Below are 54,915 nucleotides of genomic sequence, written 5' to 3'. Positions count from 1 at the left end.
ACGGCTAAAGGTTTACTCATTCGGGATTCTCCTCAGTGAGCTTTTGCGCAAGAGCCCGAATCGCTGCACTAAAGCAGGCCATCGGAGCCGTGGTGATTCCGGCGCCAATCTGGCCAACGCCAGCTTCCTTATGGGCGATACCGGTGTTGATAATCGGTAATATGCTGCGATCCACAACTTTACGCGCGTCGATACCTGCCGCGGTCGGTGAAAAGTTCAGGGCGGGTAGAGTAAACGCAGGGTTTGAGCCCACGGTAATAAACTGCATGCGTCGGCTATTTTCAGTTGCATCAGCGGGGGTTCCCCCCACAAATTTAACGATGGCCGGGGAAGATGCCATCGCAAAGCCACCCACGCCTGCGGTTTCAGTAATGGCGCTATCTCCCAGATCAGCCGCGGCGTCTTCTACGCTATAGCCAGGGAAAAATAGCCCTTCTACCGGATTGGCCGGCGCCTGAAACCACTGGTCACCAAGACCCGAGATCCGAATACCGAAGTTGACGCCATTGCGTGCCATAACAGTCACCAGTGAGCTGAATGGCACATTAGCGGCGGCATCCATCATCGACTTACTTGCCGCCATAGAAAGATTCAGGAAGAAGTGATCGTTGCCAGAAATAAATGACACGACCTTCTGAAGCTGGACGTTCGGTAAGTTACATATCAGCAGCGCGGGAAATAAACGCTTAATTAGCAGCCCCGTCGCGGCGGCATTACGGTTGTGTACCTCATCCCCCATATGCAACGCTTGAGCCATTATGGGTTTTAGTTCAAGCTCACCCAGCTGGCACACCGCCGCTTTCATTACCGGGCCTAATTCCTGCGATATCCATGTTAAGCGCTCCAGGACTTCTTCATTGTTCGCCCCAAAGCGTAAAACTTTGCCCAAGCCTTCATTAAAGTTACTGAAGGCGCGCTTACCGTTAGTTTTATTTTCGATTACCCACAACGGCATCGAAGGACTAATAACGCCGGCCATAGGGCCAACGGCGTCGTAATGGTGGCACGGAGCAAGGGCAATTTCGCCATTAAGAACCAAACGTAATGCCGCATCTTTACTTGCCGCCCAGCCTTCAAACAATATTGCGCCGATAATGGCACCCTTGACCGGCCCGCACATCTCTTCCCAAGTGATAGGGGGACCGGCATGCAGAATTAATTTTTGTTCCGCCATTGCCGGAATCGCCTCAGCCGCGGTCAGGACATCCACTAATACCGGTTGAGCGTCAAGATAGCGCCCCATTGCCACCTGATTGGCGTGCTCCACGACGGGATGGTTAATAAGCCCCGCGAGAGCCAGCCCGGTAAAACGATCCCCTTCAGCGGGCGGCTGCCAGTTCAAAGGAATGACCTCTCCCCCGGCTTGCCTGATATTATCGGCAAAACTGGCAAGGCCTTCGTTAATCACATTAAGTGACTGAGAAAATAATGAGTTCATATCAGTTCCTTATTTATTTCCCAGATTATTTACTGCGCTGGCGGCCCAGCATGTAGCCTGAGCGTTGCTGTCAGCAACCAGAACGCCATAGCGTCTCAAGGCGCCAATTTGCACGCTACGCTGTTGTGGATCGCTCTGTGTTCCACAAACATGGGCTATTAATAACGGGCTGGCCGCTCTGTTGGTAGCATTGAGCAGTTTCAGTAATTCTTCGGCTGGCTCCGGTGCTGCGCCATAGCCAAGAACAAGATCAAAAAGCACAACCGCCGTTTGCGGATCGTTAATTTCAGCGATAATCCGCTGATTACGCAGCGTCGGGTCGATCATGGGGTGTGGACGGCCGCGGGTGAAATCATCATCCCCCATATCAATTAAGGTATGCCCCTCACTCTGCCAGATATTATTTAGCGCTAAGTTTCCTTTTATTGGCGTATTAGAATGGGCGGTTATACCATTACGCTGGCAAATTAACTGACTTTCATAACAAAATGTTCCGCCCGCAAAAACGCCCCGTATATATCTACGTGAATTATCGGCGCCGTTAATCTGCGTTTGCTTTTGAATAAATTCATCTTCAGTACAGCATGCTGATGACTGCGCCTGCTGAGCGGACTCTGGCGCAACAAACGACATAGCCAGTTCAGCGGCCTCTGCCAGCGTTAATGCGGCAACAACACCTGGCCGCGTAACGCTCTGCGGTGCAGCACCTAAAAAGTTTACAACAACGGGTTTTCCTGCTTTCTGCGCTTGGGTGAGAACCCTTTCCGCAACGTCATAGGCTGGCGGTTTGGAAATAAGGACAATCACCTGCGTCTCATCATCTTCCGCCAGGGCATTCAGCCCCATCAGCATGCTGATACCACCAATTTCCTCGTGTAAATCATGGCCACCGGTCCCTAACGCCTGGGAAATCCCTCCGCCCAATTGATCAATGCGGCAGGTGACTTCCTGCAACCCCGTGCCGGAAGCACCAACAATGCCAATACCCCCTCTGCGGACAACGTTAGCAAACCCCAGCGGGATCCCATTAACAATCGCCGTACCGCAATCAGGCCCCATCACCAACCGATTTTTCTGCCGAGCAAGGGTTTTGATCGCTTTTTCCTCGGCGAGACTCACATTGTCACTAAACAGCATGACATGCATACCGAGCTCAATAGCTTTGATTGCCTCGGCGGCAGCATAATCGCCGGGAACGGAGATCAGCGCCAAATTAGCCTCTGGATCCTGTTCAGCCGCCATAGCCAAGCTGGTAAACTGTACCAGCCTTCTCCCGGCTTCTGTATCAGCCTGCGGCTTACTGTTAAGTTTCTCCTTCGCCAGTGCCAGTGCCTGCTCGCAGGCCTCATCTTCCCCCATAATCGCAATAATAAGATCGTTAGGACCTGCAGCAATATTGTCGCCCAGCCTTGCGTCTCTTAATTGAATAAGATTGGTCTCACTTCCCATCACAACGGATGCCTGCTTAATACCAGGCAAATTGATGATGCTTGCGGAAACCTGCATTAGGGAAACGGAATCCTGATAAAGATTTTTAAAAATACCGTGTAGTACTTTCATGTAGGCTACCTGTTCATTCGCCATTGCCATAAGAAATCAGCAACAATTAGTCGTAAGAGGGAAAATCCCTCCGGTAAAATACATCGTGTTATGCCTTAATGAATGCGGGTTGACGCACGCATGCCATGAAGTAATCCAGCCAGACAATCGACTCCAGAAGAGGCGCCAAACCGCATGACAGCTGTCGCCGCCGCCGCAAGAGGCGAAGGCGAAAAGGGCACCGATAAGCGCGTCAGCAGCTGACAAATCGCTTCAGAAAAATGGCCCTCCGTCGCGCGCTTCAGATAATGCCGGCTAATATCATTGGTACGATCCAGCCTCGATAAAATAATTCGGGTAAGCGCCCGTCGCTGCCGCGCAATAATGTCCTGTGGCAAGAAAGAGATGGCAGCGAGATATCCTAGAAGATAATCGTCGCCATCGGGTGTCAGACCGAAACCAAAACCAATTAATCTGTCAACCAGTTGGCTAATCTGCTGCTCATTATCTTCAATGGTGATATTTACTTCGCGCAATGGTCGATTTACCTGTTGAGCCATATTATCGGGTAACAGCATAATCGCACTTTTAACCGGATATCGCTGACTGTACATTTTTAATTGCTCAGCAAGAAACGTATATTTCCTTTCAGATTCCGTAATTATCAATGGATATAAGTCTGTTTGCCGCCAGCGTTGAACATGGCGTATATCCATTTGCCAAACCAGGTTACTGAATATACCGTCACCGAACGTAATCCCCGCGCGCCCGGTACAACGCCAGTCCCAGCTCGCCGGTACGCTAACAATAATAGCATCAGGATGATTTAAACCGGTGTGCCCCGAGGCCAGCATCAGTAATTCGCCATCAGGCAACAATAAATTCATCGTATTTGTAAAACAGCTGTGAATATTTATTTTTTGACTCCCGGCATCGTTCAGGCGGTCAATAGCCAAATACCCCGCCGTAACGGGAACCAGTGTTAAAGATGTCATATTTCACCTCAACCGGAGAATTTCCGATAATGATTAAACTTTACTTTCACCACCAGTAAAAAGAAATAAGCACCCGCCTTCCACTGGTCAGATAAATACCTGCCAAAGACTGAAATAATAAAAAATATTTTATACGTCAGAACAATTCAATAAAAGCGCACAATGAATTAAATATATAAACTTCAACCCTCGCGTTTTTCAGCTGACGGATGGTTCAGGTGATCGCGGAAGAACCAGATTCAATATAATTGCCGCCATTCCACCAATCGCCACGCCCGACTCCAGGAGCACGGCCAGCGATGGTGAAAAGGCATCAAAAGCGTCTTTCGGCGCCAGGCCAAACCCCAGTCCGAGTGCGAGAGAGGTTGAAAAAATCATGGCTGCGCGCTGGTCGAACGGTCCTGAATCCTTAATCTGGGCGACGCCTGACCCGACGATAGAGCCGAACATAATCAGAGACGCTCCACCGAGCACCGGTGCCGGCATTCCCGCGACCAGGGCTGAAAATTTGGGAATCAACCCAAGTGCAATCAGAACGACGCCCGCTGCGGCAACCACATAGCGGCTTGCCACGCGAGTGATACTGATGACCCCGATATTCTGGGCAAAACAGGTCAGAGGAAAACCGTTAAGCAGCGGCGCGACAATCGAGCCGATACCATCGACTGAAATTGCGCCAGACAAATGCTTATGTGTGATCTCTCTGCGTACCGCCGCTCCCGTACCGTATGTATTACCAATGCTTTCCAGTACGGCGGTAAGTTGAGCAATCATCATGATGACAATGGCCGAATACGAAAAAGTCGGCCAGCCAAAATGCAGCAAATCAGGAAAAGAGACCCAGGAAGCATCCTGCACGTGGTGAAGGTCAAGAATGCCGAGCAGTGCCGATACAACATATCCCAGCATAATGGCAATAATGACGGAAAACGATGATAACAGACCTTTTCGCGACTGGCTGGCAACCAGCAATGCCACCAGCACAATACCTCCGATCAGAAAACATACCGGCTTGCCATAAAGTTCACTATGCCCACCAGCAAGCCAGGTGAATCCCAGCGGCAGCAGCTTGATACCAATCAGTGAAACAATGGTTCCGGTCACCAGCGGAGGAATCAGCTTCTGCACTCTTCCAATAAAAAAGCTGAGGATCCAGGCGACAAGCCCGCACACCATGGATGCGCCAAACACGGCCTGGATCCCCATCTGCGACCCCACCGTGATACTGGGTGCAATGAAGACAAACGCCGAGCCCATGCAAATGGGTAACCGGGATCCCAGATGTCCTAAACCAAGACATTGAATCAGTGTACCAATACCGCTAACAATCAAGCTGCCCTGGACCAGAACAGTAATATCCGTACTGGGCAGACCAAGCGCCATGCCCACCACCAACGGTACGGCTGCCAGACCTGAGAACAGCACCAGCACGTGCTGAATCCCCATTAACAGCAAAGATGGAAACGGGGGCCTCTCATCAATTCCGACAAAGTGGTTATTCATGTGCATCACCTTTCATCGTAAAACCAGGTCCGGCTCGCTCCCTGCCCGGGCAGGGCCGCCCCACGGTTGTTCTGGCGCAGGAGTGAGCGTGATTAACCGCTCGTTCCCCCTTGCCAGGCTGCTTACACTTTCGCGATTACGCTAATGGGACCGCCGCCATCTGGCCCCTGATGCTCGGCCCCCCCGGAGACGTACACGAGCGGGTCACGTATTATCGCGGCAATGGCCGCATTGACCACGGCCCGGGCCGAGCGGGTATGGTTGATATCAGAGTCGTCCTGCATCGTATTTCTTCTTCCCCGCACCGTTCCTGTGGAGCTTGCTTCAGCCTTGGCCAACACATTTACGATCCGATCCAGCTCTTCCTGCGGCGGCAGACCGTCAAATTCAAGACCGGCTTCACGCATAGCGGTAAACAGGGCATCGATATCAATAGCATCCTGCATCACCGCATGCCCGATGCGCAGATCGCTGGCCGTATTTTCAGCGTTTCCGATAACAATAATTTCATCCTTCAGAAGTTCCACACCTGCCGAAGTAGACGCCACACCGGAATAAAGCGTCCAGTCCTGACAAATGACCTTATCGTTCAACGCATCTTCTGACACTTCACCGAGGGCCAGCGCGACGCCGAGGGCGGATGCCCCTCTGGAGTAGGCCATTGATTTATACGTATCATGAACAGCAACGGTTTGACCGCGCACTCTGGCGTCCTCAATACGATCTGCCGTCAGTAAAGGACACTTGATTTGCACAAAATGAACATCCTGCGGATCGGTAATGCCAGCATCTTTCATCGCAATACGCACCCCTTCAGCGACTTCTTTCACCTGCGCCATTCTGCCAATTTCTTCTGGGAGAAAATCCCGGGTAAAGGCAATACCGGCTGCCAGACGTTTACCTTCCTTTGCGGGTTGATCCACCTCTTTGCGGGTAAACACCGTCAGATGGGGCGACATTACGCCTTCCGTGCCGCCTGACATGACAAATGCGATCCGCTCCTGTACGGCGCTGACGGACATATCTAATTGCTCAGCCATGAAGATAGAGAGGCTTTGCGTTGCAAAACCGCGGGTAAAGTCGTTAACGCAACCATTCCCTTCAGTTTTACCCAATACCGCAATAATATTGCGTGGATCAACACGACCATTCTCAATCAAATTTTTCAGACCAGATACATCATCCGGTGATGCAGTTGGAATACGGAACACTTCAACTTTTTGCATAGTGTATTTCCTCTTTTTCAGATTCCAGGGACAGCAAGTTTTGTAAGATGTTTTATAAGAAGAATCCCATGATGCACAGTATCGCCGCAACGCCAGCCATATAAGGTGCATTAATTTTAACAATTCGCTGAATATCCAGCTTGAATGACTGTGACAGTGAAGCCACGTTGATTTGAACCGGGCTCATTTGCGTGCCCACACCTACAGCAAGTGCCGCCAGACCAATTTGTGTAATAGAAAGCCCGGACTCCACCATAATCGGCATGACAAGGGTACTGACCCCCACGCTGTATCCTCCTGCCGGAATCGAGATGCAAAAGGCAATAAATACAGCCACGGGTACAGTAACAAAGGCGGGTGATGATTTAATAAATTCAGCAATGTAGGTGAACGTACCAATTTCCGCTAGGATGTTGATAAAACCTAGGAAAATGCCAATTGCGAACAGTTTTGTTAGCAGGAAAGAAGAGTTCTGTACCAGTTCTTCAGCCAGCTTACCGGGAGGTTGACGTGTTACTGCAAAACCCAGCATCAACGTACTGAACATATTAAATATCGGGTTAAATAGCGAATAATCGAATAACTCATTCAAGTTTTTTCCTGCCACAACGACTATCAGAAAATAAACGGGAGGCACGACCTTAATTAACTGTTCTTTCAGCGTAACATCGGACGTCGTATCCTCATCCTGCAGGACGCTTCCGCTTTTCCAGACGCCGAATGCGGCGATAGTCATTCCCAAAGCCCACAAGCAGACGGTAATGGGGAACATCGTATCGCTATAAGTTGCAATTTCAACGTTGGCAATTTTTGAAATAGCGGCCGCATCGGCCCCTGAAGGTGACGTCATAAAGCTCGCGGCGGTCACAATTGCCATGCCCGCGATCAGCTGTGGAACGGCACCTACAATCGCCAGCGCAAGAGGCCCGGTAACCATGGTATTACCCGCCCCAAGCCCTGCGGCATAAGTTGCCAACGCCTGAGTGAGTACAATCGCCGCCGCAATGAGATATTGCTTTCGGCCAAACACTCTGCGACTCAGACCGAGCAACGCTTCAAAACCACCGAGTTTAGCCAGTACCAGCGCCACAGCAGAATAGATAACCGGGGTGATAATTCCCGTCATCCCGGGAATTGATGTCATAACGATCTTACTTGCCTGCGAAAAACCGATGCCACCAACCAGCATCGCGGTTAGTCCGCCCGCCAGTCCTGCCAGAATCATATGCTTATTTCGCAAAACGAGTATCAGCATTACCAGCAATGGTAATAATACGACTATTTCCATAAAAACATCTCCGCCGTAATTTTATTATTCACCAGAATTAAAACACCGGTCCACTGTATAAATCAGGTTTCACTCACATAGGTAATAATTAATCATCTTTTCTGCTACTGACAACTTACGATTATTGTTAAAATAAAAAAAGCAAAATTATTTATACCTCAACAACGATTTATTTGTATCTCACCATCCCACTACGGCTAAATGTGAGCCACTGCGCATCGACTAGGCTTCCAGTCAAATTATTTGAGTCAACAGATTCGCTCGCATCAAATTTTTACATGTAAAAAGGTCGTCTGGCGCAGATATTATAGGAAGCTGGATATTCTTCATCCGATCTTGTCTGAGTTGATTACCCGCACGTCCCAGGAAAATGACACAATTGTTTATCACAATAAAGAGAAAATGTATTAAATATGTAAAAAAATATTTTTCTGGCACTCTGTCATTTAGTTAAGTAAGGTTTTCTTAAACAGATCACGTTTTTCCAATTTTTCCTCTCCCCCTTAAAAATATGTATTATGCTATTTGCTGCCACATAAAATTATTCAATCTCCCCGAGGCCTTGATATTGGAGAATGTAATCATCCGATTATAGTGATGTGATTGACGCCCCTTCCTAAGGTAGTCAGTGCCATTCTTTTACTGACTCCATTGATCCGGGAGTAACATCACATGAACATGATCAGAGTTGTTGGTATCGGAGTTGCTAAATCTGTTTTTCAGGTATGTATCTGGATGATTGATGGTTCCGTTGCCTAGAACAGAAAAATATCGTGTCAGAAATTGCTGAATACGCTTCGCCAGTTTGAACTGGGTAGCGCCAACGGCATGCCAAGCGCCCCCAGTTTGAGCAGGGGGCTCACCACTAGGCAGTCAAACCGAAGTGTATCATTCACCCCTCCATCAGTCGCTCAATGCATATGCAGTGCCCCAAGATCTTTTACGCCCGCCGTCAACTACCGTAACCCGCCATGGCATTTGCTCACGTCTGCGTTGGAGTGAGGGGTTCACCAACGGTGCAGCCTCTACAAACACTGGGATCAATAACGGCAATGTCGACACGGCCGGTAACGGTACGGTGATGTGGTTTATCTGGACATCTGGCCCCTTTGGCCCTTAATTGGACATACACTCCCCTTTTTATGGCGATTGCCGACACGCGCTGCGTGACGACTGGACTGACCCCACACAGGTAGACGATCCTGCCCTGTAGTTGGAGCACAGGGGGAGCATATGGGCACACCACGATTTACACCTGAATTTAAGGAAGAAGCCGTCCGTCAGATAACGGAACGCGGTTATTCCGTTGCCGAAGTATCCGACCGTCTGGGTGTTTCTGCGCACAGCCTCTACAAGTGGCTACGGGCTATCAAGCCTGATAACAGCGAACAACATGCCCGGGATTTACTGGAAGCCAAAAGCGAAATCCTGAAACTACGCGCGCAGCTAAAACGCACCGAAGAAGAACGGGATATCCTGAAAAAGGCCGCGCGGTACTTTGCAAGGGAACCCGACTGAAGTACCGCTTTATCAATGAGCATCGCACTGTATGGGGTGTGATGACGATGTGTCAGGTCCTCAGTGTCGCCCGGGCCGGGTTTTATGCGTGGCAGCACAACCCGGTCCCGGCGCGTGATAAAGATAACCAGCGTCTGCTGACGCTTATCCGTGACTCCTATTCACTGAGCGGAGGCGTATACGGTTACCGGCGGGTTCATGGCGATCTGAACGGGGTCGTCTCAGAAAACGAATCTATGGTCACTCCCGTTTTTGCAACACCGATTTTGACGACAAGTTGGCTTGCTTGAATCTATCCGGCGTCTGAATGGGATTTTATTCCCGCGCCTCGATGAGTTCCGCGCCTGATGAACCTCCAGAAAATATACGGCTTCAATGAGCCTTTCCGTTTTACAGGTTCCTCAACAGGCCGGTGGGCCGTTAGTATCATCAATATCAGTATTCGCAAAACCAGATGAATGATTGTTTAAACTGGTGTATTTCTGCCTTTATGCTTCGTAAGTTTGCTGTCGCGCCGTCAGTGCCCAGGCTATTCTGGCCAGCTTGTTTGCCAGAGCACAGGTGACGACAAAGTTGCTTTTCCGACACAACAACTCCCTGACCCAGTCGGCCAACTTGCCAGACTGGTGTTCCAGTTTTTGTATGAATACCCTGGCACACTGAACCAACAAAGTTCGGATCTTTTTGTTGCCCCGCTTGCTAATCCCTAACAATGTCGTCCGACCTCCCGTGCTGTACTGTCGGGGTACCAGCCCTGTTGCCGCCGCAAAGTCACGGCTGCTGGCGTACTGCTTCCCGTCGCCAATCTCAGTTGAAATAGTACTGGCAGTCAGCGTTCCAACGCAGGGAATACTCAGCAAGCGCTGTCCAACCTCATCTTCGTCCAACTTTCGTTTCAACTGAGATTCCAGATCTTTAATCTGCTCAACAAGATAGTGATAATGCTGTTGTAATTTCAGCAGTAACTGGCTGAGGTAAAGAGGCAAACTACTGTCCTCAAGAAGGGTACTCAGTCGACTAATAACGGCAGCACCTCGCGGAACGCTGATACCAAATTCCAGCAGAAAAGCATGCATCTGATTAGTTGTTTTCACCTTATCCTGAACCAGGGATTCACGGACACGATGCAGAGCTCGCATTGCCTGCTGAGATTCGGTTCTGGGCTGCACGAAACGCATAGATGGACGTGATGCTGCTTCACAGATAGCTTCAGCATCAACGAAGTCATTTTTGTTGCTTTTAACGAATGGGCGGACAAATTGCGGTGATATCAGCTTTGGAAAATGCCCTAACTCTGCCAGCTTGCGTGCCATAAAGTGAGAACCGCCACAGGCTTCCATCGCGATGGTTGTTGCCGGGCATGTCGCCAGAAATTCGATTAGCTTTGGTCGGGTGAATTTTTTACGGTAAACGGCCTTCCCACGATGATCCTGACAATGAATATGGAAAGAGTTCTTACCCAGATCGATACCAATAAGCGCAATGTTTTCCATGATGGTTCTCCGAATGAAAGCCTGTCCTCAGCATAGTACTGGGAAGGAGGGAGTGACCATCTCATTAAATAAAGCACGCTAAGCCGGATGCAGTGGCCGTAGCGGCCTGAACTTGCCTGCGCCGATCTTGGCGCTGTTGCGCCAGAGGTAATCGCCGGTCAGGTTGACGTGTTCCCAGCCCAGCGGCGACAGATACTGCAATAGGCCGTCATCAACAGTCTGGCCGTGGACACGCAGGGCGTTCGCGGCCCGCTCCAGATAGACCGTATTCCACAACACGATGGCGGCCGTTACCAGATTGAGGCCGGAGGCGCGGTAGCGCTGCTGCTCGAAACTGCGGTCACGGATTTCACCAAGGCGGTTGAAGAACACGGCACGGGCCAGCGCGTTGCGCGCCTCGCCCTTGTTCAGCCCGGCATGCACGCGGCGGCGCAGCTCGACGCTTTGCAGCCAGTCCAGGATGAACAGCGTGCGCTCAATGCGGCCCAACTCGCGCAGCGCGACGGCCAGGCCGTTCTGGCGCGGGTAGCTGCCGAGCTTCCTGAGCATGAGGGAGGCCGTCACCGTCCCCAGCTTGATCGACGTGGCCAGCCGCAGGATTTCGTCCCAATGGGCGCGGACGTGCTTGATGTTGAGGGTGCCGCCGATCATCGGTTTCAATGCCTCGTAGGTGGCATCACCCTTCGGGATGTAGAGCTTGGTGTCGCCCAGGTCGCGGATGCGCGGGGCGAAGCGGAAGCCCAAGAGGTGCATCAGCGCGAAGACGTGATCGGTGAAGCCTGCCGTGTCGGTGTAGTGCTCCTCGATGCGCAGGTCGGATTCGTGGTACAGCAGCCCGTCGAGGACGTAGGTCGAGTCACGCACGCCGACATTGACCACCTTGGTGTGGAACGGCGCGTACTGGTCGGAGATGTGGGTGTAGAACGTCCGCCCTGGGCTGCTGCCGTATTTCGGGTTGATGTGGCCGGTGCTCTCGGCTTTGCTGCCGGTGCGAAAATTCTGGCCGTCTGACGATGACGTGGTGCCGTCGCCCCAATGCTCGGCGAACGGGTGGCGGAGCTGCGCGTTGACCAGCTCGGCCAGCGCCGTCGAGTAAGTTTCGTCGCGGATGTGCCAGGCTTGCAGCCAGGCGAGCTTGGCGTAGGTCGTGCCGGGGCAGGACTCGGCCATCTTGGTCAGGCCCAGGTTGATCGCGTCGGCCAGGATCGTAGTCAGCAGCAGGTTCCTGTCCTTGGCCAGGTCGCCTGACTTCAGGTGTGCGAAGTGACGGGTAAAGCCTGTCCACTCGTCCACCTCCAGCAGCAGTTCGGTGATCTTGACGTGCGGCAGGATCATCGCCGTCTGGTCGATCAGGGCCTGCGCGGTGTCGGGCACCGCCGCATCCAGCGGCGTGATCTTCAGGCCCGACTCGGTGATGATGGCATCCGGCAGGTTATTGGCCGCTGCCATGCGGTTGACGGTGGCAAGCTGCGTTTCCAGTAGCGTCAGCCGTTCATGCAGGTACTGATCGCAGTCGGTGGCCACGGCCAGCGGCAATTCGCTGGCCAGCTTGAGGCTGGCGAATTTCGCGGGCGGCACCAGGTAGTCCTCGAAGTCCTTGAACTGGCGCGATCCCTGCACCCAGATGTCGCCCGAGCGCAGTGCGTTCTTCAGCTCCGATAGTGCGCACAGCTCGTAGTAACGCCGGTCGATGCCGGTGTCGGTCATCACCAGCTTCTGCCAGCGTGGCTTGATGAAGTCGGTCGGCGCGTCGGCGGGCACCTTGCGGGCGTTGTCGCTGTTCATGCCGCGCAGCACTTCGATGGCGTCGAGCACGTCCTTGGCGGCGGGCGCGGCCCGCAGCTTGAGCACGGCAAGGAATTCCGGCGCGTAGCGGCGCAGCGTGGCGTAGTTCTCGCCGATGCGGTGCAGGAAATCGAAATCCTCGGGCTGCGCGAGCTTCTGCGCTTCGGTGACGCTCTCGGCGAAGGCGTCCCAGGACATGACGGCCTCGATGGCGGCGAACGGATCGCGACCCGATTGCTTGGCCTCGATCAGCGCCTGGCCGATGCGCCCGAACAGCCGCACCTTGGCGTTGATGGCCTTGCCGGATGCCTGGAATTGCTGCTGATGCTTGTTCTTGGCGGCATTGAACAGCTTGCCCAGGATGCGGTCGTGCAGGTCGATGATTTCGTCGGTGACGGTGGCCATGCCCTCGATGGCCAGCGCCACCAGGGTCGCGTAGCGCCGCTGCGCCTCGAACTTGGCCAGGTCGGCGGGCGTCATCTGTCCACCCTCGCGGGCGATCTTGAGCAGCCGGTTCTGGTGAACCAGCCGCTCGATGCCGGAAGGCAGGTCGAGTGCCTGCCACGCCTTGAGGCGTTCGATGTGTTCGAGCATATGCCGCGAATTGGGCTTGGCCGGTGACTGGCGCAGCCAGGCCAACCAGGTCGTCTTGCCGTTGTCCCGGCGCTTGAGCAAGTCATCAAGGCGACGGCGATGCGCGTCCGCCAGTGGTTCGGCCAAGGTGTCGTAGATGCGCCGGTTGGCGCGGGTGATCGCCTCGGCACTCACCCGCTCGACGGCGTTGAGCGCGGGCAGAATGACCGACTGCCGCCGCAGGTGCTCGATCAAGGCGCTGGCCAGCACGATGCCCTTGTCGGTTTGCATCGCCAGATCGGTCATCATCTGGACAGCCTGCCGGTAATGGCTCATGGTGAAGGGCCGGAAACCGAACACGGTTTGCAGCTCGACCAGGTGCTCGCGCCGGGTCTGCTCCCGCTGGCCGTACTCGTCCCAGCTTTCGACGCCGACCTTGATCTGCTCGGCGACCAGCTTCAACAAGGGCGGGAACGGCGGTTCATCGACGCCCAGGATGACGCCTGGAAAGCGCAGGTAGCAGAGCTGCACCGCGAAGCCCAGCCGATTGGCTGGCCCGCGCCGCTGTCGGATGATCGAGAGGTCGGTATCGCTGAATGTGTAATGTCGGATCAGGTCGTCCTTGGAGTCCGGCAACGCCAGCAGGTTTTCCCGCTCGGCGGCGGACAGGATTGAACGACGCGGCATATTTACTGATCCGTTCTCAAGTATTGATACAGGGTTTCGCGACTGATTCCGAATTCGCGAGCCAGCTTGGTCTTTTGCTCGCCAGCGGCGACACGTTGGCGCAGTTCGGCAATACGCTCAGACGACAGGGATTTCTTCCTGCCACGGTAAGCTCCGCGTTGTTTGGCGAGCGCAATACCCTCACGCTGACGCTCGCGGATCAGGGCGCGCTCGAACTCGGCGAATGCGCCCATCACCGAAAGCATCAGGTTCGCCATCGGCGAGTCCTCGCCGGTAAAGATCAGGTGTTCCTTGACGAACTCAATGCGCACGCCGCGCTGGGTGAGGCTCTGCACCAGGCGGCGCAGGTCGTCGAGGTTGCGCGCCAGACGATCCATGCTGTGCACCACCACCGTGTCGCCTTCGCGCACGAAGGCGAGCAGCCGTTCCAGTTCGGGCCGCCGTGTGTCCTTGCCCGACGCCTTGTCGGTGAACACCTTGTCCACCGGAATCTGTTCCAGTTGCCGTTCCGGGTTCTGGTCGAAGCTGCTGACGCGGACGTAACCGATGCGCTGACCGTGCAAGGTATCCTCCTGAGGGAAATGTGTCAGGAAGAAATCTATAACCCTTGACGGCGCATGTCAAACAAGTCGCAAGGCAACCCTATTCTGACGCTTCCGCGCCCGACGATCTGACGCCAGGTTAGGGTATGCCTCAACCTGACGGCGGCGAATCACAAGCGTCCGGTTTGACGCTGGTTTCGGTCGCAGTGCTGGCCCGCGCCTGGAAGCGCTGATAGCACTCCAGCCCGCAGAAATGCTCCACGTACTCGGCCCCTTCCGGCGTGAAGGCGGCATCGAGCGGGATTTCCTTGCAGCACACGCAGCAACTGGTGCTCGGTTCATTGGCGTTCATGGTGGTGTTCCTCCATTGGTTGACGAAGCCGACGAAGGCCGCCGCCGGCATCGGCCTGGCGAACAGGAAACCCTGCACCGTGTCGCAACCCGCCTGCCGCAACCACGCAAGGCAGTCGGGTGTTTCCACACCCTCGGCTACCACCTCCATTGTCGTTTTCAGAAGACGGCTGCACTGAACGTCAGAAGCCGACTGCACTATAGCAGCGGAGGGGTTGGATCCATCAGGCAACGACGGGCTGCTGCCGGCCATCAGCGGACGCAGGGAGGACTTTCCGCAACCGGCCGTTCGATGCGGCACCGATGGCCTTCGCGCAGGGGTAGTGAATCCGCCAGGATTGACTTGCGCTGCCCTACCTCTCACTAGTGAGGGGCGGCAGCGCATCAAGCGGTGAGCGCACTCCGGCACCGCCAACTTTCAGCACATGCGTGTAAATCATCGTCGTAGAGACGTCGGAATGGCCGAGCAGATCCTGCACGGTTCGAATGTCGTAACCGCTGCGGAGCAAGGCCGTCGCGAACGAGTGGCGGAGGGTGTGCGGTGTGGCGGGCTTCGTGATGCCTGCTTGTTCTACGGCACGTTTGAAGGCGCGCTGAAAGGTCTGGTCATACATGTGATGGCGACGCACGACACCGCTCCGTGGATCGGTCGAATGCGTGTGCTGCGCAAAAACCCAGAACCACGGCCAGGAATGCCCGGCGCGCGGATACTTCCGCTCAAGGGCGTCGGGAAGCGCAACGCCGCTGCGGCCCTCGGCCTGGTCCTTCAGCCACCATGCCCGTGCACGCGACAGCTGCTCGCGCAGGCTGGGTGCCAAGCTCTCGGGTAACATCAAGGCCCGATCCTTGGAGCCCTTGCCCTCCCGCACGATGATCGTGCCGTGATCGAAATCCAGATCCTTGACCCGCAGTTGCAAACCCTCACTGATCCGCATGCCCGTTCCATACAGAAGCTGGGCGAACAAACGATGCTCGCCTTCCAGAAAACCGAGGATGCGAACCACTTCATCCGGGGTCAGCACCACCGGCAAGCGCCGCGACGGCCGAGGTCTTCCGATCTCCTGAAGCCAGGGCAGATCCGTGCACAGCACCTTGCCGTAGAAGAACAGCAAGGCCGCCAATGCCTGACGATGCGTGGAGACCGAAACCTTGCGCTCGTTCGCCAGCCAGGACAGAAATGCCTCGACTTCGCTGCTGCCCAAGGTTGCCGGGTGACGCACACCGTGGAAACGGATGAAGGCACGAACCCAGTGGACATAAGCCTGTTCGGTTGGTAAGCTGTAAAGTTAGATGCACTAAGCACATAATTGCTCACAGCCAAACTATCAGGTCAAGTCTGCTTTTATTATTTTTAAGCGTGCATAATAAGCCCTACACAAATTGGGAGTTAGACATCATGAGCAACGCAAAAACAAAGTTAGGCATCACAAAGTACAGCATCGTGACCAACAGCAACGATTCCGTCACACTGCGCCTCATGACTGAGCATGACCTTGCGATGCTCTATGAGTGGCTAAATCGATCTCATATCGTCGAGTGGTGGGGCGGAGAAGAAGCACGCCCGACACTTGCTGACGTACAGGAACAGTACTTGCCAAGCGTTTTAGCGCAAGAGTCCGTCACTCCATACATTGCAATGCTGAATGGAGAGCCGATTGGGTATGCCCAGTCGTACGTTGCTCTTGGAAGCGGGGACGGAAGGTGGGAAGAAGAAACCGATCCAGGAGTACGCGGAATAGACCAGTTACTGGCGAATGCATCACAACTGGGCAAAGGCTTGGGAACCAAGCTGGTTCGAGCTCTGGTTGAGTTGCTGTTCAATGATCCCGAGGTCACCAAGATCCAAACGGACCCGTCGCCGAGCAACTTGCGAGCGATCCGATGCTACGAGAAAGCGGGGTTTGAGAGGCAAGGTACCGTAACCACCCCATATGGTCCAGCCGTGTACATGGTTCAAACACGCCAGGCATTCGAGCGAACACGCAGTGATGCCTAACCCTTCCATCGAGGGGGACGTCCAAGGGCTGGCGCCCTTGGCCGCCCCTCATGTCAAACGTTGGGCGAACCCGGAGCCTCATTAATTGTTAGCCGTTAAAATTAAGCCCTTTACCAAACCAATACTTATTATGAAAAACACAATACATATCAACTTCGCTATTTTTTTAATAATTGCAAATATTATCTACAGCAGCGCCAGTGCATCAACAGATATCTCTACTGTTGCATCTCCATTATTTGAAGGAACTGAAGGTTGTTTTTTACTTTACGATGCATCCACAAACGCTGAAATTGCTCAATTCAATAAAGCAAAGTGTGCAACGCAAATGGCACCAGATTCAACTTTCAAGATCGCATTATCACTTATGGCATTTGATGCGGAAATAATAGATCAGAAAACCATATTCAAATGGGATAAAACCCCCAAAGGAATGGAGATCTGGAACAGCAATCATACACCAAAGACGTGGATGCAATTTTCTGTTGTTTGGGTTTCGCAAGAAATAACCCAAAAAATTGGATTAAATAAAATCAAGAATTATCTCAAAGATTTTGATTATGGAAATCAAGACTTCTCTGGAGATAAAGAAAGAAACAACGGATTAACAGAAGCATGGCTCGAAAGTAGCTTAAAAATTTCACCAGAAGAACAAATTCAATTCCTGCGTAAAATTATTAATCACAATCTCCCAGTTAAAAACTCAGCCATAGAAAACACCATAGAGAACATGTATCTACAAGATCTGGATAATAGTACAAAACTGTATGGGAAAACTGGTGCAGGATTCACAGCAAATAGAACCTTACAAAACGGATGGTTTGAAGGGTTTATTATAAGCAAATCAGGACATAAATATGTTTTTGTGTCCGCACTTACAGGAAACTTGGGGTCGAATTTAACATCAAGCATAAAAGCCAAGAAAAATGCGATCACCATTCTAAACACACTAAATTTATAAAAAATCTAATGGCAAAATCGCCCAACCCTTCAATCAAGTCGGGACGGCCAAAAGCAAGCTTTTGGCTCCCCTCGCTGGCGCTCGGCGCCCCTTATTTCAAACGTTAGACGGCAAAGTCACAGACCGCGGGATCTCTTATGACCAACTACTTTGATAGCCCCTTCAAAGGCAAGCTGCTTTCTGAGCAAGTGAAGAACCCCAATATCAAAGTTGGGCGGTACAGCTATTACTCTGGCTACTATCATGGGCACTCATTCGATGACTGCGCACGGTATCTGTTTCCGGACCGTGATGACGTTGATAAGTTGATCATCGGTAGTTTCTGCTCTATCGGGAGTGGGGCTTCCTTTATCATGGCTGGCAATCAGGGGCATCGGTACGACTGGGCATCATCTTTCCCGTTCTTTTATATGCAGGAAGAACCTGCATTCTCAAGCGCACTCGATGCCTTCCAAAAAGCAGGTAATACTGTCATTGGCAATGACGTTTGGATCGGCTCTGAGGCAATGGTCATGCCCGGAATCAAGATCGGGCACGGTGCGGTGATAGGCAGCCGCTCGTTGGTGACAAAAGATGTGGAGCCTTACGCTATCGTTGGCGGCAATCCCGCTAAGAAGATTAAGAAACGCTTCACCGATGAGGAAATTTCATTGCTTCTGGAGATGGAGTGGTGGAATTGGTCACTGGAGAAGATCAAAGCGGCAATGCCCATGCTGTGCTCGTCTAATATTGTTGGCCTGCACAAGTATTGGCTCGAGTTTGCCGTCTAACAATTCAATCAAGCCGATGCCGCTTCGCGGCACGGCTTATTTCAGGCGTTATGCAGCCAAATCCCAACAATTAAGGGTCTTAAAATGGTAAAAGATTGGATTCCCATCTCTCATGATAATTACAAGCAGGTGCAAGGACCGTTCTATCATGGAACCAAAGCCAATTTGGCGATTGGTGACTTGCTAACCACAGGGTTCATCTCTCATTTCGAGGACGGTCGTATTCTTAAGCACATCTACTTTTCAGCCTTGATGGAGCCAGCAGTTTGGGGAGCTGAACTTGCTATGTCACTGTCTGGCCTCGAGGGTCGCGGCTACATATACATAGTTGAGCCAACAGGACCGTTCGAAGACGATCCGAATCTTACGAACAAAAGATTTCCCGGTAATCCAACACAGTCCTATAGAACCTGCGAACCCTTGAGAATTGTTGGCGTTGTTGAAGACTGGGAGGGGCATCCTGTTGAATTAATAAGGGGAATGTTGGATTCGTTGGAGGACTTAAAGCGCCGTGGTTTACACGTCATTGAAGACTAGTCCTTTGCATAACAAAGCCATCAAACCGGACGCCAGAGATTCCGCGCCTGTTGCGCATGGCTTCGCCATTTTATGCGCAATAGGCGCGCCACCCTGTCGCCGTTTATGGCGGCGTTAGATGCACTAAGCACATAATTGCTCACAGCCAAACTATCAGGTCAAGTCTGCTTTTATTATTTTTAAGCGTGCATAATAAGCCCTACACAAATTGGGAGATATATCATGAAAGGCTGGCTTTTTCTTGTTATCGCAATAGTTGGCGAAGTAATCGCAACATCCGCATTAAAATCTAGCGAGGGCTTTACTAAGCTTGCCCCTTCCGCCGTTGTCATAATCGGTTATGGCATCGCATTTTATTTTCTTTCTCTGGTTCTGAAATCCATCCCTGTCGGTGTTGCTTATGCAGTCTGGTCGGGACTCGGCGTCGTCATAATTACAGCCATTGCCTGGTTGCTTCATGGGCAAAAGCTTGATGCGTGGGGCTTTGTAGGTATGGGGCTCATAATTGCTGCCTTTTTGCTCGCCCGATCCCCATCGTGGAAGTCGCTGCGGAGGCCGACGCCATGGTGACGGTGTTCGGCATTCTGAATCTCACCGAGGACTCCTTCTTCGATGAGAGCCGGCGGCTAGACCCCGCCGGCGCTGTCACCGCGGCGATCGAAATGCTGCGAGTCGGATCAGACGTCGTGGATGTCGGACCGGCCGCCAGCCATCCGGACGCGAGGCCTGTATCGCCGGCCGATGAGATCAGACGTATTGCGCCGCTCTTAGACGCCCTGTCCGATCAGATGCACCGTGTTTCAATCGACAGCTTCCAACCGGAAACCCAGCGCTATGCGCTCAAGCGCGGCGTGGGCTACCTGAACGATATCCAAGGATTTCCTGACCCTGCGCTCTATCCCGATATTGCTGAGGCGGACTGCAGGCTGGTGGTTATGCACTCAGCGCAGCGGGATGGCATCGCCACCCGCACCGGTCACCTTCGACCCGAAGACGCGCTCGACGAGATTGTGCGGTTCTTCGAGGCGCGGGTTTCCGCCTTGCGACGGAGCGGGGTCGCTGCCGACCGGCTCATCCTCGATCCGGGGATGGGATTTTTCTTGAGCCCCGCACCGGAAACATCGCTGCACGTGCTGTCGAACCTTCAAAAGCTGAAGTCGGCGTTGGGGCTTCCGCTATTGGTCTCGGTGTCGCGGAAATCCTTCTTGGGCGCCACCGTTGGCCTTCCTGTAAAGGATCTGGGTCCAGCGAGCCTTGCGGCGGAACTTCACGCGATCGGCAATGGCGCTGACTACGTCCGCACCCACGCGCCTGGAGATCTGCGAAGCGCAATCACCTTCTCGGAAACCCTCGCGAAATTTCGCAGTCGCGACGCCAGAGACCGAGGGTTAGATCATGCCTAGCATTCACCTTCCGGCCGCCCGCTAGCGGACCCTGGTCAGGTTCCGCGAAGGTGGGCGCAGACATGCTGGGCTCGTCAGGATCAAACTGCACTATGAGGCGGCGGTTCATACCGCGCCAGGGGAGCGAATGGACAGCGAGGAGCCTCCGAACGTTCGGGTCGCCTGCTCGGGTGATATCGACGAGGTTGTGCGGCTGATGCACGACGCTGCGGCGTGGATGTCCGCCAAGGGAACGCCCGCCTGGGACGTCGCGCGGATCGACCGGACATTCGCGGAGACCTTCGTCCTGAGATCCGAGCTCCTAGGGATCGCCTCAGAAAACGGAATCTATGGTCACTCCCGTTTTTGCAACACCGATTTTGACGACAAGTTGGCTTGCTTGAATCTATCCGGCGTCTGAATGGGATTTTATTCCCGCGCCTTGATGAGTTCCGCGCCTGATGAACCTCCAGAAAATATACGGCTTCAATGAGCCTTTCCGTTTTACAGGTTCCTCAACAGGCCGGTGGGCCGTTAGTATCATCAATATCAGTATTCGCAAAACCAGATCAGTAATTCTTTAAACCGGTGTATTTCTGCCGTTATGCTACATAAGTTTGCTGTCGTGCCGTTAGGGCCCAGGCTATTCTGGCCAGCTTGTTTGCCAGAGCACAAGTGACGACAAAGTTGCTTTTCCGGCACAGTAAATCCCTGACCCAATCGGCCAATTTGCCAGACTGGTGTTCCAGTTTTTGTATGAATACCCTGGCACATTGAACCAACAAAGTTCGGATCTTTTTATTACCTCGCTTACTAATTCCCAGCAATGTCGTCCTACCTCCCGTGCTGTACTGCCGAGGTACAAGCCCTGTTGCCGCCGCAAAGTCACGGCTGCTGGCGTACTGCTTCCCGTCGCCAATCTCAGTTGAAATAGTACTCGCTGTCAGTGTTCCGACGCAGGGAATGCTCAGCAAGCGCTGTCCAACCTCATCTTCGTCCAACTTTCGTTTCAACTGGGATTCCAAATCTTTAATCTGCTCAACAAGATAGTGATAATGCTGTTGTAATTTCAGCAATAACTGGCTGAGGTAAAGAGGCAAACTATTATCCTCAAGAATGGTACTCAGTCGGCTAATAACGGCAGCTCCTCGGGGAACGCTAATGCCAAATTCCAGCAGAAAAGCATGCATTTGATTGGTTGTTTTTACCTTATCCTGAACCAGGGATTCACGGACACGATGCAGAGCCCGCATTGCCTGCTGAGATTCCGTTCTGGGCTGCACAAAACGCATAGACGGACGCGATGCAGCTTCACAAATAGCTTCGGCGTCGACAAAGTCGTTTTTATTGCTTTTAACGAACGGGCGGACAAATTGTGGTGATATCAGCTTTGGGGAATGCCCCAACTCTTCCAACTTGCGTGCCATAAAGTGAGAACCGCCACAGGCTTCCATTGCGATGGTTGTAGCGGGGCATGTCGCCAAAAATTCGATCAACTTTGGCCGGGTAAATTTTTTACGGTAAACAGCCTTCCCGCGACGATCCTGGCAATGAATATGGAAAGAGTTTTTACCCAGATCGATACCAATGAGCGCAATGTTTTCCATGATAGTTCTCCGAATGAAAGCCTGTCCTCAGCATAGTACCGGGAAGGAGGGAGTGACCATCTCATTAAATAAAGCACGCTAAGCCGTAAGTAAGCGTGCTCCTGTGAAAGCCACAGCTAAAACTGCGTAGTACACATAGAGGTATTTTTTTCTAGATTTATATCGAATTTCGTTATCGAATTTCGCTTATTATTGATCAACTCGTTGCAGATCATGAAGGCGAAAGTATGACGAATAACCCTACCGATGACAGCAGACCATGGTCGGTCTTTCTTATTTTTCTGCGGCTTGGATTGACATCTTTTGGCGGCCCCATTGCGCACTTGGGCTACTTCCGCGCCGAATTTGTCACACGGCGGCGCTGGCTCTCCGAACGGAGCTATGCTGACTTGGTCGCGCTTTGTCAGTTCTTGCCAGGGCCTGCAAGCAGCCAGGTCGGCATAGCGGTAGGACTGTCTCGGGCTGGATACAGCGGGGCGCTGGCTGCTTGGGCTGGCTTCACGCTGCCGTCTGCCATAGCCTTGATCCTTTTTGCGCTCGGCATCTCCAGCTATGGCGATTACGTCTCGCAGGGCGCGTTGCATGGCTTAAAAGTGGTGGCTGTGGCCGTGGTCGCTCAAGCAGTATGGGGCATGGCGCGTAACCTATGCACGGATGGGCTGCGAGTCACCATCATGGCAATTGCTACCTGCGTCGTTTTACTTGTGCCGTCCGCGTGGGGACAGGTTGGCGTGATTGCTATCGCAGGCATCGCAGGCCGGTTATTGTTCAAGCCAGCGAAAGTTGTTGAGCATGACCCCCTACCTATCACGGTCAGTCACCGGGCCGGCGTGCTTTGGCTCTCGCTGTTCTTTGTCTTGCTGATTGGCCTGCCGGTGTTGGCCGAACTGATGCCAAGTCAAACCATGGCAATGGTGGATTCCTTCTATCGTGTCGGATCACTGGTGTTCGGCGGTGGTCACGTTGTGCTGCCATTACTGCAAGCCGAAGTGGTGCCCTCCGGCTGGGTCAACAATGAATCCTTTCTCGCGGGGTACGGGGCAGCTCAAGCGGTGCCCGGCCCTTTGTTCACGTTCGCCGCGTTTCTTGGTGCCTCGATGAACACCGCCCCGTCGGGCTGGATCGGCGGCATTGTGTGTCTGCTGGCTATCTTCGCGCCCTCGTTCTTGCTGGTCGTCGGATCAATGCCATTTTGGGAGCGTTTGCGCCGCAATACAGGCATCCAAGCTGCGCTGGCCGGGATCAATGCCGCTGTAGTCGGCTTGCTGCTGGCCGCGCTGTATCAGCCTGTATGGACTAGCGCCATCTTTCAGCCGCAAGACTTCGGCTTGGCATTAGTTGCCCTTGTCGCACTTATGTTCTGGAAGCTCCCGCCGTGGCTGGTTGTCCTCGGTAGCGGTGCAGCTGGGTGGCTGTTGAGCGTCGCTCTGTGAGGCACAAAAAATGACTGACAAAGACCTCTACGGCGGTTTGATCCGCCTGCACATCCTTCACCATGCAGCCGAGGAACCTGTCTTTGGGCTGGGGATCATCGAAGAGCTACGCCGACACGGCTACGAGATGAGCGCTGGCACCGTGTACCCGATGCTGCACGGCCTGGAAAAAAAAGGCTATCTGACCTCACGCCACGAACGCACCGGGCGACGTGAACGGCGTGTTTATGACATCACTGAACAAGGCAGAACTGCACTTGCTGATGCGAAAACAAAGGTCAAGGAGCTGTTCGGAGAGTTGGTAGAAGGTGGTTGAGTTTTTGCTTCTATGTCAGGTTGAGCTATACCCTAACTGGATTGTCATTTTCAGAAGACGACTGCACCAGTTGATTGGGCGTAATGGCTGTTGTGCAGCCAGCTCCTGACAGTTCAATATCAGAAGTGATCTGCACCAATCTCGACTATGCTCAATACTCGTGTGGGCTCTGTTGCAAAAATCGTGAAGCTTGAGCATGCTTGGCGGAGATTGGACGGACGGAACGATGACGGATTTCAAGTGGCGCCATTTCCAGGGTGATGTGATCCTGTGGGCGGTGCGCTGGTATTGTCGCTATCCGATCAGCTATCGCGACCTTGAGGAAATGCTGGCGGAACGCGGCATTTCGGTCGACCATACGACGATCTATCGCTGGGTCCAGTGCTACGCCCCGGAGATGGAGAAGCGGCTGCGCTGGTTCTGGCGGCGTGGCTTTGATCCGAGCTGGCGCCTGGATGAAACCTACGTCAAGGTGCGGGGCAAGTGGACCTACCTGTACCGGGCAGTCGACAAGCGGGGCGACACGATCGATTTCTACCTGTCGCCGACCCGCAGCGCCAAGGCAGCGAAGCGGTTCCTGGGCAAGGCCCTGCGAGGCCTGAAGCACTGGGAAAAGCCTGCCACGCTCAATACCGACAAAGCGCCGAGCTATGGTGCAGCGATCACCGAATTGAAGCGCGAAGGAAAGCTGGACCGGGAGACGGCCCACCGGCAGGTGAAGTATCTCAATAACGTGATCGAGGCCGATCACGGAAAGCTCAAGATACTGATCAAGCCGGTGCGCGGTTTCAAATCGATCCCCACGGCCTATGCCACGATCAAGGGATTCGAAGTCATGCGAGCCCTGCGCAAAGGACAGGCTCGCCCCTGGTGCCTGCAGCCCGGCATCAGGGGCGAGGTGCGCCTTGTGGAGAGAGCTTTTGGCATTGGGCCCTCGGCGCTGACGGAGGCCATGGGCATGCTCAACCACCATTTCGCAGCAGCCGCCTGATCGGCGCAGAGCGACAGCCTACCTCTGACTGCCGCCAATCTTTGCAACAGAGCCCGCCGTGCTAGTCTGCTCGGTGATGGTGGAGTGAAGCCAACCCGCAATCGGGTTATGAATCTGCATCGCGATTCGCAATCAGCTGTCTCTTGAGCATGTCGAACTCCTGCGATGTTATCTCGCCGTGCTCGTGCTGCTACACCAACTTGTCCAACTCATCCGCCACACCGCTCCCCACCACCTGCGATGGCCAGGTTGTTTGCTGGGCGCATTGGCGGAGTATCGTCTCGACCCGGGACACCCACACCGGCACAACCTTACGGGAGTGATTCACTGTCAAAGAATCGGCCCGGTGCTCTGACGCAAGTATCGGGATGGTCACCATTTGTAAGCCGTAGACCTGAGTGGTGATCAAGACTTCGATACCACCGACCGTACCGGTACTAATCGACGACGGTCGTGTTCGTCGCCTGCCGCAGGGACTCTGCACACCTCCGTTTACGCATGTGCCTGGAGGAGTTGGAAATCGTCGTGTTCGGGAAACATTAAACACAGGATGGCAGCGATCTGAGCCAGCACATGATCAGCTAGCTCACCATCCGGATCGACGGCCCACTGCATCGTCGCGCCAGCGATGACCGAGTGCAGGAGCAACTCAGCTGCCGCAGGAGCACCTGGGGGCAGTCGCTTGCGGATCCCCTCCACCACCGCGCGGTTCCGCTGGATCGCAAGCGTGCGTAGCTCCGGCACCTGGAGCTCGTACCAGGAGATGAGATAGTTCACCGAGAAGTCGTTGCGAGTGTTCATGCTCCGAACGAGCACCTGCAAAAATTCCCAGAGCCCTTGCGGCCCTGCGCCTATCGGTATCGCATTCAGGTAATGCCGCACCTGCTCGACGCCGCGCTCCATCATCCTCACCAGCAGCGTATCGCGGTTGGTGAAGCGCTGGATTAACGCTGCGCGGGAGAGCCCCACCTCCTTTGCTACTCCGCTGAGCGTGAACTCTATGGGACCGCAACGCTTCAGCACTACGGTGGCGGCCTCGAGTACCTCGTCATCGGACTTGAGCTTGGGGCGGGGCATCAGTGTTCACCTTCTGTATGGGTTGGGGCGGAGGCTGTGGCTGCCGCCGCCATTGTAGCAAATTGAAGACGGAGCGAGAGTAGAGCCACGAGCCCCGCAAACACGGCCGATACAACGAGGCCAGGGAGCGGACCAGCAAGGTCGACAAACGCGCCGGCCGCAAGCATAACCATGGGCGAGGCTGACAGCATCACCGCCGAGACCGTGCCGAGTACCCGGCCGAGAAGTTCTGGCGGCGTGCGGTTGTAGATGGGGCACTGTTGCAAAGTTAGCGATGAGGCAGCCTTTTGTCTTATTCAAAGGCCTTACATTTCAAAAACTCTGCTTACCAGGCGCATTTCGCCCAGGGGATCACCATAATAAAATGCTGAGGCCTGGCCTTTGCGTAGTGCACGCATCACCTCAATACCTTTGATGGTGGCGTAAGCCGTCTTCATGGATTTAAATCCCAGCGTGGCGCCGATTATCCGTTTCAGTTTGCCATGATCGCATTCAATCACGTTGTTCCGGTACTTAATCTGTCGGTGTTCAACGTCAGACGGGCACCGGCCTTCGCGTTTGAGCAGAGCAAGCGCGCGACCATAGGCGGGCGCTTTATCCGTGTTGATGAATCGCGGGATCTGCCACTTCTTCACGTTGTTGAGGATTTTACCCAGAAACCGGTATGCAGCTTTGCTGTTACGACGGGAGGAGAGATAAAAATCGACAGTGCGGCCCCGGCTGTCGACGGCCCGGTACAGATACGCCCAGCGGCCATTGACCTTCACGTAGGTTTCATCCATGTGCCACGGGCAAAGATCGGAAGGGTTACGCCAGTACCAGCGCAGCCGTTTTTCCATTTCAGGCGCATAACGCTGAACCCAGCGGTAAATCGTGGAGTGATCGACATTCACTCCGCGTTCAGCCAGCATCTCCTGCAGCTCACGGTAACTGATGCCGTATTTGCAGTACCAGCGTACGGCCCACAGAATGATGTCACGCTGAAAATGCCGGCCTTTGAATGGGTTCATGTGCAGCTCCATCAGCAAAAGGGGATGATAAGTTTATCACCACCGACTATTTGCAACAGTGCCTTATTTCGAGCATTTTCTTGCGAAAAAGCCGACCGGGAAAATTGACATGCGTACCATTCGCCTGGGGTGTAATAAGGCGATAGACACCGGTACCTACACATTTACCTTCGCGGACAAATCAACGGTTTCAGCCCGCTACACATTCACTTATGCATGGGACGGTAAAGAGTGGAAAATTTCCACACACCACTCTTCAGCGATGCCTGAAGGGTAAAAAGCTGTGCAGGGGGCGGAATATTCACCGCTCCCTGAAGACTAGCCAATAATCGCGATGCCAAGACGTTCCATGAGCAACGATGCCTGGTAGTTGTCCAACTTAACGCCTTGTAAATCAACGCGCCGAATATCTAAGTCACCCAACTCCGAATTGGTCAGATCGCAATGTGTGAAGTTTGCTGCTCGCCAGTCGAAAGTCGAAAACTCGCCGCCGGAGAGATCTGAACCACTGAACGTCGCGCCCAGTACCTGGGCCCCCATCCAACGGTTTTCCCACAGCTCACACTTTTCCAACACGACTTTCGAAAAATTGGCGTAGCTTAGATTTGTGTTAGTGATATATGCACTGCAAAACCAGGTGCGAGTAGTGATCATATTCATAAAACTTGCGCCGCGAAAATCTGCGCCTTGCGCACGACAGTGGCGAATTTCAATGCCAAGCGCACTGGCATTGCGAAAATCCGCCATGGATAAATCACAGCTTTTAAAAATGGCATCTTTCAGCATCGCACGACTAAAATTGCACCCTTTCTGGCTTTCACGATCATAGAACTGACAGCCGATAAATTCAGTGCCGCTCAGGTCGGCACCTGAAAAATCACAGTTAAAAAATGTACTATTTTCAATTTTCTCACCGGTGAAGCGGTTTCTGTTAATTTTTTCGCCAACGAGTGCCAGAGCCATATTTTGTGCCTGTTTTTTTATACAGTAATGGCGTCATGGTAAACCCTGATGAGGTTATGCGTCAAATCCGCCAATATAACATCTGCAAATGTGCGTTAAATCTGGTGTTTTTTCAGCAAAGCGCGAAGCTGATGGTAAGTCAGACCCAGTAATTCAGCGGCTTTTTTCTGGTTAAATTTTGCCTGCTGTAAGCTGGTTTGTAGAAAGTCTTTCTCTTGCTGCTGCTGGAATTCACGCAGATCCAGCGGTAACCCTACAGACATCGGTTTAGTTTCCGGCGCCTGCGGCTGCGTCTGGTTCTGAAATCCATCCCTGTCGGTGTTGCTTATGCAGTCTGGTCGGGACTCGGCGTCGTCATAATTACAGCCATTGCCTGGTTGCTTCATGGGCAAAAGCTTGATGCGTGGGGCTTTGTAGGTATGGGGCTCATAATTGCTGCCTTTTTGCTCGCCCGATCCCCATCGTGGAAGTCGCTGCGGAGGCCGACGCCATGGTGACGGTGTTCGGCATTCTGAATCTCACCGAGGACTCCTTCTTCGATGAGAGCCGGCGGCTAGACCCCGCCGGCGCTGTCACCGCGGCGATCGAAATGCTGCGAGTCGGATCAGACGTCGTGGATGTCGGACCGGCCGCCAGCCATCCGGACGCGAGGCCTGTATCGCCGGCCGATGAGATCAGACGTATTGCGCCGCTCTTAGACGCCCTGTCCGATCAGATGCACCGTGTTTCAATCGACAGCTTCCAACCGGAAACCCAGCGCTATGCGCTCAAGCGCGGCGTGGGCTACCTGAACGATATCCAAGGATTTCCTGACCCTGCGCTCTATCCCGATATTGCTGAGGCGGACTGCAGGCTGGTGGTTATGCACTCAGCGCAGCGGGATGGCATCGCCACCCGCACCGGTCACCTTCGACCCGAAGACGCGCTCGACGAGATTGTGCGGTTCTTCGAGGCGCGGGTTTCCGCCTTGCGACGGAGCGGGGTCGCTGCCGACCGGCTCATCCTCGATCCGGGGATGGGATTTTTCTTGAGCCCCGCACCGGAAACATCGCTGCACGTGCTGTCGAACCTTCAAAAGCTGAAGTCGGCGTTGGGGCTTCCGCTATTGGTCTCGGTGTCGCGGAAATCCTTCTTGGGCGCCACCGTTGGCCTTCCTGTAAAGGATCTGGGTCCAGCGAGCCTTGCGGCGGAACTTCACGCGATCGGCAATGGCGCTGACTACGTCCGCACCCACGCGCCTGGAGATCTGCGAAGCGCAATCACCTTCTCGGAAACCCTCGCGAAATTTCGCAGTCGCGACGCCAGAGACCGAGGGTTAGATCATGCCTAGCATTCACCTTCCGGCCGCCCGCTAAATATCTCCTTTTGGGTTGTTAATAAAACATCCAATAAGTTGACTGTGCGTGAAAAAGAAAGTTTTGTGTGATGGCGTTGAAGATCGCACCGTTAAGCTCTTATGTGGGATGGTGCAGAGCTCGACGACTACCGATAAAACGCAACCGCCGCAAACAGACAAGAAAAAGGGCACTGTTGCAAATAGTCGGTGGTGATAAACTTATCATCCCCTTTTGCTGATGGAGCTGCACATGAACCCATTCAAAGGCCGGCATTTTCAGCGTGACATCATTCTGTGGGCCGTACGCTGGTACTGCAAATACGGCATCAGTTACCGTGAGCTGCAGGAGATGCTGGCTGAACGCGGAGTGAATGTCGATCACTCCACGATTTACCGCTGGGTTCAGCGTTATGCGCCTGAAATGGAAAAACGGCTGCGCTGGTACTGGCGTAACCCTTCCGATCTTTGCCCGTGGCACATGGATGAAACCTACGTGAAGGTCAATGGCCGCTGGGCGTATCTGTACCGGGCCGTCGACAGCCGGGGCCGCACTGTCGATTTTTATCTCTCCTCCCGTCGTAACAGCAAAGCTGCATACCGGTTTCTGGGTAAAATCCTCAACAACGTGAAGAAGTGGCAGATCCCGCGATTCATCAACACGGATAAAGCGCCCGCCTATGGTCGCGCGCTTGCTCTGCTCAAACGCGAAGGCCGGTGCCCGTCTGACGTTGAACACCGACAGATTAAGTACCGGAACAACGTGATTGAATGCGATCATGGCAAACTGAAACGGATAATCGGCGCCACGCTGGGATTTAAATCCATGAAGACGGCTTACGCCACCATCAAAGGTATTGAGGTGATGCGTGCACTACGCAAAGGCCAGGCCTCAGCATTTTATTATGGTGATCCCCTGGGCGAAATGCGCCTGGTAAGCAGAGTTTTTGAAATGTAAGGCCTTTGAATAAGACAAAAGGCTGCCTCATCGCTAACTTTGCAACAGTGCCGATTTAAATCAGGCAGATCAGCATTATTTAAATCAAGTTGCCATGTCACTGAATACTCGTCCTAGAAAGGCGTTAGATTGGCTTACACCATTAGAGAAATTTGCTCAGCTTGTTGATTATCATATGGCTTTTGAAACTGTCGCACCTCATGTTTGAATTCGCCCCATATTTTTGCTACAGTGAACCAAATTAAGATCATCTATTTACTAGGCCTCGCATTTGCGGGGTTTTTAATGCTGAATAAAAGGAAAACTTGATGGAATTGCCCAATATTATGCACCCGGTCGCGAAGCTGAGCACCGCATTAGCCGCTGCATTGATGCTGAGCGGGTGCATGCCCGGTGAAATCCGCCCGACGATTGGCCAGCAAATGGAAACTGGCGACCAACGGTTTGGCGATCTGGTTTTCCGCCAGCTCGCACCGAATGTCTGGCAGCACACTTCCTATCTCGACATGCCGGGTTTCGGGGCAGTCGCTTCCAACGGTTTGATCGTCAGGGATGGCGGCCGCGTGCTGGTGGTCGATACCGCCTGGACCGATGACCAGACCGCCCAGATCCTCAACTGGATCAAGCAGGAGATCAACCTGCCGGTCGCGCTGGCGGTGGTGACTCACGCGCATCAGGACAAGATGGGCGGTATGGACGCGCTGCATGCGGCGGGGATTGCGACTTATGCCAATGCGTTGTCGAACCAGCTTGCCCCGCAAGAGGGGATGGTTGCGGCGCAACACAGCCTGACTTTCGCCGCCAATGGCTGGGTCGAACCAGCAACCGCGCCCAACTTTGGCCCGCTCAAGGTATTTTACCCCGGCCCCGGCCACACCAGTGACAATATCACCGTTGGGATCGACGGCACCGACATCGCTTTTGGTGGCTGCCTGATCAAGGACAGCAAGGCCAAGTCGCTCGGCAATCTCGGTGATGCCGACACTGAGCACTACGCCGCGTCAGCGCGCGCGTTTGGTGCGGCGTTCCCCAAGGCCAGCATGATCGTGATGAGCCATTCCGCCCCCGATAGCCGCGCCGCAATCACTCATACGGCCCGCATGGCCGACAAGCTGCGCTGAGCCATGGCTGACCACGTCACCCCCAATCTGCCATCGCGCGATTTCGATGTGACAGAGGCGTTTTATGCGAAGCTGGGCTTTGCGACGAGTTGGAAGGATCGCGGCTGGATGATCCTGCAGCGCGGCGGTTTGCAGCTCGAATTCTTCCCCTATCCTGACCTCGACCCAGCTACGAGCTCGTTCGGCTGTTGCCTGCGGTTGGATGATCTCGATGCCATGGTGGCATTGGTGAACGCGGCGGGAGCCGAGGAAAAAAGCACCGGCTGGCCGCGCTTCAAAGCTCCGCAACTGGAGGCGAGCGGCCTGAGGATCGGCTACCTGATCGATCCCGACTGCACGCTGGTGCGGCTGATCCAGAACCCCGACTGACCGCATGCCCGCGAAAATCAAGATTTGCGGGATCAGCACACCCGAGGCGCTCGATGCGACCATCGCGGCGCGGGCGGACTATGCCGGGTTGGTGTTCTATCCAGCGTCGCCCCGTGCGGTTACGTCGAATGTCGCGGGCGCTTTGACATCGCGCGCAGCTGGCCAGATCGCCATGGTCGGTTTGTTCGTCGATGCGGATGATGCTGTCATCGCCGACGCACTGGTGGCAGCCAAGCTGAACGCGCTGCAGCTGCACGGTTCGGAATCGCCCGAACGCGTGGCCCAGTTGCGCGCGCGGTTTGGCAAGCCGGTGTGGAAGGCGCTGCCCGTCGCCAGCGCCAGCGATGTCGCACGCGCCGCAGCCTATGCCGGGGCGGCGGACTTGATCTTGTTCGACGCCAAGACCCCCAAAGGCGCGCTGCCCGGCGGCATGGGGTTGGCGTTCGACTGGTCGCTGCTGGCCGGATATCGCGGTGCCTTGCCGTGGGGGCTGGCAGGCGGGCTAAATCCGACGAATGTTGCCGAGGCGATTGCGCGCACCGGAGCGCCGCTGGTCGATACCTCCAGCGGCGTCGAAAGCGCGCCCGCATTACCGGCCCGTGACGGCTCCATATTCATTTCCGCCCAGCGCAGCATATCTTTTGAGGCGGATTTCACGCCGTAAGATTCCGCATCAAGCTGTCCCGGCGACACGCGGACCGGTTTTTTGTTTTTATAACCGTACGCATACTGGCTTTGCGCACTTTCCGGCACAGTAATAAAGGTGTGAGATAACCCCAGCGGTGCCAGGATCCGTGCAGTCAGCAACTGCTCATACGGCATCCCCGCCGCGTTTGCGGTCAGAGCACCAAACAGGCCGATACTGCTGTTTGCATACAGACGCATATCGCCCGGTTTCCGGGACGGCTGCCACTGCTGATAGAAATTCAGCAGATCCGCACGGCTTTTTACCGCATCCGGCACCTGTAACGGCAGTCCGCCTGCGGTATAGGTAGCCAGATCCAGCAATGTGATCCCCTTCCACTGCGGCAGAGCCAGCTCCGGCTGGTATTTTGCCGCCGGATCATTCAGCGCCATCTCTTTTTTCGCCACAGAAACCGCACCCAGCACACCTGTGAAAGTTTTACTTACAGATCCGAGCTCAAATAGTGTATTTTCAGTGACCGGCTGTTTTGCCTGAATATCGGCAAAACCATAATTGAAATAATAGGGCTTACCCTTTACGGAGACGGCAACCGCCATCCCGGGAATATCCTGCTGTGCCATCAGCGGTTTAATGGTGCTGTCCACCACCGCCGCGACATTATCAGCGGCAGAAAACCCCGGGGCGGAAAACGCCAGCAGAGCGGAAATCAGTGTTGCAGATAACGATTTTTTCATCAGAATTAACCTTCCGTGTGTGAGTAACGGCGGCAAGTATCGTCAGATTCACCGGACAGAACAAACGGTTATTTATAACAAGAGCCTAAAGAAAAACTTACAGGTGGATTATGGTCAGACGTTATCTCCCCCTTAACCCGCTGCGCGCCTTTGAGGCCGCCGCCCGTCATCTCAGTTTTACCCGCGCGGCGATTGAGCTGAATGTCACCCATGCCGCCGTCAGCCAGCAGGTCAGGGCGCTGGAAGAACAACTCGGCTGTGTGCTGTTTACCCGCGTCTCGCGCGGGCTGGTGCTGACCCATGAAGGTGAGGGATTACTGCCGGTGCTCAATGAGGCGTTTGACCGGATTGCGGATACTCTGGAGTGTTTTTCTCACGGGCAGTTCCGTGAGCGGGTGAAAGTCGGTGCGGTGGGAACATTTGCCGCAGGCTGGCTGCTGCCGCGTCTGGCCGGATTCTATGACAGCCATCCGCATATTGATCTGCATATCTCCACCCATAACAATCATGTGGACCCGGCGGCGGAAGGGCATGATTATACGATCCGTTTCGGTAACGGCGCGTGGCATGAGTCAGATGCGGAACTGATTTTCAGTGCACCACACGCTCCGCTGTGCTCACCGGCCATTGCAGAACAGTTACAGCAGCCGGATGATGTTCACCGCTTTACCCTGCTGCGCTCATTCCGCCGGGATGAATGGAGCCGCTGGCTGGATTGTGCGGGCGGCACACCGCCTTCCCCGTCACAGCCGGTAATGGTGTTCGATACCTCACTGGCCATGGCCGAGGCGGCACAACTGGGTGCCGGGGTAGCGATCGCACCGGTATGTATGTTCAGCCGCCTGTTACAGTCAGGCGCACTGGTACAGCCGTTTGCCGCAGAAATCACCCTCGGCGGCTACTGGCTGACGCGGTTACAGTCCCGTACGGAAACCCCGGCCATGCAGCAATTCGCCCGCTGGCTGCTGAATACGGCGGCGGCGTAAAACTCACTCACCTTCCAGGCTTTTTACCCGCAAATCATCACCTTCACTGATGCGCAGCCGTTCACTGCCGCAGTGCGGACAGCATCCGGCGTGCTGCATGATTTCGGCCTCACGGCTGCAATCCCAGCACCATGCCTGTGCCGGGATAACATCAATATGCAGTGTGCAGCCCTGCGCCACGGTATCACGGCAGGCGATATCAAAACAGAAATGCAGTGCACTCTCCTCAACATCCGCCAGTGCGCCGACTTCCAGCCAGACATCCGTTACCCGCGCAATGCCGTGCTGTTCAGCCTGTTCGCGGATAATGTCCGCCGCACCGAGGGCTTTACTAAGCTTGCCCCTTCCGCCGTTGTCATAATCGGTTATGGCATCGCATTTTATTTTCTTTCTCTGGTTCTGAAATCCATCCCTGTCGGTGTTGCTTATGCAGTCTGGTCGGGACTCGGCGTCGTCATAATTACAGCCATTGCCTGGTTGCTTCATGGGCAAAAGCTTGATGCGTGGGGCTTTGTAGGTATGGGGCTCATAATTGCTGCCTTTTTGCTCGCCCGATCCCCATCGTGGAAGTCGCTGCGGAGGCCGACGCCATGGTGACGGTGTTCGGCATTCTGAATCTCACCGAGGACTCCTTCTTCGATGAGAGCCGGCGGCTAGACCCCGCCGGCGCTGTCACCGCGGCGATCGAAATGCTGCGAGTCGGATCAGACGTCGTGGATGTCGGACCGGCCGCCAGCCATCCGGACGCGAGGCCTGTATCGCCGGCCGATGAGATCAGACGTATTGCGCCGCTCTTAGACGCCCTGTCCGATCAGATGCACCGTGTTTCAATCGACAGCTTCCAACCGGAAACCCAGCGCTATGCGCTCAAGCGCGGCGTGGGCTACCTGAACGATATCCAAGGATTTCCTGACCCTGCGCTCTATCCCGATATTGCTGAGGCGGACTGCAGGCTGGTGGTTATGCACTCAGCGCAGCGGGATGGCATCGCCACCCGCACCGGTCACCTTCGACCCGAAGACGCGCTCGACGAGATTGTGCGGTTCTTCGAGGCGCGGGTTTCCGCCTTGCGACGGAGCGGGGTCGCTGCCGACCGGCTCATCCTCGATCCGGGGATGGGATTTTTCTTGAGCCCCGCACCGGAAACATCGCTGCACGTGCTGTCGAACCTTCAAAAGCTGAAGTCGGCGTTGGGGCTTCCGCTATTGGTCTCGGTGTCGCGGAAATCCTTCTTGGGCGCCACCGTTGGCCTTCCTGTAAAGGATCTGGGTCCAGCGAGCCTTGCGGCGGAACTTCACGCGATCGGCAATGGCGCTGACTACGTCCGCACCCACGCGCCTGGAGATCTGCGAAGCGCAATCACCTTCTCGGAAACCCTCGCGAAATTTCGCAGTCGCGACGCCAGAGACCGAGGGTTAGATCATGCCTAGCATTCACCTTCCGGCCGCCCGCTAAATATCTCCTTTTGGGTTGTTAATAAAACATCCAATAAGTTGACTGTGCGTGAAAAAGAAAGTTTTGTGTGATGGCGTTGAAGATCGCACCGTTAAGCTCTTATGTGGGATGGTGCAGAGCTCGACGACTACCGATAAAACGCAACCGCCGCAAACAGACAAGAAAAAGCCCCAACTGATAACAGTTGGGGCTTCAGTATTGTGATTGGTGGAGCAATAGCACCCTGAACCCAAAACCTTCTCGCTCAACCGGTAGTGGCTGATAACAACTCGTGAGGGCTATTGCGGGTTAAGCATTTAGCGATGTCTAGGGCCAGACTGGACGTCTGAACGCAAGCCGCTGATACTGTACATAACCACAGTATCAGCGGAGGATACCCATGTCGCTGGCAAGGAACGCCACGGCGAGTCAATCGCCCACTCAAACAAACGGTTACGAACGCCACCAACCCGACCAGACGCTGCTCTACCAGCTGGTTGAGCAGCACTACCCAGCCTTCAAAGCCTCACTCGAAGCCCAAGGTCAACACCTGCCTCGCTACATCCAACAAGAATTCAACGACCTCCTCCAATGTGGCCGTCTGGAGTATGGTTTCATGCGGGTTCGCTGCGAGGATTGTCATCACGAGCGTCTGGTCGCCTTCAGCTGTAAACGACGCGGCTTTTGCCCTAGCTGCGGTGCCCGCCGGATGGCCGAGAGTGCGGCGCTGCTGATAGACGAAGTCTTCCCCAAGGAGCCCATTCGCCAGTGGGTGCTCAGCTTTCCTTTCCAGCTACGCTTTTTGCTGGCTCGCCATCCCCAGCTGATGGGCCAGGTCTTGAGTATCGTCTATCGTACACTCTCAACTCATCTGATCAAAAAAGCCGGTTACACCAAAGCCTCTGCACAAACTGGCTCAGTGACTCTTATCCAACGCTTTGGCTCCGCGCTAAATCTCAATGTCCACTACCACATGCTGTTTCTCGATGGTGTCTATGCCGAAGATGACTATGGCAAGCAACGCTTCCATCGTGTCAAGGCACCCACTTACGATGAGCTGAATACGCTCGCTCACACCCTCAGCCATCGCATCGCTCGCTGCATGGAAAAGCGTGGGATTTTGGAGCGTGATGCCGAGAATACGTGGTTGACACTGGAAGAGGGCGAAGACGATACGCTGACTCAATTACATGGTGCTTCGGTTACGTATCGCATTGCCGTCGGCCCCCAGCAAGGGCGCAAAGTCTTCACCCTGCAAACCTTGCCAGGGCGTGAGGATAAAGCCGACTCAAGCAGTCGAGTAGCCAACCATGCTGGTTTCTCGCTACACGCCGGTGTGATGGCCGAAGCGCATCAGCGGGATAAGCTTGAGCGCTTGTGTCGCTACATTAGTCGGCCAGCGGTTTCAGAAAAACGTCTGGCATTAACCGCCAATGGGCAGGTGCGTTACGAGCTCAAAACTCCGTACCGCAATGGCACCACCCATGTGATCTTCGAGCCGCTGGACTTCATCGCCAAACTCGCTGCGTTGGTACCTAAGCCGCGAGTCAACCTCACACGCTTCCACGGCGTCTTTGCACCGAACAGCAAACACCGAGTTCAAGTAACACCCGCCAAGCGGGGCAAGAAGCCCGACAAATCGGAAGGTCTCGATACTAACTGGCGTGACAAGAGTCCTGCAGAGCGCCACCGCGCCATGACCTGGATGCAACGCCTCAAGCGAGTCTTCAATATTGATATTGAAGTCTGCGAACACTGCGGCGGTCACGTCAAAGTGATTGCCAGCATCGAAGATCCGAAGGTCATTGAGCAGATTCTCAAGCATCTGAAACAGAAAACAGCCAAGGCGAATGCCGCCAAGCAGCGTGAGCTGCCACCAGAACGAGCGCCGCCACTGACTCCCAGCCTGTTCGATCCATCACAGAGTCGTCTCTTTGACTGACGACCCCAAATCCAACACTGCTCAACACTGCCAACTTTTAAACGGGGCGGTGGGGCAGTTTGTATCTCTCGAGCTATCAGGCTAGAGATTTTACCGCCAAATCGAACCTTATTAGAGCGGTTTAGGCTGGACCGGCAGTTAAAATTGGGGCTTGAGCGGTAAACGAGTGAGGGAATTTCAGGTAAGATACTTCGGATGAGGAGCAAAAAGGTGGTTTATACTTCCTATACCCAGTAGTGTTCCCCTGTCGGTTTGGTTGGGGTCGATGCCCCACTTTGGGCGCGGCGTTGGGCGCCGCAAGATGAAAGCTCTGTGTGAAGGCTTGGATATTAAGACCTTGGATGATTTCAATGCCATCACCGAAGAGCAGATCGTTAGCGTCGACAAATTCAGCTACAAAACTGCCGCAAAAGTGCTTGCAGGTATGGCTGAACATGCCGAGCTATTCAACAAGATTCAATCAATCATCGGGTTCAAACAGCAGGTCACTTCGGGGGATCGTTTTACCGGTGAGAAGATCGTGATCACCGGTTTTCGTGACGCGGCCTTGGAGAAGCTGATTGAAGCTGAGGGTGGTGAAGTGCAATCATCAGTCTCGTCGAAGACCACCATGGTGATCGCGGCATCCACTTCCGGATCTTCCGGCAAATTGAAGAAAGTGCACGATCTCAACAACAGCGGAAAGGCAAATATCAAACTGATTGATCTGGCCACCTTCCGTAAGCAATATCTGGAACAACCAGCATCGACTGGTTTGGAGTTTTAATGAGTCACCCACAACTTGAGCTAATAGTCGCTGTGGATTCTAAGTTGGGATTCGGGAAAGGCGGCAAGATTCCATGGAAATGCAAAGAAGACATGGCGCGATTTACGCGGATTTCTAAAGAGATCCGCGTGTGCGTTATGGGGAAACACACGTATACTGACATGCGTGACATGCAGTTAGAAAAGGATGGCGCCGAGGAGCGAATCAAGGAGAAAGGAATTCTCCCCGAACGCGAATCGTTCGTGATCTCCTCGACGTTAAAACAAGAAGATGTCATAGGCGCTACTGTCGTTCCTGATCTTCGTGCTGTGATCAACCTGTATGAGAATACCGATCAACGCATTGCTGTCATTGGTGGGGAGAAGTTGTACATTCAAGCTCTTTCATCAGCAACGAAACTGCACATGACCATAATTCCAAGAGAGTTCGACTGTGATCGATTTATTCCTGTTGATCCGATCCAGAACAATTTTCACATTGATTCCAGTGCCAGCGAGACTGTGGAGGCAACCGTTGATGAGACTCAAGAGCGCATTCACTTTGCTACTTACGTGCGTAACAATCAGTAACGCGCTGGCAGTGGAAGAACAAGAACCAGAAACGAAGCAGACGGTGTTGGCCGTCTGCTTCGAAACATCATTATTGGCTCGAGAACTGATCGAGAATACCATTCTTGCGGACGACATCCAAAACAATACAGAAAAGATAGCTTTGCAGTTGTCGGAGCCCCTCCCCCCAACTTATAATGGGATTATTGCTGGGCTAAACAATGCTGTCGCCATGCGTGGGACAGCAAACGTTGAATCGCCATCAAGAGCATCCACAGATTTACGTGCAGCCGTCATCGGTTTATGGTGTATAAATGACACCATAGCCGCCCTGAATCAGACTGATAATGCAGTCTTACAGGACGGCGAGTTGCAACAAACACTTGTCGATTATTACAACAACTTATTGGCTGACATCGTTTGTCGTTTTCAGAAGACGGCTGCACTGAACGTCAGAAGCCGACTGCACTATAGCAGCGGAGGGGTTGGATCCATCAGGCAACGACGGGCTGCTGCCGGCCATCAGCGGACGCAGGGAGGACTTTCCGCAACCGGCCGTTCGATGCGGCACCGATGGCCTTCGCGCAGGGGTAGTGAATCCGCCAGGATTGACTTGCGCTGCCCTACCTCTCACTAGTGAGGGGCGGCAGCGCATCAAGCGGTGAGCGCACTCCGGCACCGCCAACTTTCAGCACATGCGTGTAAATCATCGTCGTAGAGACGTCGGAATGGCCGAGCAGATCCTGCACGGTTCGAATGTCGTAACCGCTGCGGAGCAAGGCCGTCGCGAACGAGTGGCGGAGGGTGTGCGGTGTGGCGGGCTTCGTGATGCCTGCTTGTTCTACGGCACGTTTGAAGGCGCGCTGAAAGGTCTGGTCATACATGTGATGGCGACGCACGACACCGCTCCGTGGATCGGTCGAATGCGTGTGCTGCGCAAAAACCCAGAACCACGGCCAGGAATGCCCGGCGCGCGGATACTTCCGCTCAAGGGCGTCGGGAAGCGCAACGCCGCTGCGGCCCTCGGCCTGGTCCTTCAGCCACCATGCCCGTGCACGCGACAGCTGCTCGCGCAGGCTGGGTGCCAAGCTCTCGGGTAACATCAAGGCCCGATCCTTGGAGCCCTTGCCCTCCCGCACGATGATCGTGCCGTGATCGAAATCCAGATCCTTGACCCGCAGTTGCAAACCCTCACTGATCCGCATGCCCGTTCCATACAGAAGCTGGGCGAACAAACGATGCTCGCCTTCCAGAAAACCGAGGATGCGAACCACTTCATCCGGGGTCAGCACCACCGGCAAGCGCCGCGACGGCCGAGGTCTTCCGATCTCCTGAAGCCAGGGCAGATCCGTGCACAGCACCTTGCCGTAGAAGAACAGCAAGGCCGCCAATGCCTGACGATGCGTGGAGACCGAAACCTTGCGCTCGTTCGCCAGCCAGGACAGAAATGCCTCGACTTCGCTGCTGCCCAAGGTTGCCGGGTGACGCACACCGTGGAAACGGATGAAGGCACGAACCCAGTGGACATAAGCCTGTTCGGTTGGTAAGCTGTAATGCAAGTAGCGTATGCGCTCACGCAACTGGTCCAGAACCTTGACCGAACGCAGCGGTGGTAACGGCGCAGTGGCGGTTTTCATGGCTTGTTATGACTGTTTTTTTGTACAGTCTATGCCTCGGGCATCCAAGCAGCAAGCGCGTTACGCCGTGGGTCGATGTTTGATGTTATGGAGCAGCAACGATGTTACGCAGCAGGGCAGTCGCCCTAAAACAAAGTTAGATGCCAGATTTGGCGTTGCGTATGCTCACAGAAAATCGACAGCCGCAAGACTGTTTTTGGCAACTCATAGCCACCACTATTTATCCTTCATACCGTAGAGGAGATTGCACGTGAAGAACTGGCTCTTTCTGGCTATTGCAATATTTGGTGAGGTCGTCGCAACTTCCGCACTGAAGTCCAGCCATGGATTCACCAAGTTAGTTCCTTCTGTTGTAGTTGTGGCTGGCTACGGGCTTGCGTTCTATTTCCTCTCTCTCGCAATCAAGTCCATCCCGGTCGGCATTGCTTATGCTGTTTGGGCTGGCCTCGGCATCGTACTTGTGGCAGCTATCGCTTGGATCTTCCATGGCCAGAAACTAGACTTGTGGGCGTTCGTTGGCATGGGACTTATCGTTAGTGGCGTCGCCGTTCTAAATCTGCTATCCAAGGTCAGCGCACATTGATCGGGCTGGCATCTAACAATTCATTCAAGCCGACGCCGCTTCGCGGCGCGGCTTAATTCAGGTGTTAGGCCGCATGGACACAACGCAGGTCACATTGATACACAAAATTCTAGCTGCGGCAGATGAGCGAAATCTGCCGCTCTGGATCGGTGGGGGCTGGGCGATCGATGCACGGCTAGGGCGTGTAACACGCAAGCACGATGATATTGATCTGACGTTTCCCGGCGAGAGGCGCGGCGAGCTCGAGGCAATAGTTGAAATGCTCGGCGGGCGCGTCATGGAGGAGTTGGACTATGGATTCTTAGCGGAGATCGGGGATGAGTTACTTGACTGCGAACCTGCTTGGTGGGCAGACGAAGCGTATGAAATCGCGGAGGCTCCGCAGGGCTCGTGCCCAGAGGCGGCTGAGGGCGTCATCGCCGGGCGGCCAGTCCGTTGTAACAGCTGGGAGGCGATCATCTGGGATTACTTTTACTATGCCGATGAAGTACCACCAGTGGACTGGCCTACAAAGCACATAGAGTCCTACAGGCTCGCATGCACCTCACTCGGGGCGGAAAAGGTTGAGGACTTGCGTGCCGCTTTCAGGTCGCGATATGCGGCCTAACAATTCGTCCAAGCCGACGCCGCTTCGCGGCGCGGCTTAACTCAGGTGTTAGGCCGCATGGACACAACGCAGGTCACATTGATACACAAAATTCTAGCTGCGGCAGATGAGCGAAATCTGCCGCTCTGGATCGGTGGGGGCTGGGCGATCGATGCACGGCTAGGGCGTGTAACACGCAAGCACGATGATATTGATCTGACGTTTCCCGGCGAGAGGCGCGGCGAGCTCGAGGCAATAGTTGAAATGCTCGGCGGGCGCGTCATGGAGGAGTTGGACTATGGATTCTTAGCGGAGATCGGGGATGAGTTACTTGACTGCGAACCTGCTTGGTGGGCAGACGAAGCGTATGAAATCGCGGAGGCTCCGCAGGGCTCGTGCCCAGAGGCGGCTGAGGGCGTCATCGCCGGGCGGCCAGTCCGTTGTAACAGCTGGGAGGCGATCATCTGGGATTACTTTTACTATGCCGATGAAGTACCACCAGTGGACTGGCCTACAAAGCACATAGAGTCCTACAGGCTCGCATGCACCTCACTCGGGGCGGAAAAGGTTGAGGACTTGCGTGCCGCTTTCAGGTCGCGATATGCGGCCTAACAATTCGTCCAAGCCGACGCCGCTTCGCGGCGCGGCTTAACTCAGGTGTTAGGCCGCATGGACACAACGCAGGTCACATTGATACACAAAATTCTAGCTGCGGCAGATGAGCGAAATCTGCCGCTCTGGATCGGTGGGGGCTGGGCGATCGATGCACGGCTAGGGCGTGTAACACGCAAGCACGATGATATTGATCTGACGTTTCCCGGCGAGAGGCGCGGCGAGCTCGAGGCAATAGTTGAAATGCTCGGCGGGCGCGTCATGGAGGAGTTGGACTATGGATTCTTAGCGGAGATCGGGGATGAGTTACTTGACTGCGAACCTGCTTGGTGGGCAGACGAAGCGTATGAAATCGCGGAGGCTCCGCAGGGCTCGTGCCCAGAGGCGGCTGAGGGCGTCATCGCCGGGCGGCCAGTCCGTTGTAACAGCTGGGAGGCGATCATCTGGGATTACTTTTACTATGCCGATGAAGTACCACCAGTGGACTGGCCTACAAAGCACATAGAGTCCTACAGGCTCGCATGCACCTCACTCGGGGCGGAAAAGGTTGAGGTCTTGCGTGCCGCTTTCAGGTCGCGATATGCGGCCTAACAATTCGTCCAAGCCGACGCCGCTTCGCGGCGCGGCTTAACTCAGGTGTTAGGCCGCATGGACACAACGCAGGTCACATTGATACACAAAATTCTAGCTGCGGCAGATGAGCGAAATCTGCCGCTCTGGATCGGTGGGGGCTGGGCGATCGATGCACGGCTAGGGCGTGTAACACGCAAGCACGATGATATTGATCTGACGTTTCCCGGCGAGAGGCGCGGCGAGCTCGAGGCAATAGTTGAAATGCTCGGCGGGCGCGTCATGGAGGAGTTGGACTATGGATTCTTAGCGGAGATCGGGGATGAGTTACTTGACTGCGAACCTGCTTGGTGGGCAGACGAAGCGTATGAAATCGCGGAGGCTCCGCAGGGCTCGTGCCCAGAGGCGGCTGAGGGCGTCATCGCCGGGCGGCCAGTCCGTTGTAACAGCTGGGAGGCGATCATCTGGGATTACTTTTACTATGCCGATGAAGTACCACCAGTGGACTGGCCTACAAAGCACATAGAGTCCTACAGGCTCGCATGCACCTCACTCGGGGCGGAAAAGGTTGAGGTCTTGCGTGCCGCTTTCAGGTCGCGATATGCGGCCTAACAATTCGTCCAAGCCGACGCCGCTTCGCGGCGCGGCTTAACTCAGGTGTTAGATGCCAGATTTGGCGTTGCGTATGCTCACAGAAAATCGACAGCCGCAAGACTGTTTTTGGCAACTCATAGCCACCACTATTTATCCTTCATACCGTAGAGGAGATTGCACGTGAAGAACTGGCTCTTTCTGGCTATTGCAATATTTGGTGAGGTCGTCGCAACTTCCGCACTGAAGTCCAGCCATGGATTCACCAAGTTAGTTCCTTCTGTTGTAGTTGTGGCTGGCTACGGGCTTGCGTTCTATTTCCTCTCTCTCGCAATCAAGTCCATCCCGGTCGGCATTGCTTATGCTGTTTGGGCTGGCCTCGGCATCGTACTTGTGGCAGCTATCGCTTGGATCTTCCATGGCCAGAAACTAGACTTGTGGGCGTTCGTTGGCATGGGACTTATCGTTAGTGGCGTCGCCGTTCTAAATCTGCTATCCAAGGTCAGCGCACATTGATCGGGCTGGCATCTAACAATTCATTCAAGCCGACGCCGCTTCGCGGCGCGGCTTAATTCAGGTGTTAGATGCACTAAGCACATAATTGCTCACAGCCAAACTATCAGGTCAAGTCTGCTTTTATTATTTTTAAGCGTGCATAATAAGCCCTACACAAATTGGGAGATATATCATGAAAGGCTGGCTTTTTCTTGTTATCGCAATAGTTGGCGAAGTAATCGCAACATCCGCATTAAAATCTAGCGAGGGCTTTACTAAGCTTGCCCCTTCCGCCGTTGTCATAATCGGTTATGGCATCGCATTTTATTTTCTTTCTCTGGTTCTGAAATCCATCCCTGTCGGTGTTGCTTATGCAGTCTGGTCGGGACTCGGCGTCGTCATAATTACAGCCATTGCCTGGTTGCTTCATGGGCAAAAGCTTGATGCGTGGGGCTTTGTAGGTATGGGGCTCATAATTGCTGCCTTTTTGCTCGCCCGATCCCCATCGTGGAAGTCGCTGCGGAGGCCGACGCCATGGTGACGGTGTTCGGCATTCTGAATCTCACCGAGGACTCCTTCTTCGATGAGAGCCGGCGGCTAGACCCCGCCGGCGCTGTCACCGCGGCGATCGAAATGCTGCGAGTCGGATCAGACGTCGTGGATGTCGGACCGGCCGCCAGCCATCCGGACGCGAGGCCTGTATCGCCGGCCGATGAGATCAGACGTATTGCGCCGCTCTTAGACGCCCTGTCCGATCAGATGCACCGTGTTTCAATCGACAGCTTCCAACCGGAAACCCAGCGCTATGCGCTCAAGCGCGGCGTGGGCTACCTGAACGATATCCAAGGATTTCCTGACCCTGCGCTCTATCCCGATATTGCTGAGGCGGACTGCAGGCTGGTGGTTATGCACTCAGCGCAGCGGGATGGCATCGCCACCCGCACCGGTCACCTTCGACCCGAAGACGCGCTCGACGAGATTGTGCGGTTCTTCGAGGCGCGGGTTTCCGCCTTGCGACGGAGCGGGGTCGCTGCCGACCGGCTCATCCTCGATCCGGGGATGGGATTTTTCTTGAGCCCCGCACCGGAAACATCGCTGCACGTGCTGTCGAACCTTCAAAAGCTGAAGTCGGCGTTGGGGCTTCCGCTATTGGTCTCGGTGTCGCGGAAATCCTTCTTGGGCGCCACCGTTGGCCTTCCTGTAAAGGATCTGGGTCCAGCGAGCCTTGCGGCGGAACTTCACGCGATCGGCAATGGCGCTGACTACGTCCGCACCCACGCGCCTGGAGATCTGCGAAGCGCAATCACCTTCTCGGAAACCCTCGCGAAATTTCGCAGTCGCGACGCCAGAGACCGAGGGTTAGATCATGCCTAGCATTCACCTTCCGGCCGCCCGCTAGCGGACCCTGGTCAGGTTCCGCGAAGGTGGGCGCAGACATGCTGGGCTCGTCAGGATCAAACTGCACTATGAGGCGGCGGTTCATACCGCGCCAGGGGAGCGAATGGACAGCGAGGAGCCTCCGAACGTTCGGGTCGCCTGCTCGGGTGATATCGACGAGGTTGTGCGGCTGATGCACGACGCTGCGGCGTGGATGTCCGCCAAGGGAACGCCCGCCTGGGACGTCGCGCGGATCGACCGGACATTCGCGGAGACCTTCGTCCTGAGATCCGAGCTCCTAGTCGCGAGTTGCAGCGACGGCATCGTCGGCTGTTGCACCTTGTCGGCCGAGGATCCCGAGTTCTGGCCCGACGCCCTCAAGGGGGAGGCCGCATATCTGCACAAGCTCGCGGTGCGACGGACACATGCGGGCCGGGGTGTCAGCTCCGCGCTGATCGAGGCTTGCCGCCATGCCGCGCGAACGCAGGGGTGCGCCAAGCTGCGGCTCGACTGCCACCCGAACCTGCGTGGCCTATACGAGCGGCTCGGATTCACCCACGTCGACACTTTCAATCCCGGCTGGGATCCAACCTTCATCGCAGAACGCCTAGAACTCGAAATCTAACGTCCGTTCGGGCATCGAGGTCCATGTCGGGGTGGGACGGGCCCGTGGCTTCAAGATCACTTGCAGTCCGACCGCGATGTCTTGGTTGCGCGAGAGGTTGTCGACAGGCCATGCTGAGTGTGCGATGGTTGATCGCTTCCTCGCCGCTCTCCACGGCGACGATGGCCGCCGCCATCAGCAAGTGCGCCAGTTCCCCTATGGTGCCCTCGCTGCGTGTGAGCAGGTAGCGAGCCATGTCCAGCGTGGCAATTGGGGAAGGCCGGCGCAGCGGGAGCGAAGCGGCGAAGCTGGCCAGCAGTGAGCAGCAATCGTCGTTGGCCTCCCATACCGGCAGCATCATCGGCTCGAAGCGATTTTCCAACTGGTCATCGGAGCGGATGGCTAGGTAGGCGTCGCGCGTGCCTACCCCAACCAACGGGATGCGCAGTTCGTTGCCGAGGAAGCGCAGCAGGTTGAGGAATTCCCGGCGGTTGACGCTGTTGCCGGCCAGCACGTTGTGCAGCTCGTCGATCACCAGCATGCGCACGCCGACCTTGCGCAGCAGTGCCAGAGCCAGTTGCTCCATTTCCGGCAACCGTGGGCGTGGGCGCAGCGGCGCGCCCATCGCGGCGAGCAGCGCGACGTAGAAGCGGATCACGGACGGCTCGGACGGCATCTGCACGACCAACACCGGGATGTGCTCCTGGTCGGCGTCGGAGCTGGCCGGGTGGGTGCGGCGGAACTTCTCGACGATCATCGACTTGCCATTGTTGGTCGGGCCAACCAGCAGCAGGTTGGGCATGCGTTGCTTGTTTGGCCACGCATAAAGGGCTTCCAGCCGGTTCAGCGCCTCGACTGCGCGCGGATAGCCGATCCAGCGGTCGGCGCGAAGGCGCTGGATGCGCTCGTCCGCCGGAAGACGGGCCAAGCCCTGGGCCGCCGGCAGCAGGTGGGACAGGTCGATGATGGGATATTCGTCCACGGCTACCACTCCTCAATCTGGTCGAACGGTTTGGCGGGTGGCAAGTTGTCTGCCTGCGGGTCGGCAATATCCGTATCCGGCGGAACGGGCTTGTCCGGCCGAGCTGATGTCTTGAGGTGCTGGCGGCGATCCGCGTCACGCCGCGCCTTGCGTGTGGCCTTCTGCGCGCTGGTCACAATCTCACGCATCTGGCCGATCATGCGGAACAGCGCCGACTCATCCACCTGTTCGCGCCCTTGCTGCCGCAGTTTCGCCAGCGCCTGCCGTTGTTCCCAGAGGGTGACAGCCGGATGCGACAAGGTACGGTAGGGAATTTCCAGGTAATGCTGTCCCTCCGGTTCCAGGACCCAGATACGGCTGATGTCGCGCGGATCGCGCCGGATCAGAAAGGACGGCCAGCGTTCACGCCGCGCAATCCACGGCTTGAGCGCATCGGCGTAGTAGTGGATGTGGTCGATGACAAAGCCGGTGCGGGTCAGCGTGCGCCGGAGGATCGGCAGAAAATCGACCAGGAACGAAGTAGCGCGTGTGACGACGGCCGGTACGCCGACACGCGCCACGGCCTCGGCCCAGCGCGCGGCCGGCGGTTGGAGCAGGCCGTTGTGCACCGAACCGTGGTAGGTGCCGACCGCCAATGTGAGCCAGCGCTCTAGCTCGCGCAGCGTCAGGGCGGCCTTGTTTTCGGAATCGTAGTCGCCGCGCTGGTCAGGGTTGGAGAAGGTCGTTCCCGGCAGTTCGTCGTGAATCATCTGCATCGCCGTGCCGATGATCCGTTCCACGATGCCGCCATAGTGCGGCTGTCCCAGCGGGCGATAGTCCAGCCGGATGCCATGCTGCTCGCAACCCCGGCGCAGGGCCTCGCTCTTGAACTCGGCCGCGTTGTCTAGGTAGAGCAGCAAGGGCTTGCCGCTCATCTGCCAATCCATTTCCACGTTCAGTCCTTCCAGCCAAGGGCGCTTGTCGCAGGCGACATGCACGAGGCACAGGCCAACCGAAACGGCAGACGGCGCTTCCAGCGTGACGACCATGCCGAGCACGCAGCGGGTGAACACGTCGATGGCGAGGGTCAGGTACGGGCGGCCAATAGGTTGCCGGTCGCGGTCATCGACCACGATCAGGTCGATGACCGTATGGTCTATCTGCACCTGCTCCAGCGGCGCGGTCACGGCAGGAGGCTCGCCGCCCACACCTTGTAGGTCACGAGCGGCATCCTGGCCTTCCCGCCGGCGGATGACCTTGCGCGGGTCAAGGCTAGCGATCCGTAAGGCCACGGTATTGCGCGCCGGCACTCGCAGTTTTTGAGCCTTGCACACCTGAGTGACTTCGCGGTGAAAGGCCGCTAGGCTGCGCTTCTGCTTGGTCAGGAACCGCTTTTGCAGTAGCTCGTGGATGACGCGCTCGACCGGTTCCGGCAAGCGCCCCTTACCTTTACCTCCACCGGACTGGCCGGGCACCAGATCCGTCACGAGGCCGCTGCCTTGCCGGGCACGCCGGATCAGAACGTATACCTGGCGCCGAGACAAGCCCAGCGCCTGAGCCGCCATATCGGCCGCTTCGTGCCCGACCGTCTCCGACTGCGCCAACGGACTGATGATCTCCGCACGACGGCGCGCACGCTCCCAAGCCTCATCAGGCAGAGTGGCCACGCCTTGTTCTGGAATCCGTGGGGTGTCCGTCGCCATGCTCACCTCGCTTTGGTGCACACGAGTATTGAGCATAGTCGAGATTGGTGCAGATCACTTCTGATATTGAACTGTCAGGAGCTGGCTGCACAACAGCCATTACGCCCAATCAACTGGTGCAGTCGTCTTCTGAAAATGACATCCATGCCCAGCCCGTGCGCGAGCTGGATCACCGCCCGCACGATAGTTTGGTCACGGGCATCATCCGGGAGCCTGGCGACAAAGGATTGGTCGATTTTCAATGTGGTGATGGGGCAGCATTTCAGATGTTGCAGGCAGGAATAGCCGGTGCCGAAGTCGTCGGCGGCGAAGCGCACGCCGATGGCGCGCAAGGCGTCGAAACTGGCGAACAGGGCTGGATTGCCGAATGCGACCGATTCGGTCAGTTCGATCTCCAGAAGCTCGGCGGGCAGGGCCATATCGGCCAGCACCCGCTTTACCTCGTCGTCGAACGTTGGCCCAACCTGGCTGGCGGACACATTGATGGCAAGACGGAACGGTTGCCATGCCGGTCCTTGCCACTTGTGCATCTGGCGACAGGCCTCGCCCAGCACCCACGCGCCTATTTCCGGCATCAGGCCGAACGACTCGGCCAGCGGCAGGAACTGGCCGGGCGGCAACAGGCCAAGCCTCGGATGCCGCCAGCGCATCAACGCTTCCGCGCCAGCGATCCGGTGATCGCGCAGATCGACCAGCGGCTGGTAATGCAGGTCAAGCTGTCCGCGCGCCGCCGCCTGCGCCAACTCGGCCGCCGTCCATCCGGCGGGCTGCGAACTCGTCATGATCCGCCCCGGAAGGCGCGCAGCAGCCGCGTTACGGCCAGAACGAACAAGCCGGTCAGCGCGAGCGCGGCAACACCCCAATGCTCGCCAAGGAAGGCACCGGCGGTCGTCCCGGCCAGCACGGCGGCGAGAATCGGCAGATGGCAGGGGCAGGTCAACACGGCCAGCGCACCCCACAGGTAGCCGGAAACGGGTTGGCGCGTCTCGGGCGGCAGTTTGTCAGGGGCGTTCACGGCAATGCCTCCTCGTGCGCCCGCTCGGCTGGCATGGAGGCCAGTTGCGCGTCCAGATGGGCCAACGCCGCGCGCCGCCGCTCGACCAACTGGCGCAGCACGGCAAGCTGCACTGCGGCTTGTGCGCCGTCCGCTGCGTCGAGCGCACGGCACAGCCGCGCCAGGGCATCCAGGCCGATACCCGCCTCGAAGGCCGCGCGCACGAAGCACAGCCGTTGCAAGGCCGCATCGTCGAACACGCCGTAGCCGCCCGTGGTGCAGGCCACCGGCCGTAACAAGCCGCGCACCAGGTAGTCGCGCACGATATGTACGCTCACCCCAGCGTTATGGGCCAGTTGCGATACCGTGTAGGCGCTCATCGCACACCTCCTTGTCCTCACCCGGCGCAGCAGGAAAGCTGCTTCACATCCTTGTTGAAGGTCTGCGCCGCGAGCTTCAACCCTTCGACCATCGTCAGGTAGGGGAACAACTGGTCGGCCAGTTCCTGCACCGTCATCCGGTTGCGAATCGCCAGTGCGGCCGTCTGGATCAGTTCGCCCGCTTCCGGGGCCACTGCCTGCACGCCGATCAGTCGTCCGCTGCCTTCTTCAACCACCAGTTTGATGAAGCCGCGCGTGTCGAAGTTGGCGAGCGCGCGCGGCACGTTGTCCAGCGTTAGCGTGCGACTATCAGTTTTGATGCCGTCATGGTGCGCTTCCGCCTCGCTGTAGCCTACGGTCGCCACTTGCGGGTCGGTGAACACCACGGCCGGCATCGCGGTCAGGTTCAGGGCCGCGTCACCGCCGGTCATGTTGATCGCGGCGCGAGTGCCGGCCGCTGCCGCCACATAGACGAACTGCGGCTGGTCGGTGCAGTCGCCTGCGGCGTAGATGTGTTCCACGCTTGTACGCATGCCGGGGTCGATGACGATAGCGCCTTGCGGGGTGAGCGTGACGCCCGTCGCATCCAGTGCCAGCTTGCGTGTGTTGGGCGCGCGGCCGGTGGCGACCAGCAGCTTGTCGGCGCGCAGTTCGCCGTGCGCCGTGGTGAGCACGAATTCGCCGTCCCCTTCACCATTGATATACGCGACCTGGCTGGCCTGGGTGTGTTCCCTCACCTCGATGCCCTCCATGCGGAATGCGGCCGTGACGGCTTCGCCTATAGCTGGGTCTTCGCGGAAGAACAGCGTGCTGCGAGCCAGGATCGTCACCTTCGCTCCGAGTCGGGCGAACGCCTGCGCCAGCTCCAGCGCCACCACTGATGAGCCAATCACGGCCAGGCGCTTAGGAATCGTCTCGCTGACCAGCGCTTCAGTGGAAGTCCAGTACGGAGTGTCTTTCAGGCCGGGAATCGGCGGCACGGCCGGGCTCGCGCCGGTGGCGATCAGGCAGCGGTCGAATGCCACCACGCGCTCGCCGCCGTCGTTGAGTTGCACGATCAGGTTGCGATTGTCCTTAAAGCGGGCGGAGCCGTGCAGCACAGTGATCGCCGGATTGCCCTCCAAGATGCCTTCGTACTTGGCGTGGCGCAGTTCATCGACGCGGGCCTGCTGCTGGGCCAGCAGCGCCGTGCGCTGGATGGTCGGCGTGGTAGCGGCGATGCCGCCATCGAACGGGCTTTCCCGGCGCAGATGGGCGATATGGGCGGCGCGGATCATGATCTTGGACGGCACACAACCGACATTGACGCAGGTGCCGCCGATGGTGCCGCGCTCGATCAGCGTGACACGTGCGCCTTGCTCGACGGCCTTCAGCGCCGCTGCCATCGCGGCCCCGCCGCTGCCGATGACGGCGATATGCAATGCGCCGCTGCTACCCGTCTTGTCGTTTCTGCCCAGCAGATCGCGCATCTTGTCGAGCAGGCCGGCGCGGTTGTCCGTCGGTGGCGCATCGGCAAGCGTTGCCTCGTAGCCCAGTCCGGCCACGGCGGTAGTCAGCGCATCCGATGACGTGCCCGCCTCAATGGCGAGTTGCGCTGTGCCCTTCGGATAGGACACCAGCGCCGATTGCACGCCGGGCACTTTCTCCAAGGCTTCCTTGACGTGAGCCGCGCACGAGTCGCAGGTCATCCCGGTGATTTTCAGGGTGGTCATGTATTTTTCCTTTTCTGTGGTGGCTACGGCTGTTGCCGTCAGCCACGTTGTTCTGGCAATTCACAGCTGTCCGGCCCGCAGCGGCGATGTGCTGGCGAGATGAAATCCCAGACCGACACCCCAACCATCAAGGCCAGGCCGACATAGAGCAGTCCACCGCTCTGCCAGCCGTAAGCCCGCATTAAAAACACCGCTGCCAGCACCAAGATCGGGCCTATCGTGCCGAGCGCCGTGCGTCGCCACTGTCGATGATTGAGCCAAGCGATAGCATTGGCGAGTAACGCGATGCCGGCGAACATCGGCAGCAGGATGCCAATGAATAGCCCCTCGTACTGGCTCAAGAAGCCCAGTCCGATGGCCGCGCCAAAGCTGGCGATGGCAGGAAAACAGGCGGCGCAGCCCATCGCGGAAACGACGCTGCCGAGCGCGCCGGTTTTGCCAGCGATGCGCGTGATGAGTCCCATGTGTCGCTCCCGAGTTCGGTTAACGGATCAGCGTTTGAGGCTGGACGGATAGCCCGCGTCCTCGGTCGCCTTGGTCAACTTCTGGACGTTGGTCTTGGCATCGTCGAAGGTGACGACGGCCTGGCGCTTGTCGAAACTTACGTCGGTCTTGCTCACGCCCTCAACCTTGGAAAGCGCGTGCTTGACAGTGATCGGGCAAGAGGCGCAGGTCATGCCAGGCACGGACAGCGTGACGGTCTGGGTGGCGGCCCACACGGGGGCAACAACGGCAGCGAGGGCGAGGGCGGCAAACAGTTTTTTCATGATGAACTCCTGTGATTAATAGAAAAATGGCATGACGTAGGGAAATCCGAGCGAGACCAGGACCAGCGCGGCCACGATCCAGAAAATGAGCTTGTAAGTAGCTCGCACTTGGGGAATCGCGCAGACCTCACCCGGTTTGCAGGCTTGCGCCGGGCGGTAGATGCGCCGCCAGGCGAAAAACAGCGCGACCAGCGCTGCGCCGATGAAGATCGGGCGATAGGGTTCCAGCACCGTCAGGTTGCCGATCCATGCCCCGCTGAACCCCAAGGCGATCAAAACCAGCGGCCCCAGGCAGCAGGCCGACGCAAGAATGGCGGCCAGCCCACCGGCGAAGAGCGCGCCGCGCCCGTTTTGTGGTTCAGACTTTTGTGGTTCAGACATACGCTTGTCCTTTCAAATTTGGTTTGGATAGCTTAAGCTTACTTCCGTAGTTATGTACGGAGTCAAGCGATATGCAAATTAATTTTGAGAATCTGACCATTGGCGTTTTTGCCAAGGCGGCCGGGGTCAATGTGGAGACCATCCGGTTCTACCAGCGCAAGGGCCTGCTGCCGGAGCCAGACAAGCCCTATGGCAGCATTCGCCGCTATGGCGAGGCGGATGTAACACGAGTGCGGTTCGTGAAATCGGCCCAGCGGCTGGGCTTTAGCCTGGACGAAATCGCCGAGCTACTGCGGCTGGAGGATGGCACCCATTGCGAGGAAGCCAGCGGCCTGGCCGAGCACAAGCTCAAGGATGTGCGCGAGAAGATGGCCGACTTGGCACGCATGGAGGCCGTGCTGTCTGAACTGGTGTGCGCCTGCCATGCGCGGAAAGGGAACGTTTCCTGCCCGCTGATTGCGTCACTGCAAGACGGAACGAAGCTCGCTGCATCGGCGCGGGGGAGTCACGGGGTGACTACGCCTTAGCGTGCTTTATTTTCCGAATTCTGAGACGACCCCTATAAGGCGCTAGGGAATGTTGCGGAACGCGCTTTTAAAAATACGGCTGATGATTTTGTAGACCTAGCCAGTTCCCAGAGACGTAAGCATATTCTTGATGGTGACGCCACTGGTGGAGGGCATCGAGCAGGAACAGGCAAGCCTGGAAAAAGTGAGTTTCCTCAAAGTTGGTCTGATGAAAAAATTATGCACGTCATTTCCGATATAGCTACCGATCCAAATGTTTCTCGAAAGGCTGGGCGCGGTGGTAGGACTATTGCAGAGGCAGTTAAAGAAGGTATTAATGTTCGTGTAATACAAGAATCTAATGGTGATATTGTTTCAGGTTTTCCAACAAACGTACCAAGGAATCCAAAATGAAAAATGAATATAGAGAAATTGAATCCACGCTAGATCTTTTGCTTATGGTGCTGTCTGATTCGTTTTCTGAATCTGAAAGTATAGAAGTGCAAGAATTTATTGATGTGGGTGAGTATGGAATCGCACTAGAAACTATCATTGACATTATTAATGAAGAGTCAAAGAACATAACAAATGAAGCTGAGTTTCTGATTGAAAAAGCAGGGAGGATAATGAATATGGATACTACATCCATTGTAGATAAGATTTCAAAACATATAGATAAATAATAAGATGAAAAAAACCGGTTTAAAATATAGAGCAGTATATCTGCTTGGATTTCCGTTAGCTGGAGCCTTTATAGGAATTGCAGTGTTCGCTTTATTAAATTATGTGAATGGGCCTCTAAGCAAATTCGCCTTATATCTGTCCGTTGGTGTTTGGGGGGGGTATGGAGTGTTCTCAGGAATCTATGGATACTTAAATCTAAGGAAAATATTAAAGTTAAAGAGAGCTAATGAGGAATCCAGGGATTAAATACGGCTCACATGGTTCTGCTATTGGCGCAGCATTGGGGACGGCTTATGGAAATCAATAACTGGTTTGATTTTATTATATACACAATTTATTTCTTTGGGGTTGTGATAGTTATCCTTCCTACTGGGGTTATCTTTCTTTGGTTGACATTGAAAAATCTAGTCAAAATGAGAGCCCCGAGATACGAAAAAAAGCACTACAAGTATTTCTCTGCAAGAAATAGATTTGAAGTGTGTGTTGCAGGTGTTTTTTCTGTGGCTTTTTCTGTTTGGTATCTGTTTTTTGCCAAAGGGGGAAATCTGTTTCTTTATCCGTCAGAGGTAATGAGATTTTTTTCAGGCGGATGATAGTGTGGATCAGGCTCTGGCGTTGGCCCAGCCGCCGCCAGCGGCCAAGTGTTTGGAAGGCGAGCCATCATAGAGTCAGTAGAGAGAGATACTTTTGGAAATCAATAGTACCTAGATTCTACGTCAGTACTTCAAAAAGCATAATCAAAGCCTTGATAAATATGCATTCCTTCGAAATTCAGCTTTCACCCATTGGGTGAAAGAAAAGTGCTCAAAAATATGTTAAATTATCAGCTTTTATGACTCGATATATGGTAAAATAATAGTAAGAAAAGTAGTAAAAAGGGGTTCTAATTATGATTAATAAAATTGATTTCAAAGCTAAGAATCTAACATCAAATGCAGGTCTTTTTCTGCTCCT

General features: G+C 55.3%; 62 protein-coding genes and 9 pseudogenes (2 of these 71 running past the window's edge). 41 read left to right on the top strand and 30 right to left on the bottom strand.

Annotated elements, in window-relative coordinates; genetic code table 11:
• From AC4OVU_RS24580 to AC4OVU_RS24550, 7 genes are all read right to left on the bottom strand, one after another.
• A protein-coding gene (locus AC4OVU_RS24580; RefSeq protein ID WP_172740658.1) for a carbamate kinase crosses the window boundary here: on the bottom strand, positions 1-20 show its 5' portion. It extends 943 nt beyond the left edge of the window; only the first 20 of its 963 coding nucleotides appear in the window; the start codon lies at positions 18-20; its stop codon lies beyond the left edge, outside the window.
• On the bottom strand, positions 17-1,438 hold the full coding sequence (locus AC4OVU_RS24575) for a YlbE family protein (protein ID WP_172740657.1): 1,422 nt from the start codon (positions 1,436-1,438) through the stop codon (positions 17-19). The genes AC4OVU_RS24580 and AC4OVU_RS24575 overlap by 4 nt, the downstream gene beginning before the upstream one ends.
• 9 nt (positions 1,439-1,447) lie before the next feature.
• On the bottom strand, positions 1,448-2,998 hold the full coding sequence (fdrA, locus tag AC4OVU_RS24570) for an acyl-CoA synthetase FdrA (protein ID WP_024194858.1): 1,551 nt from the start codon (positions 2,996-2,998) through the stop codon (positions 1,448-1,450).
• A 95-nt stretch (positions 2,999-3,093) separates the two neighbouring features.
• On the bottom strand, positions 3,094-3,972 hold the full coding sequence (locus AC4OVU_RS24565; protein WP_180911153.1) for an oxamate carbamoyltransferase subunit AllH family protein: 879 nt from the start codon (positions 3,970-3,972) through the stop codon (positions 3,094-3,096).
• A gap of 198 nt (positions 3,973-4,170) precedes the next feature.
• The gene (locus AC4OVU_RS24560) at positions 4,171-5,475 is read right to left on the bottom strand and encodes a uracil-xanthine permease family protein (RefSeq protein WP_180911154.1); all 1,305 of its coding nucleotides are present in this window, start codon (positions 5,473-5,475) and stop codon (positions 4,171-4,173) included.
• A 122-nt stretch (positions 5,476-5,597) separates the two neighbouring features.
• Positions 5,598-6,701, bottom strand: a complete 1,104-nt coding sequence (atzD, locus tag AC4OVU_RS24555) for a cyanuric acid amidohydrolase (RefSeq protein WP_172740655.1) — start codon at positions 6,699-6,701, stop codon at positions 5,598-5,600.
• A gap of 52 nt (positions 6,702-6,753) precedes the next feature.
• Entirely contained in the window at positions 6,754-7,989 is a 1,236-nt protein-coding gene (locus AC4OVU_RS24550) for a hypothetical protein (protein ID WP_180911155.1), read from the bottom strand.
• A gap of 1,233 nt (positions 7,990-9,222) precedes the next feature.
• Here AC4OVU_RS24550 and AC4OVU_RS24545 point away from each other — a divergent pair.
• Positions 9,223-9,725 (top strand): annotated as a pseudogene (locus tag AC4OVU_RS24545) (transposase); the annotation flags it as partial.
• A gap of 270 nt (positions 9,726-9,995) precedes the next feature.
• On the opposite strand, the gene AC4OVU_RS24540 reads toward AC4OVU_RS24545, so the two are convergent.
• From AC4OVU_RS24540 to intI1 (AC4OVU_RS24520), 5 genes and pseudogenes are all read right to left on the bottom strand, one after another.
• Entirely contained in the window at positions 9,996-11,000 is a 1,005-nt protein-coding gene (locus tag AC4OVU_RS24540; protein WP_000427614.1) for an IS110-like element IS5075 family transposase, read from the bottom strand.
• A gap of 78 nt (positions 11,001-11,078) precedes the next feature.
• Positions 11,079-14,045, bottom strand: coding sequence for a Tn3 family transposase (locus AC4OVU_RS24535; RefSeq protein WP_415990307.1), 2,967 nt, complete (start codon positions 14,043-14,045; stop codon positions 11,079-11,081).
• Between the two features lie 2 nt (positions 14,046-14,047).
• Positions 14,048-14,608: a recombinase family protein gene (locus AC4OVU_RS24530; RefSeq protein ID WP_052815327.1), complete on the bottom strand. Its 561-nt coding sequence runs from the start codon at positions 14,606-14,608 to the stop codon at positions 14,048-14,050.
• A gap of 130 nt (positions 14,609-14,738) precedes the next feature.
• Positions 14,739-15,089, bottom strand: coding sequence for a DUF3330 domain-containing protein (locus AC4OVU_RS24525; RefSeq protein WP_000454193.1), 351 nt, complete (start codon positions 15,087-15,089; stop codon positions 14,739-14,741).
• A 202-nt stretch (positions 15,090-15,291) separates the two neighbouring features.
• A pseudogene (intI1, locus tag AC4OVU_RS24520) lies at positions 15,292-16,221 on the bottom strand (class 1 integron integrase IntI1); the annotation flags it as partial.
• A 158-nt stretch (positions 16,222-16,379) separates the two neighbouring features.
• Here intI1 (AC4OVU_RS24520) and AC4OVU_RS24515 point away from each other — a divergent pair.
• The 7 genes and pseudogenes from AC4OVU_RS24515 to AC4OVU_RS24485 form a co-directional block, all read left to right on the top strand.
• On the top strand, positions 16,380-16,934 hold the full coding sequence (locus AC4OVU_RS24515; RefSeq protein ID WP_063840321.1) for a fluoroquinolone-acetylating aminoglycoside 6'-N-acetyltransferase AAC(6')-Ib-cr5: 555 nt from the start codon (positions 16,380-16,382) through the stop codon (positions 16,932-16,934).
• A gap of 130 nt (positions 16,935-17,064) precedes the next feature.
• Positions 17,065-17,895, top strand: coding sequence for an oxacillin-hydrolyzing class D beta-lactamase OXA-1 (locus AC4OVU_RS24510; protein ID WP_001334766.1), 831 nt, complete (start codon positions 17,065-17,067; stop codon positions 17,893-17,895).
• Positions 17,896-18,032: 137 nt separating this feature from the next.
• Positions 18,033-18,665, top strand: a complete 633-nt coding sequence (locus AC4OVU_RS24505) for a type B-3 chloramphenicol O-acetyltransferase CatB3 (protein ID WP_000186237.1) — start codon at positions 18,033-18,035, stop codon at positions 18,663-18,665.
• A gap of 84 nt (positions 18,666-18,749) precedes the next feature.
• Positions 18,750-19,202 (top strand): NAD(+)--rifampin ADP-ribosyltransferase Arr-3, encoded by a 453-nt coding sequence (locus tag AC4OVU_RS24500; protein WP_001749986.1) that lies wholly within the window; start codon positions 18,750-18,752, stop codon positions 19,200-19,202.
• A 222-nt stretch (positions 19,203-19,424) separates the two neighbouring features.
• Positions 19,425-19,772 carry a quaternary ammonium compound efflux SMR transporter QacE delta 1 gene (locus tag AC4OVU_RS24495; protein WP_000679427.1) on the top strand — a complete coding sequence of 116 codons (348 nt, stop codon included), beginning with the start codon at positions 19,425-19,427 and terminating at the stop codon, positions 19,770-19,772.
• The gene (sul1, locus tag AC4OVU_RS24490) at positions 19,766-20,605 is read left to right on the top strand and encodes a sulfonamide-resistant dihydropteroate synthase Sul1 (protein ID WP_000259031.1); all 840 of its coding nucleotides are present in this window, start codon (positions 19,766-19,768) and stop codon (positions 20,603-20,605) included. The genes AC4OVU_RS24495 and sul1 (AC4OVU_RS24490) overlap by 7 nt, the downstream gene beginning before the upstream one ends.
• Positions 20,606-20,732: 127 nt before the next feature.
• Positions 20,733-20,939, top strand: a pseudogene (locus tag AC4OVU_RS24485) (hypothetical protein); the annotation flags it as partial.
• A 247-nt stretch (positions 20,940-21,186) separates the two neighbouring features.
• On the opposite strand, the gene AC4OVU_RS24480 reads toward AC4OVU_RS24485, so the two are convergent.
• The gene (locus tag AC4OVU_RS24480) at positions 21,187-22,191 is read right to left on the bottom strand and encodes an IS110-like element IS4321 family transposase (protein ID WP_000427623.1); all 1,005 of its coding nucleotides are present in this window, start codon (positions 22,189-22,191) and stop codon (positions 21,187-21,189) included.
• Positions 22,192-22,418: 227 nt separating this feature from the next.
• Between AC4OVU_RS24480 and chrA the strand changes: the two genes are divergently transcribed.
• From chrA to AC4OVU_RS24465, 3 genes are all read left to right on the top strand, one after another.
• Positions 22,419-23,624, top strand: a complete 1,206-nt coding sequence (gene chrA / locus AC4OVU_RS24475) for a chromate efflux transporter (RefSeq protein WP_000184001.1) — start codon at positions 22,419-22,421, stop codon at positions 23,622-23,624.
• Positions 23,625-23,634: 10 nt separating this feature from the next.
• Positions 23,635-23,940, top strand: a complete 306-nt coding sequence (locus AC4OVU_RS24470; RefSeq protein ID WP_000130000.1) for a PadR family transcriptional regulator — start codon at positions 23,635-23,637, stop codon at positions 23,938-23,940.
• A gap of 226 nt (positions 23,941-24,166) precedes the next feature.
• The gene (locus AC4OVU_RS24465; protein ID WP_001389365.1) at positions 24,167-24,931 is read left to right on the top strand and encodes an IS6-like element IS6100 family transposase; all 765 of its coding nucleotides are present in this window, start codon (positions 24,167-24,169) and stop codon (positions 24,929-24,931) included.
• A gap of 492 nt (positions 24,932-25,423) precedes the next feature.
• Here the strand turns inward: AC4OVU_RS24465 and mphR(A) are convergent, their stop codons facing one another.
• From mphR(A) to AC4OVU_RS24450, 3 genes and pseudogenes are all read right to left on the bottom strand, one after another.
• Positions 25,424-26,008, bottom strand: coding sequence for a macrolide-binding transcriptional repressor MphR(A) (mphR(A), locus tag AC4OVU_RS24460; RefSeq protein WP_001137892.1), 585 nt, complete (start codon positions 26,006-26,008; stop codon positions 25,424-25,426).
• A pseudogene (locus AC4OVU_RS24455) lies at positions 26,008-26,259 on the bottom strand (macrolide resistance MFS transporter Mrx(A)); the annotation flags it as partial. The pseudogene AC4OVU_RS24455 and the gene mphR(A), both read right to left, overlap by 1 nt.
• A 54-nt stretch (positions 26,260-26,313) precedes the next feature.
• Positions 26,314-27,018 (bottom strand): IS6-like element IS26 family transposase, encoded by a 705-nt coding sequence (locus AC4OVU_RS24450; RefSeq protein ID WP_001067855.1) that lies wholly within the window; start codon positions 27,016-27,018, stop codon positions 26,314-26,316.
• Between the two features lie 58 nt (positions 27,019-27,076).
• Between AC4OVU_RS24450 and AC4OVU_RS24445 the strand changes: the two are divergent.
• Positions 27,077-27,295: pseudogene (locus tag AC4OVU_RS24445) on the top strand (metal-independent carbonic anhydrase family protein); the annotation flags it as partial.
• 41 nt (positions 27,296-27,336) lie between these two features.
• Here the strand turns inward: AC4OVU_RS24445 and AC4OVU_RS24440 are convergent.
• Positions 27,337-27,981: a quinolone resistance pentapeptide repeat protein QnrB2 gene (locus AC4OVU_RS24440; RefSeq protein WP_012695489.1), complete on the bottom strand. Its 645-nt coding sequence runs from the start codon at positions 27,979-27,981 to the stop codon at positions 27,337-27,339.
• Between the two features lie 95 nt (positions 27,982-28,076).
• Positions 28,077-28,283 (bottom strand): annotated as a pseudogene (locus tag AC4OVU_RS24435) (helix-turn-helix domain-containing protein); the annotation flags it as partial.
• Between AC4OVU_RS24435 and AC4OVU_RS24430 the strand changes: the two are divergent.
• The 7 genes and pseudogenes from AC4OVU_RS24430 to AC4OVU_RS24400 form a co-directional block, all read left to right on the top strand.
• Positions 28,269-28,478, top strand: a pseudogene (locus tag AC4OVU_RS24430) (DMT family transporter); the annotation flags it as partial. The pseudogenes AC4OVU_RS24435 and AC4OVU_RS24430 overlap by 15 nt on opposite strands.
• Positions 28,472-29,311 (top strand): sulfonamide-resistant dihydropteroate synthase Sul1, encoded by an 840-nt coding sequence (gene sul1 / locus AC4OVU_RS24425; protein WP_000259031.1) that lies wholly within the window; start codon positions 28,472-28,474, stop codon positions 29,309-29,311. The pseudogene AC4OVU_RS24430 and the gene sul1 (AC4OVU_RS24425), both read left to right, overlap by 7 nt.
• Before the next feature lie 256 nt (positions 29,312-29,567).
• On the top strand, positions 29,568-30,272 hold the full coding sequence (locus AC4OVU_RS24420; protein ID WP_001067855.1) for an IS6-like element IS26 family transposase: 705 nt from the start codon (positions 29,568-29,570) through the stop codon (positions 30,270-30,272).
• Between the two features lie 52 nt (positions 30,273-30,324).
• Positions 30,325-30,480 (top strand): annotated as a pseudogene (locus tag AC4OVU_RS24415) (IS30 family transposase); the annotation flags it as partial.
• Between the two features lie 100 nt (positions 30,481-30,580).
• Positions 30,581-31,393 (top strand): subclass B1 metallo-beta-lactamase NDM-1, encoded by an 813-nt coding sequence (locus tag AC4OVU_RS24410; RefSeq protein ID WP_004201164.1) that lies wholly within the window; start codon positions 30,581-30,583, stop codon positions 31,391-31,393.
• A 3-nt stretch (positions 31,394-31,396) separates the two neighbouring features.
• Complete coding sequence (gene ble, locus AC4OVU_RS24405; protein WP_004201167.1) at positions 31,397-31,762, top strand: bleomycin binding protein Ble-MBL; 366 nt, start codon at positions 31,397-31,399, stop codon at positions 31,760-31,762.
• A gap of 4 nt (positions 31,763-31,766) precedes the next feature.
• Positions 31,767-32,426 carry a phosphoribosylanthranilate isomerase gene (locus AC4OVU_RS24400; protein WP_015058923.1) on the top strand — a complete coding sequence of 220 codons (660 nt, stop codon included), beginning with the start codon at positions 31,767-31,769 and terminating at the stop codon, positions 32,424-32,426.
• On the opposite strand, the pseudogene AC4OVU_RS24395 reads toward AC4OVU_RS24400, so the two are convergent.
• Positions 32,348-33,142, bottom strand: a pseudogene (locus tag AC4OVU_RS24395) (serine hydrolase); the annotation flags it as partial. The gene AC4OVU_RS24400 and the pseudogene AC4OVU_RS24395 sit on opposite strands and share 79 nt — an antisense overlap.
• Positions 33,143-33,252: 110 nt before the next feature.
• On the opposite strand from AC4OVU_RS24395, the gene ampR reads away from it, so the two are divergent.
• The gene (gene ampR, locus AC4OVU_RS24390; protein ID WP_004193231.1) at positions 33,253-34,128 is read left to right on the top strand and encodes a LysR family transcriptional regulator AmpR; all 876 of its coding nucleotides are present in this window, start codon (positions 33,253-33,255) and stop codon (positions 34,126-34,128) included.
• 3 nt (positions 34,129-34,131) lie between these two features.
• On the opposite strand, the gene hypA is transcribed toward ampR, so the two are convergent.
• Positions 34,132-34,497: a hydrogenase maturation nickel metallochaperone HypA gene (hypA, locus tag AC4OVU_RS24385; protein WP_025999322.1), complete on the bottom strand. Its 366-nt coding sequence runs from the start codon at positions 34,495-34,497 to the stop codon at positions 34,132-34,134.
• Between hypA and AC4OVU_RS24380 the strand changes: the two genes are divergently transcribed.
• The 6 genes from AC4OVU_RS24380 to AC4OVU_RS24355 all read left to right on the top strand — a co-directional run bounded on the left by AC4OVU_RS24380 (position 34,390) and on the right by AC4OVU_RS24355 (position 39,455).
• Positions 34,390-34,725, top strand: coding sequence for a DMT family transporter (locus AC4OVU_RS24380; RefSeq protein WP_052238321.1), 336 nt, complete (start codon positions 34,390-34,392; stop codon positions 34,723-34,725). The two genes, hypA and AC4OVU_RS24380, sit on opposite strands and share 108 nt — an antisense overlap.
• Complete coding sequence (gene sul1, locus AC4OVU_RS24375; protein WP_000259031.1) at positions 34,719-35,558, top strand: sulfonamide-resistant dihydropteroate synthase Sul1; 840 nt, start codon at positions 34,719-34,721, stop codon at positions 35,556-35,558. The genes AC4OVU_RS24380 and sul1 (AC4OVU_RS24375) overlap by 7 nt, the downstream gene beginning before the upstream one ends.
• Positions 35,559-35,962: 404 nt before the next feature.
• The gene (locus AC4OVU_RS24370) at positions 35,963-37,504 is read left to right on the top strand and encodes an IS91-like element ISCR1 family transposase (protein ID WP_000050481.1); all 1,542 of its coding nucleotides are present in this window, start codon (positions 35,963-35,965) and stop codon (positions 37,502-37,504) included.
• Positions 37,505-37,805: 301 nt separating this feature from the next.
• Entirely contained in the window at positions 37,806-38,270 is a 465-nt protein-coding gene (locus tag AC4OVU_RS24365) for a BRCT domain-containing protein (protein WP_000645230.1), read from the top strand.
• Positions 38,270-38,839 carry a trimethoprim-resistant dihydrofolate reductase DfrA19 gene (gene dfrA19, locus AC4OVU_RS24360; protein WP_000019304.1) on the top strand — a complete coding sequence of 190 codons (570 nt, stop codon included), beginning with the start codon at positions 38,270-38,272 and terminating at the stop codon, positions 38,837-38,839. Before AC4OVU_RS24365 ends, dfrA19 begins: the two co-directional genes overlap by 1 nt.
• Before the next feature lie 10 nt (positions 38,840-38,849).
• Positions 38,850-39,455: a hypothetical protein gene (locus AC4OVU_RS24355; protein ID WP_048228299.1), complete on the top strand. Its 606-nt coding sequence runs from the start codon at positions 38,850-38,852 to the stop codon at positions 39,453-39,455.
• On the opposite strand, the gene intI1 (AC4OVU_RS24350) is transcribed toward AC4OVU_RS24355, so the two are convergent.
• Entirely contained in the window at positions 39,442-40,455 is a 1,014-nt protein-coding gene (intI1, locus tag AC4OVU_RS24350) for a class 1 integron integrase IntI1 (RefSeq protein WP_000845039.1), read from the bottom strand. The two genes, AC4OVU_RS24355 and intI1 (AC4OVU_RS24350), sit on opposite strands and share 14 nt — an antisense overlap.
• 250 nt (positions 40,456-40,705) lie before the next feature.
• Between intI1 (AC4OVU_RS24350) and qac (AC4OVU_RS24345) the strand changes: the two genes are divergently transcribed.
• From qac (AC4OVU_RS24345) to AC4OVU_RS24305, 9 genes are all read left to right on the top strand, one after another.
• Positions 40,706-41,038, top strand: a complete 333-nt coding sequence (gene qac / locus AC4OVU_RS24345; protein ID WP_015059047.1) for a quaternary ammonium compound efflux SMR transporter QacL — start codon at positions 40,706-40,708, stop codon at positions 41,036-41,038.
• A 73-nt stretch (positions 41,039-41,111) separates the two neighbouring features.
• Positions 41,112-41,645, top strand: a complete 534-nt coding sequence (gene aadB, locus AC4OVU_RS24340) for an aminoglycoside nucleotidyltransferase ANT(2'')-Ia (protein WP_490781686.1) — start codon at positions 41,112-41,114, stop codon at positions 41,643-41,645.
• Positions 41,646-41,702: 57 nt separating this feature from the next.
• Positions 41,703-42,236 (top strand): aminoglycoside nucleotidyltransferase ANT(2'')-Ia, encoded by a 534-nt coding sequence (aadB, locus tag AC4OVU_RS24335; RefSeq protein ID WP_490781686.1) that lies wholly within the window; start codon positions 41,703-41,705, stop codon positions 42,234-42,236.
• 57 nt (positions 42,237-42,293) lie between these two features.
• Positions 42,294-42,827 (top strand): aminoglycoside nucleotidyltransferase ANT(2'')-Ia, encoded by a 534-nt coding sequence (aadB, locus tag AC4OVU_RS24330; RefSeq protein ID WP_000381802.1) that lies wholly within the window; start codon positions 42,294-42,296, stop codon positions 42,825-42,827.
• A 57-nt stretch (positions 42,828-42,884) separates the two neighbouring features.
• Complete coding sequence (aadB, locus tag AC4OVU_RS24325; RefSeq protein WP_000381802.1) at positions 42,885-43,418, top strand: aminoglycoside nucleotidyltransferase ANT(2'')-Ia; 534 nt, start codon at positions 42,885-42,887, stop codon at positions 43,416-43,418.
• A gap of 162 nt (positions 43,419-43,580) precedes the next feature.
• A complete protein-coding gene (gene qac / locus AC4OVU_RS24320) occupies positions 43,581-43,913 on the top strand; it encodes a quaternary ammonium compound efflux SMR transporter QacL (RefSeq protein ID WP_015059047.1) in 333 nt (110 codons plus the stop codon).
• 172 nt (positions 43,914-44,085) lie between these two features.
• Positions 44,086-44,433 carry a quaternary ammonium compound efflux SMR transporter QacE delta 1 gene (locus AC4OVU_RS24315; RefSeq protein WP_000679427.1) on the top strand — a complete coding sequence of 116 codons (348 nt, stop codon included), beginning with the start codon at positions 44,086-44,088 and terminating at the stop codon, positions 44,431-44,433.
• Positions 44,427-45,266, top strand: coding sequence for a sulfonamide-resistant dihydropteroate synthase Sul1 (gene sul1 / locus AC4OVU_RS24310; protein WP_000259031.1), 840 nt, complete (start codon positions 44,427-44,429; stop codon positions 45,264-45,266). The genes AC4OVU_RS24315 and sul1 (AC4OVU_RS24310) overlap by 7 nt, the downstream gene beginning before the upstream one ends.
• Positions 45,267-45,393: 127 nt before the next feature.
• Positions 45,394-45,894, top strand: coding sequence for a GNAT family N-acetyltransferase (locus AC4OVU_RS24305; RefSeq protein ID WP_000376623.1), 501 nt, complete (start codon positions 45,394-45,396; stop codon positions 45,892-45,894).
• On the opposite strand, the gene AC4OVU_RS24300 is transcribed toward AC4OVU_RS24305, so the two are convergent.
• From AC4OVU_RS24300 to merT, 9 genes are all read right to left on the bottom strand, one after another.
• Positions 45,863-46,855, bottom strand: a complete 993-nt coding sequence (locus tag AC4OVU_RS24300) for a TniB family NTP-binding protein (RefSeq protein WP_001381192.1) — start codon at positions 46,853-46,855, stop codon at positions 45,863-45,865. The genes AC4OVU_RS24305 and AC4OVU_RS24300 overlap by 32 nt on opposite strands.
• Positions 46,856-46,857: 2 nt before the next feature.
• Entirely contained in the window at positions 46,858-48,537 is a 1,680-nt protein-coding gene (locus tag AC4OVU_RS24295; protein WP_000179844.1) for a TnsB C-terminal domain-containing protein, read from the bottom strand.
• 74 nt (positions 48,538-48,611) lie between these two features.
• Complete coding sequence (locus tag AC4OVU_RS24290; RefSeq protein WP_000204520.1) at positions 48,612-49,319, bottom strand: EAL domain-containing protein; 708 nt, start codon at positions 49,317-49,319, stop codon at positions 48,612-48,614.
• Positions 49,316-49,552 (bottom strand): broad-spectrum mercury transporter MerE, encoded by a 237-nt coding sequence (gene merE / locus AC4OVU_RS24285; protein WP_000993386.1) that lies wholly within the window; start codon positions 49,550-49,552, stop codon positions 49,316-49,318. Before merE ends, AC4OVU_RS24290 begins: the two co-directional genes overlap by 4 nt.
• Positions 49,549-49,911 (bottom strand): mercury resistance co-regulator MerD, encoded by a 363-nt coding sequence (merD, locus tag AC4OVU_RS24280; RefSeq protein WP_415990290.1) that lies wholly within the window; start codon positions 49,909-49,911, stop codon positions 49,549-49,551. Before merD ends, merE begins: the two co-directional genes overlap by 4 nt.
• 17 nt (positions 49,912-49,928) lie before the next feature.
• Positions 49,929-51,623: a mercury(II) reductase gene (merA, locus tag AC4OVU_RS24275; protein WP_015063453.1), complete on the bottom strand. Its 1,695-nt coding sequence runs from the start codon at positions 51,621-51,623 to the stop codon at positions 49,929-49,931.
• Between the two features lie 38 nt (positions 51,624-51,661).
• On the bottom strand, positions 51,662-52,087 hold the full coding sequence (gene merC, locus AC4OVU_RS24270; RefSeq protein WP_000522996.1) for an organomercurial transporter MerC: 426 nt from the start codon (positions 52,085-52,087) through the stop codon (positions 51,662-51,664).
• A 27-nt stretch (positions 52,088-52,114) separates the two neighbouring features.
• The gene (gene merP, locus AC4OVU_RS24265) at positions 52,115-52,390 is read right to left on the bottom strand and encodes a mercury resistance system periplasmic binding protein MerP (protein ID WP_000732275.1); all 276 of its coding nucleotides are present in this window, start codon (positions 52,388-52,390) and stop codon (positions 52,115-52,117) included.
• 15 nt (positions 52,391-52,405) lie between these two features.
• Positions 52,406-52,771: a mercuric ion transporter MerT gene (gene merT, locus AC4OVU_RS24260; protein ID WP_001294656.1), complete on the bottom strand. Its 366-nt coding sequence runs from the start codon at positions 52,769-52,771 to the stop codon at positions 52,406-52,408.
• A gap of 71 nt (positions 52,772-52,842) precedes the next feature.
• Here merT and merR point away from each other — a divergent pair, with 71 nt between their 5' ends.
• The 6 genes from merR to AC4OVU_RS24230 form a co-directional block, all read left to right on the top strand.
• On the top strand, positions 52,843-53,298 hold the full coding sequence (gene merR / locus AC4OVU_RS24255) for a mercury resistance transcriptional regulator MerR (protein WP_001166628.1): 456 nt from the start codon (positions 52,843-52,845) through the stop codon (positions 53,296-53,298).
• A gap of 123 nt (positions 53,299-53,421) precedes the next feature.
• Positions 53,422-53,691: an EndoU domain-containing protein gene (locus AC4OVU_RS24250; protein ID WP_250909846.1), complete on the top strand. Its 270-nt coding sequence runs from the start codon at positions 53,422-53,424 to the stop codon at positions 53,689-53,691.
• Positions 53,688-53,960, top strand: coding sequence for a MafI family immunity protein (locus AC4OVU_RS24245; RefSeq protein ID WP_000787563.1), 273 nt, complete (start codon positions 53,688-53,690; stop codon positions 53,958-53,960). Before AC4OVU_RS24250 ends, AC4OVU_RS24245 begins: the two co-directional genes overlap by 4 nt.
• A gap of 4 nt (positions 53,961-53,964) precedes the next feature.
• A complete protein-coding gene (locus AC4OVU_RS24240) occupies positions 53,965-54,207 on the top strand; it encodes a hypothetical protein (RefSeq protein ID WP_000750746.1) in 243 nt (80 codons plus the stop codon).
• A 47-nt stretch (positions 54,208-54,254) separates the two neighbouring features.
• Positions 54,255-54,554 (top strand): hypothetical protein, encoded by a 300-nt coding sequence (locus AC4OVU_RS24235; RefSeq protein WP_011872911.1) that lies wholly within the window; start codon positions 54,255-54,257, stop codon positions 54,552-54,554.
• 296 nt (positions 54,555-54,850) lie between these two features.
• Positions 54,851-54,915: the start of an IS1380-like element ISEcp1 family transposase gene (locus AC4OVU_RS24230; protein WP_000608644.1), read on the top strand. It continues 1,198 nt past the right edge of the window; 65 of the gene's 1,263 nt are visible here — the first part of the coding sequence; the start codon lies at positions 54,851-54,853; its stop codon lies beyond the right edge, outside the window.

Source organism: Enterobacter sp. 6722112, assembly GCF_058661685.1.
Note: the sequence above shows the minus strand (reverse complement) of the source record. Positions and strands in the feature narration are given on the sequence as shown.

Coding starts and splice junctions, on each gene's coding strand:
- aadB (WP_490781686.1), top strand. CDS start 41,703: ATGGACACAACGCAGGTCACATTGATACACAAAATTCTAGCTGCGGCA.
- AC4OVU_RS24575 (WP_172740657.1), bottom strand. CDS start 1,438: ATGAACTCATTATTTTCTCAGTCACTTAATGTGATTAACGAAGGCCTT.
- AC4OVU_RS24290 (WP_000204520.1), bottom strand. CDS start 49,319: ATGACGAGTTCGCAGCCCGCCGGATGGACGGCGGCCGAGTTGGCGCAG.
- AC4OVU_RS24240 (WP_000750746.1), top strand. CDS start 53,965: ATGAAAAAAACCGGTTTAAAATATAGAGCAGTATATCTGCTTGGATTT.
- AC4OVU_RS24560 (WP_180911154.1), bottom strand. CDS start 5,475: ATGAATAACCACTTTGTCGGAATTGATGAGAGGCCCCCGTTTCCATCT.
- merC (WP_000522996.1), bottom strand. CDS start 52,087: ATGGGACTCATCACGCGCATCGCTGGCAAAACCGGCGCGCTCGGCAGC.
- sul1 (WP_000259031.1), top strand. CDS start 28,472: ATGGTGACGGTGTTCGGCATTCTGAATCTCACCGAGGACTCCTTCTTC.
- AC4OVU_RS24535 (WP_415990307.1), bottom strand. CDS start 14,045: ATGCCGCGTCGTTCAATCCTGTCCGCCGCCGAGCGGGAAAACCTGCTG.
- AC4OVU_RS24315 (WP_000679427.1), top strand. CDS start 44,086: ATGAAAGGCTGGCTTTTTCTTGTTATCGCAATAGTTGGCGAAGTAATC.
- AC4OVU_RS24550 (WP_180911155.1), bottom strand. CDS start 7,989: ATGGAAATAGTCGTATTATTACCATTGCTGGTAATGCTGATACTCGTT.
- merA (WP_015063453.1), bottom strand. CDS start 51,623: ATGACCACCCTGAAAATCACCGGGATGACCTGCGACTCGTGCGCGGCT.
- AC4OVU_RS24400 (WP_015058923.1), top strand. CDS start 31,767: ATGCCCGCGAAAATCAAGATTTGCGGGATCAGCACACCCGAGGCGCTC.
- AC4OVU_RS24500 (WP_001749986.1), top strand. CDS start 18,750: ATGGTAAAAGATTGGATTCCCATCTCTCATGATAATTACAAGCAGGTG.
- AC4OVU_RS24235 (WP_011872911.1), top strand. CDS start 54,255: ATGGAAATCAATAACTGGTTTGATTTTATTATATACACAATTTATTTC.
- AC4OVU_RS24525 (WP_000454193.1), bottom strand. CDS start 15,089: ATGGAGGTGGTAGCCGAGGGTGTGGAAACACCCGACTGCCTTGCGTGG.
- AC4OVU_RS24565 (WP_180911153.1), bottom strand. CDS start 3,972: ATGACATCTTTAACACTGGTTCCCGTTACGGCGGGGTATTTGGCTATT.
- ble (WP_004201167.1), top strand. CDS start 31,397: ATGGCTGACCACGTCACCCCCAATCTGCCATCGCGCGATTTCGATGTG.
- AC4OVU_RS24495 (WP_000679427.1), top strand. CDS start 19,425: ATGAAAGGCTGGCTTTTTCTTGTTATCGCAATAGTTGGCGAAGTAATC.
- sul1 (WP_000259031.1), top strand. CDS start 19,766: ATGGTGACGGTGTTCGGCATTCTGAATCTCACCGAGGACTCCTTCTTC.
- AC4OVU_RS24540 (WP_000427614.1), bottom strand. CDS start 11,000: ATGGAAAACATTGCGCTTATTGGTATCGATCTGGGTAAGAACTCTTTC.
- AC4OVU_RS24370 (WP_000050481.1), top strand. CDS start 35,963: ATGTCGCTGGCAAGGAACGCCACGGCGAGTCAATCGCCCACTCAAACA.
- intI1 (WP_000845039.1), bottom strand. CDS start 40,455: ATGAAAACCGCCACTGCGCCGTTACCACCGCTGCGTTCGGTCAAGGTT.
- AC4OVU_RS24420 (WP_001067855.1), top strand. CDS start 29,568: ATGAACCCATTCAAAGGCCGGCATTTTCAGCGTGACATCATTCTGTGG.
- merR (WP_001166628.1), top strand. CDS start 52,843: ATGCAAATTAATTTTGAGAATCTGACCATTGGCGTTTTTGCCAAGGCG.
- AC4OVU_RS24440 (WP_012695489.1), bottom strand. CDS start 27,981: ATGGCTCTGGCACTCGTTGGCGAAAAAATTAACAGAAACCGCTTCACC.
- AC4OVU_RS24505 (WP_000186237.1), top strand. CDS start 18,033: ATGACCAACTACTTTGATAGCCCCTTCAAAGGCAAGCTGCTTTCTGAG.
- dfrA19 (WP_000019304.1), top strand. CDS start 38,270: ATGAGTCACCCACAACTTGAGCTAATAGTCGCTGTGGATTCTAAGTTG.
- merP (WP_000732275.1), bottom strand. CDS start 52,390: ATGAAAAAACTGTTTGCCGCCCTCGCCCTCGCTGCCGTTGTTGCCCCC.
- AC4OVU_RS24465 (WP_001389365.1), top strand. CDS start 24,167: ATGACGGATTTCAAGTGGCGCCATTTCCAGGGTGATGTGATCCTGTGG.
- aadB (WP_490781686.1), top strand. CDS start 41,112: ATGGACACAACGCAGGTCACATTGATACACAAAATTCTAGCTGCGGCA.
- sul1 (WP_000259031.1), top strand. CDS start 44,427: ATGGTGACGGTGTTCGGCATTCTGAATCTCACCGAGGACTCCTTCTTC.
- AC4OVU_RS24450 (WP_001067855.1), bottom strand. CDS start 27,018: ATGAACCCATTCAAAGGCCGGCATTTTCAGCGTGACATCATTCTGTGG.
- fdrA (WP_024194858.1), bottom strand. CDS start 2,998: ATGAAAGTACTACACGGTATTTTTAAAAATCTTTATCAGGATTCCGTT.
- atzD (WP_172740655.1), bottom strand. CDS start 6,701: ATGCAAAAAGTTGAAGTGTTCCGTATTCCAACTGCATCACCGGATGAT.
- AC4OVU_RS24480 (WP_000427623.1), bottom strand. CDS start 22,191: ATGGAAAACATTGCGCTCATTGGTATCGATCTGGGTAAAAACTCTTTC.
- AC4OVU_RS24410 (WP_004201164.1), top strand. CDS start 30,581: ATGGAATTGCCCAATATTATGCACCCGGTCGCGAAGCTGAGCACCGCA.
- merT (WP_001294656.1), bottom strand. CDS start 52,771: ATGTCTGAACCACAAAAGTCTGAACCACAAAACGGGCGCGGCGCGCTC.
- AC4OVU_RS24295 (WP_000179844.1), bottom strand. CDS start 48,537: ATGGCGACGGACACCCCACGGATTCCAGAACAAGGCGTGGCCACTCTG.
- aadB (WP_000381802.1), top strand. CDS start 42,294: ATGGACACAACGCAGGTCACATTGATACACAAAATTCTAGCTGCGGCA.
- ampR (WP_004193231.1), top strand. CDS start 33,253: ATGGTCAGACGTTATCTCCCCCTTAACCCGCTGCGCGCCTTTGAGGCC.
- AC4OVU_RS24245 (WP_000787563.1), top strand. CDS start 53,688: ATGAAAAATGAATATAGAGAAATTGAATCCACGCTAGATCTTTTGCTT.
- AC4OVU_RS24305 (WP_000376623.1), top strand. CDS start 45,394: ATGGACAGCGAGGAGCCTCCGAACGTTCGGGTCGCCTGCTCGGGTGAT.
- aadB (WP_000381802.1), top strand. CDS start 42,885: ATGGACACAACGCAGGTCACATTGATACACAAAATTCTAGCTGCGGCA.
- AC4OVU_RS24470 (WP_000130000.1), top strand. CDS start 23,635: ATGACTGACAAAGACCTCTACGGCGGTTTGATCCGCCTGCACATCCTT.
- AC4OVU_RS24365 (WP_000645230.1), top strand. CDS start 37,806: ATGAAAGCTCTGTGTGAAGGCTTGGATATTAAGACCTTGGATGATTTC.
- merD (WP_415990290.1), bottom strand. CDS start 49,911: ATGAGCGCCTACACGGTATCGCAACTGGCCCATAACGCTGGGGTGAGC.
- chrA (WP_000184001.1), top strand. CDS start 22,419: ATGACGAATAACCCTACCGATGACAGCAGACCATGGTCGGTCTTTCTT.
- sul1 (WP_000259031.1), top strand. CDS start 34,719: ATGGTGACGGTGTTCGGCATTCTGAATCTCACCGAGGACTCCTTCTTC.
- AC4OVU_RS24510 (WP_001334766.1), top strand. CDS start 17,065: ATGAAAAACACAATACATATCAACTTCGCTATTTTTTTAATAATTGCA.